Annotated in this window: 55 protein-coding genes (1 of these 55 cut by a window edge); 27 read left to right on the top strand and 28 right to left on the bottom strand. The window is 70.1% G+C overall.

Annotation, left to right across the window (positions count from 1 at the left end; genetic code table 11):
• The 4 genes from AB0B86_RS08380 to AB0B86_RS08365 form a co-directional block, all read left to right on the top strand.
• Window positions 1-214: the 3' end of a SigE family RNA polymerase sigma factor gene (locus tag AB0B86_RS08380; RefSeq protein WP_357416930.1), read on the top strand. The gene continues 287 nt to the left of window position 1, outside the view; only the last 214 of its 501 coding nucleotides appear in the window; its start codon lies beyond the left edge, outside the window; its stop codon occupies window positions 212-214.
• Between the two features lie 55 nt (window positions 215-269).
• The gene (locus tag AB0B86_RS08375; RefSeq protein WP_357416927.1) at window positions 270-953 is read left to right on the top strand and encodes a hypothetical protein; all 684 of its coding nucleotides are present in this window, start codon (window positions 270-272) and stop codon (window positions 951-953) included.
• A 268-nt stretch (window positions 954-1,221) separates the two neighbouring features.
• Window positions 1,222-1,869: a serine hydrolase gene (locus AB0B86_RS08370; protein ID WP_357416924.1), complete on the top strand. Its 648-nt coding sequence runs from the start codon at window positions 1,222-1,224 to the stop codon at window positions 1,867-1,869.
• A gap of 176 nt (window positions 1,870-2,045) precedes the next feature.
• A complete protein-coding gene (locus tag AB0B86_RS08365) occupies window positions 2,046-2,453 on the top strand; it encodes a hypothetical protein (protein ID WP_357416921.1) in 408 nt (135 codons plus the stop codon).
• Between the two features lie 65 nt (window positions 2,454-2,518).
• Here the strand turns inward: AB0B86_RS08365 and AB0B86_RS08360 are convergent, their stop codons facing one another.
• The 5 genes from AB0B86_RS08360 to AB0B86_RS08340 form a co-directional block, all read right to left on the bottom strand.
• On the bottom strand, window positions 2,519-3,076 hold the full coding sequence (locus AB0B86_RS08360) for a hypothetical protein (RefSeq protein ID WP_357416918.1): 558 nt from the start codon (window positions 3,074-3,076) through the stop codon (window positions 2,519-2,521).
• A gap of 147 nt (window positions 3,077-3,223) precedes the next feature.
• Entirely contained in the window at window positions 3,224-4,012 is a 789-nt protein-coding gene (locus AB0B86_RS08355; protein WP_357416916.1) for an aminotransferase class IV, read from the bottom strand.
• A 109-nt stretch (window positions 4,013-4,121) separates the two neighbouring features.
• Complete coding sequence (locus AB0B86_RS08350) at window positions 4,122-4,949, bottom strand: SAM-dependent methyltransferase (protein ID WP_357409356.1); 828 nt, start codon at window positions 4,947-4,949, stop codon at window positions 4,122-4,124.
• A gap of 184 nt (window positions 4,950-5,133) precedes the next feature.
• A complete protein-coding gene (locus AB0B86_RS08345) occupies window positions 5,134-5,574 on the bottom strand; it encodes a hypothetical protein (protein ID WP_357416913.1) in 441 nt (146 codons plus the stop codon).
• Window positions 5,575-5,634: 60 nt separating this feature from the next.
• Window positions 5,635-5,841, bottom strand: coding sequence for a hypothetical protein (locus tag AB0B86_RS08340; RefSeq protein ID WP_357409360.1), 207 nt, complete (start codon window positions 5,839-5,841; stop codon window positions 5,635-5,637).
• A gap of 134 nt (window positions 5,842-5,975) precedes the next feature.
• Here AB0B86_RS08340 and AB0B86_RS08335 point away from each other — a divergent pair, with 134 nt between their 5' ends.
• Window positions 5,976-6,524: a hypothetical protein gene (locus AB0B86_RS08335; RefSeq protein ID WP_357416911.1), complete on the top strand. Its 549-nt coding sequence runs from the start codon at window positions 5,976-5,978 to the stop codon at window positions 6,522-6,524.
• Window positions 6,525-6,644: 120 nt separating this feature from the next.
• Here AB0B86_RS08335 and AB0B86_RS08330 read toward each other — a convergent pair whose 3' ends face one another.
• Window positions 6,645-7,373 carry a hypothetical protein gene (locus AB0B86_RS08330; RefSeq protein WP_357416908.1) on the bottom strand — a complete coding sequence of 243 codons (729 nt, stop codon included), beginning with the start codon at window positions 7,371-7,373 and terminating at the stop codon, window positions 6,645-6,647.
• Between the two features lie 514 nt (window positions 7,374-7,887).
• Here AB0B86_RS08330 and AB0B86_RS08325 point away from each other — a divergent pair.
• On the top strand, window positions 7,888-9,123 hold the full coding sequence (locus AB0B86_RS08325) for an MFS transporter (RefSeq protein WP_357416906.1): 1,236 nt from the start codon (window positions 7,888-7,890) through the stop codon (window positions 9,121-9,123).
• A 165-nt stretch (window positions 9,124-9,288) separates the two neighbouring features.
• Here AB0B86_RS08325 and AB0B86_RS08320 read toward each other — a convergent pair whose 3' ends face one another.
• Window positions 9,289-9,684: a MerR family transcriptional regulator gene (locus tag AB0B86_RS08320; protein WP_357416904.1), complete on the bottom strand. Its 396-nt coding sequence runs from the start codon at window positions 9,682-9,684 to the stop codon at window positions 9,289-9,291.
• Window positions 9,685-9,789: 105 nt separating this feature from the next.
• Between AB0B86_RS08320 and AB0B86_RS08315 the strand changes: the two genes are divergently transcribed.
• From AB0B86_RS08315 to AB0B86_RS08300, 4 genes are all read left to right on the top strand, one after another.
• Window positions 9,790-10,713, top strand: coding sequence for an oxidoreductase (locus tag AB0B86_RS08315; protein ID WP_357416901.1), 924 nt, complete (start codon window positions 9,790-9,792; stop codon window positions 10,711-10,713).
• Between the two features lie 278 nt (window positions 10,714-10,991).
• Complete coding sequence (locus tag AB0B86_RS08310) at window positions 10,992-11,249, top strand: hypothetical protein (protein WP_357409374.1); 258 nt, start codon at window positions 10,992-10,994, stop codon at window positions 11,247-11,249.
• 228 nt (window positions 11,250-11,477) lie between these two features.
• Entirely contained in the window at window positions 11,478-12,098 is a 621-nt protein-coding gene (locus AB0B86_RS08305; protein WP_357416899.1) for a TetR family transcriptional regulator, read from the top strand.
• A 118-nt stretch (window positions 12,099-12,216) separates the two neighbouring features.
• Window positions 12,217-13,716: an FAD-dependent monooxygenase gene (locus tag AB0B86_RS08300; RefSeq protein WP_357416895.1), complete on the top strand. Its 1,500-nt coding sequence runs from the start codon at window positions 12,217-12,219 to the stop codon at window positions 13,714-13,716.
• Here the strand turns inward: AB0B86_RS08300 and AB0B86_RS08295 are convergent.
• Entirely contained in the window at window positions 13,704-14,282 is a 579-nt protein-coding gene (locus tag AB0B86_RS08295; protein WP_357409381.1) for a hypothetical protein, read from the bottom strand. The genes AB0B86_RS08300 and AB0B86_RS08295 overlap by 13 nt on opposite strands.
• A gap of 80 nt (window positions 14,283-14,362) precedes the next feature.
• Here AB0B86_RS08295 and AB0B86_RS08290 point away from each other — a divergent pair, with 80 nt between their 5' ends.
• Window positions 14,363-15,400 (top strand): serine hydrolase, encoded by a 1,038-nt coding sequence (locus AB0B86_RS08290; RefSeq protein WP_357409383.1) that lies wholly within the window; start codon window positions 14,363-14,365, stop codon window positions 15,398-15,400.
• Window positions 15,401-15,472: 72 nt separating this feature from the next.
• Here AB0B86_RS08290 and AB0B86_RS08285 read toward each other — a convergent pair whose 3' ends face one another.
• From AB0B86_RS08285 to AB0B86_RS08255, 7 genes are all read right to left on the bottom strand, one after another.
• Window positions 15,473-16,327 (bottom strand): DUF4253 domain-containing protein, encoded by an 855-nt coding sequence (locus AB0B86_RS08285; protein ID WP_357409385.1) that lies wholly within the window; start codon window positions 16,325-16,327, stop codon window positions 15,473-15,475.
• Window positions 16,328-16,411: 84 nt separating this feature from the next.
• Window positions 16,412-16,663: a transcriptional regulator gene (locus tag AB0B86_RS08280; protein WP_357409387.1), complete on the bottom strand. Its 252-nt coding sequence runs from the start codon at window positions 16,661-16,663 to the stop codon at window positions 16,412-16,414.
• Window positions 16,664-16,786: 123 nt separating this feature from the next.
• Complete coding sequence (locus tag AB0B86_RS08275) at window positions 16,787-18,043, bottom strand: MFS transporter (RefSeq protein ID WP_357416891.1); 1,257 nt, start codon at window positions 18,041-18,043, stop codon at window positions 16,787-16,789.
• Window positions 18,044-18,068: 25 nt separating this feature from the next.
• Entirely contained in the window at window positions 18,069-18,953 is an 885-nt protein-coding gene (locus AB0B86_RS08270) for a fructosamine kinase family protein (protein ID WP_357416888.1), read from the bottom strand.
• Between the two features lie 119 nt (window positions 18,954-19,072).
• Entirely contained in the window at window positions 19,073-20,374 is a 1,302-nt protein-coding gene (locus AB0B86_RS08265; RefSeq protein WP_357416886.1) for a nucleotide disphospho-sugar-binding domain-containing protein, read from the bottom strand.
• A 63-nt stretch (window positions 20,375-20,437) separates the two neighbouring features.
• Window positions 20,438-21,376: an NADP-dependent oxidoreductase gene (locus AB0B86_RS08260; RefSeq protein ID WP_357416883.1), complete on the bottom strand. Its 939-nt coding sequence runs from the start codon at window positions 21,374-21,376 to the stop codon at window positions 20,438-20,440.
• Window positions 21,377-21,423: 47 nt separating this feature from the next.
• Entirely contained in the window at window positions 21,424-22,062 is a 639-nt protein-coding gene (locus tag AB0B86_RS08255) for an HD domain-containing protein (RefSeq protein WP_357409398.1), read from the bottom strand.
• A gap of 241 nt (window positions 22,063-22,303) precedes the next feature.
• On the opposite strand from AB0B86_RS08255, the gene AB0B86_RS08250 reads away from it, so the two are divergent.
• Window positions 22,304-23,332, top strand: a complete 1,029-nt coding sequence (locus AB0B86_RS08250) for a DJ-1/PfpI family protein (protein WP_357416880.1) — start codon at window positions 22,304-22,306, stop codon at window positions 23,330-23,332.
• 9 nt (window positions 23,333-23,341) lie between these two features.
• On the opposite strand, the gene AB0B86_RS08245 is transcribed toward AB0B86_RS08250, so the two are convergent.
• Entirely contained in the window at window positions 23,342-25,312 is a 1,971-nt protein-coding gene (locus tag AB0B86_RS08245) for a translation factor GTPase family protein (protein ID WP_357416878.1), read from the bottom strand.
• 455 nt (window positions 25,313-25,767) lie between these two features.
• Here AB0B86_RS08245 and AB0B86_RS08240 point away from each other — a divergent pair, with 455 nt between their 5' ends.
• Window positions 25,768-27,021, top strand: coding sequence for a cellulose-binding domain-containing protein (locus tag AB0B86_RS08240; protein WP_357416876.1), 1,254 nt, complete (start codon window positions 25,768-25,770; stop codon window positions 27,019-27,021).
• Window positions 27,022-27,113: 92 nt separating this feature from the next.
• Here the strand turns inward: AB0B86_RS08240 and AB0B86_RS08235 are convergent, their stop codons facing one another.
• The gene (locus AB0B86_RS08235) at window positions 27,114-28,355 is read right to left on the bottom strand and encodes a cellulose binding domain-containing protein (protein WP_357416874.1); all 1,242 of its coding nucleotides are present in this window, start codon (window positions 28,353-28,355) and stop codon (window positions 27,114-27,116) included.
• Between the two features lie 359 nt (window positions 28,356-28,714).
• On the opposite strand from AB0B86_RS08235, the gene AB0B86_RS08230 reads away from it, so the two are divergent.
• The 3 genes from AB0B86_RS08230 (at window position 28,715) to AB0B86_RS08220 (ending at window position 30,881) form a co-directional block, all read left to right on the top strand.
• A complete protein-coding gene (locus AB0B86_RS08230) occupies window positions 28,715-29,158 on the top strand; it encodes a hypothetical protein (RefSeq protein ID WP_357409408.1) in 444 nt (147 codons plus the stop codon).
• Between the two features lie 148 nt (window positions 29,159-29,306).
• The gene (locus tag AB0B86_RS08225; protein ID WP_357409409.1) at window positions 29,307-29,822 is read left to right on the top strand and encodes a hypothetical protein; all 516 of its coding nucleotides are present in this window, start codon (window positions 29,307-29,309) and stop codon (window positions 29,820-29,822) included.
• Window positions 29,823-29,873: 51 nt separating this feature from the next.
• Window positions 29,874-30,881 carry a hypothetical protein gene (locus AB0B86_RS08220; RefSeq protein ID WP_357416871.1) on the top strand — a complete coding sequence of 336 codons (1,008 nt, stop codon included), beginning with the start codon at window positions 29,874-29,876 and terminating at the stop codon, window positions 30,879-30,881.
• A gap of 134 nt (window positions 30,882-31,015) precedes the next feature.
• On the opposite strand, the gene AB0B86_RS08215 is transcribed toward AB0B86_RS08220, so the two are convergent.
• Together AB0B86_RS08215 and AB0B86_RS08210 are read right to left on the bottom strand one after the other, a co-directional pair.
• Window positions 31,016-32,074, bottom strand: coding sequence for a hypothetical protein (locus AB0B86_RS08215; protein ID WP_357416869.1), 1,059 nt, complete (start codon window positions 32,072-32,074; stop codon window positions 31,016-31,018).
• Between the two features lie 187 nt (window positions 32,075-32,261).
• Window positions 32,262-32,492: a hypothetical protein gene (locus AB0B86_RS08210; RefSeq protein ID WP_357416867.1), complete on the bottom strand. Its 231-nt coding sequence runs from the start codon at window positions 32,490-32,492 to the stop codon at window positions 32,262-32,264.
• Between the two features lie 96 nt (window positions 32,493-32,588).
• Here AB0B86_RS08210 and AB0B86_RS08205 point away from each other — a divergent pair, with 96 nt between their 5' ends.
• The gene (locus AB0B86_RS08205; RefSeq protein WP_357416865.1) at window positions 32,589-33,326 is read left to right on the top strand and encodes a TetR/AcrR family transcriptional regulator C-terminal domain-containing protein; all 738 of its coding nucleotides are present in this window, start codon (window positions 32,589-32,591) and stop codon (window positions 33,324-33,326) included.
• A gap of 106 nt (window positions 33,327-33,432) precedes the next feature.
• Here AB0B86_RS08205 and AB0B86_RS08200 read toward each other — a convergent pair whose 3' ends face one another.
• Window positions 33,433-34,767, bottom strand: coding sequence for a cellulose binding domain-containing protein (locus tag AB0B86_RS08200; protein ID WP_357416863.1), 1,335 nt, complete (start codon window positions 34,765-34,767; stop codon window positions 33,433-33,435).
• Window positions 34,768-35,625: 858 nt separating this feature from the next.
• Here AB0B86_RS08200 and AB0B86_RS08195 point away from each other — a divergent pair.
• From AB0B86_RS08195 to AB0B86_RS08185, 3 genes are all read left to right on the top strand, one after another.
• A complete protein-coding gene (locus tag AB0B86_RS08195; protein WP_357416860.1) occupies window positions 35,626-36,561 on the top strand; it encodes a hypothetical protein in 936 nt (311 codons plus the stop codon).
• Between the two features lie 97 nt (window positions 36,562-36,658).
• Window positions 36,659-37,444, top strand: coding sequence for a peptidyl-prolyl cis-trans isomerase (locus AB0B86_RS08190; protein WP_357416858.1), 786 nt, complete (start codon window positions 36,659-36,661; stop codon window positions 37,442-37,444).
• Window positions 37,441-37,869: a hypothetical protein gene (locus AB0B86_RS08185; protein ID WP_357409423.1), complete on the top strand. Its 429-nt coding sequence runs from the start codon at window positions 37,441-37,443 to the stop codon at window positions 37,867-37,869. The genes AB0B86_RS08190 and AB0B86_RS08185 overlap by 4 nt, the downstream gene beginning before the upstream one ends.
• A 30-nt stretch (window positions 37,870-37,899) precedes the next feature.
• On the opposite strand, the gene AB0B86_RS08180 is transcribed toward AB0B86_RS08185, so the two are convergent.
• Window positions 37,900-39,132, bottom strand: a complete 1,233-nt coding sequence (locus AB0B86_RS08180) for a sigma-70 family RNA polymerase sigma factor (RefSeq protein WP_357416856.1) — start codon at window positions 39,130-39,132, stop codon at window positions 37,900-37,902.
• On the bottom strand, window positions 39,132-39,485 hold the full coding sequence (locus AB0B86_RS08175) for a YciI family protein (RefSeq protein WP_357413676.1): 354 nt from the start codon (window positions 39,483-39,485) through the stop codon (window positions 39,132-39,134). Before AB0B86_RS08175 ends, AB0B86_RS08180 begins: the two co-directional genes overlap by 1 nt.
• Before the next feature lie 193 nt (window positions 39,486-39,678).
• Between AB0B86_RS08175 and AB0B86_RS08170 the strand changes: the two genes are divergently transcribed.
• On the top strand, window positions 39,679-40,254 hold the full coding sequence (locus AB0B86_RS08170) for an alpha/beta fold hydrolase (RefSeq protein ID WP_357413673.1): 576 nt from the start codon (window positions 39,679-39,681) through the stop codon (window positions 40,252-40,254).
• Entirely contained in the window at window positions 40,251-40,610 is a 360-nt protein-coding gene (locus AB0B86_RS08165; protein WP_357413671.1) for a hypothetical protein, read from the top strand. The genes AB0B86_RS08170 and AB0B86_RS08165 overlap by 4 nt, the downstream gene beginning before the upstream one ends.
• Window positions 40,611-40,704: 94 nt before the next feature.
• On the opposite strand, the gene AB0B86_RS08160 is transcribed toward AB0B86_RS08165, so the two are convergent.
• Window positions 40,705-42,183: an arabinofuranosidase catalytic domain-containing protein gene (locus AB0B86_RS08160; RefSeq protein ID WP_357413669.1), complete on the bottom strand. Its 1,479-nt coding sequence runs from the start codon at window positions 42,181-42,183 to the stop codon at window positions 40,705-40,707.
• A gap of 402 nt (window positions 42,184-42,585) precedes the next feature.
• On the opposite strand from AB0B86_RS08160, the gene AB0B86_RS08155 reads away from it, so the two are divergent.
• The gene (locus tag AB0B86_RS08155) at window positions 42,586-43,623 is read left to right on the top strand and encodes a LacI family DNA-binding transcriptional regulator (RefSeq protein WP_357413667.1); all 1,038 of its coding nucleotides are present in this window, start codon (window positions 42,586-42,588) and stop codon (window positions 43,621-43,623) included.
• Here AB0B86_RS08155 and AB0B86_RS08150 read toward each other — a convergent pair.
• From AB0B86_RS08150 to AB0B86_RS08135, 4 genes are read right to left on the bottom strand one after another with little or no spacing between them, the layout of a single operon-like run.
• The gene (locus AB0B86_RS08150) at window positions 43,610-45,322 is read right to left on the bottom strand and encodes a trehalase family glycosidase (protein ID WP_357416853.1); all 1,713 of its coding nucleotides are present in this window, start codon (window positions 45,320-45,322) and stop codon (window positions 43,610-43,612) included. The two genes, AB0B86_RS08155 and AB0B86_RS08150, sit on opposite strands and share 14 nt — an antisense overlap.
• Before the next feature lie 33 nt (window positions 45,323-45,355).
• The gene (locus AB0B86_RS08145; RefSeq protein WP_357413663.1) at window positions 45,356-46,180 is read right to left on the bottom strand and encodes a carbohydrate ABC transporter permease; all 825 of its coding nucleotides are present in this window, start codon (window positions 46,178-46,180) and stop codon (window positions 45,356-45,358) included.
• Complete coding sequence (locus tag AB0B86_RS08140; protein WP_357416850.1) at window positions 46,177-47,148, bottom strand: sugar ABC transporter permease; 972 nt, start codon at window positions 47,146-47,148, stop codon at window positions 46,177-46,179. Before AB0B86_RS08140 ends, AB0B86_RS08145 begins: the two co-directional genes overlap by 4 nt.
• Window positions 47,149-47,166: 18 nt before the next feature.
• Window positions 47,167-48,405 (bottom strand): extracellular solute-binding protein, encoded by a 1,239-nt coding sequence (locus AB0B86_RS08135; RefSeq protein ID WP_357416847.1) that lies wholly within the window; start codon window positions 48,403-48,405, stop codon window positions 47,167-47,169.
• A 299-nt stretch (window positions 48,406-48,704) separates the two neighbouring features.
• Here AB0B86_RS08135 and AB0B86_RS08130 point away from each other — a divergent pair, with 299 nt between their 5' ends.
• The gene (locus AB0B86_RS08130; protein WP_357413658.1) at window positions 48,705-50,540 is read left to right on the top strand and encodes an RICIN domain-containing protein; all 1,836 of its coding nucleotides are present in this window, start codon (window positions 48,705-48,707) and stop codon (window positions 50,538-50,540) included.
• A 179-nt stretch (window positions 50,541-50,719) separates the two neighbouring features.
• Window positions 50,720-52,309 (top strand): arabinofuranosidase catalytic domain-containing protein, encoded by a 1,590-nt coding sequence (locus AB0B86_RS08125; protein ID WP_357413655.1) that lies wholly within the window; start codon window positions 50,720-50,722, stop codon window positions 52,307-52,309.
• A gap of 155 nt (window positions 52,310-52,464) precedes the next feature.
• Here the strand turns inward: AB0B86_RS08125 and AB0B86_RS08120 are convergent, their stop codons facing one another.
• Entirely contained in the window at window positions 52,465-53,844 is a 1,380-nt protein-coding gene (locus tag AB0B86_RS08120) for a PHB depolymerase family esterase (protein ID WP_357413653.1), read from the bottom strand.
• A gap of 266 nt (window positions 53,845-54,110) precedes the next feature.
• On the opposite strand from AB0B86_RS08120, the gene AB0B86_RS08115 reads away from it, so the two are divergent.
• The gene (locus tag AB0B86_RS08115; protein WP_357413651.1) at window positions 54,111-55,097 is read left to right on the top strand and encodes a PaaX family transcriptional regulator C-terminal domain-containing protein; all 987 of its coding nucleotides are present in this window, start codon (window positions 54,111-54,113) and stop codon (window positions 55,095-55,097) included.
• Window positions 55,098-55,679: 582 nt separating this feature from the next.
• A partial coding sequence (locus AB0B86_RS08110) for an endo-1,4-beta-xylanase (RefSeq protein ID WP_357416842.1) occupies window positions 55,680-56,209 on the top strand: 530 nt, incomplete at its 3' end.

Here is a 56,209-nt window from a genome sequence, read left to right as displayed (position 1 = left end):
CATGACGCTGCTCGACGCGGTCGCCACTCTGCCGTTACGGGATCGGGCGATCATCGTCCTGCGCTACTGGGACGACCTGAGTGTGGAAAAGACCGCCGAGGTGGTGGGCGTCTCCATCGCCGTCGTCAAAAGCCAGAGCATGCGCTCCCTCAACCGGCTCCGCGACTTGCTCGACGAGACGCGCGCCGAACTGTTCGCCGAGGAGCGCCACTGACGGGTCCGGTTGCGGCGCGACCTGCGGTGGCACATTTCTGGGTTGGGGAGGTTCCGTGTCGGTATCGAGCAGCAGGACACGCCAACGTCCGCTTCGCGGCGGCGGACGACGCCCGGTCGCCTGGGTGGTGCTGGGGGTCCTGTCGGTGTTTGTGGTGCTGGCCGCCGGCTGCCATCGGCGGGAGGCCGACGTCGAACCCGACGAGCGACACAGCGCAGACGCGGAGCGGGGCGGGGCGGACATGCTGCTGACGGCGGACGATCTGGGCGCGGACTGGCGGGAGGACACTCGCACCGGTCCACCGCCGTGGCCGTGGGAGCAGGACAGCTGCCCCGACTACCGGAGCAGCGACTATCCGGCGAAGGCGCATCGGCGTACTGCGGTGGAGCGCTACTACCGGCCGGCTGGCGGCTCACCACCGGTACACCACGTCGTGGAGACGTACGAGCCTGGCTGGGCGCAGCGGAGTGTCGACGACGTCCGCCAGGTCCTACTGCGGTGCGCGAGCTACCTGGTCCATGGATCGCAGGTCTCCTTCCACATAGTCGATTCGCACTACCTGGGGGGCCTCGGCATGCTCATTCGGGGCCGCATCGAGCGTGCCGACATCTCGAGTGCCGTCACGTACTTCGTCATGCTGAGACGGGGCGAGACGGTCTCGACGGTCAGCCTGCCCGACTCGGGCAGCCAGGCCGCCGTCGACTCCGTCGCGGCGAAGGCGGTGGCCCGTCTTGGGTGAGCGGAAGGGTCGGCAGCTGCCACGCCGTTGGGTCGTCTCGGCGGTCACCATGTCGCTCGCTGGCGTCGCGACGGCCGCCTTCGGCGCCACGCGCGGGCACAGCGGCGACGGAGCCGGCCCATCGCCCGCGACATCCCCTGCCAGCCCGATTCCCACGACGCCAGCCGTCGACCGGATCGACCAGGCGAGCACCCGCATCAGGGCCTACCTGCGGCGGTACGACGGCCGGGTGGCGGTCGCCGCACTGGATCGACAGGGTGCGGCTGAGGTGACCGTCGGTACCAGACGGTTCGAGACGGCCAGCATCGTCAAGGTCAACATCCTCGCGGCCCTGCTGCTGCGCCAGAGGCCGCCGGGCAGGGCTCTGGCAGCGGACACCAGGCGGTTGGCCGAAGCCATGATCGTGTCCAGTGACAACGCCGCGGCGGAGGCCCTGTGGGACAGGATCGACGGCGCAGGTGGCCTCATCGCCGCGAACCGCACGCTCGGTCTGCGGGAGACCAAGCCCAGCCCGCACTGGGGACGCACCACTACCACCGCCGCTGACCAGCTCCGTCTGCTGACCGCGCTGACGTCGCCGACAGGGCCGCTGACCCCAACGGACCGTACCTTCGTCATGGGTCTCATGAAGAAGGTGATTCCCGAGCAACGCTGGGGAATCACCGCCGCGCGAGGGTCGGGGAATCCCTCCGCCTATGTCAAGAACGGCTGGGACACCGCCGATGCCGACGGCGGTCGCTGGCTCGTCAACAGCATCGGGCGGATCGTCGAGCCCCGGCAAGACTGGCTGGTCGCCGTGCTCTCCGATCACCACGTGAGCCAGCAGGAGGGCGTCCGCGTCGTCGAGAAGGTCGCCACGTACGTGCTCAAGGAGTTGCGCGCCGCCACTGCGGGTGACGGTCCTGCCGCGGGGTAGGTCGTCACCTTCGGGACCAGCACCCGGTTTCTCTGCGGGCGCGGGCCGGTGGCTTTCGACGGGGAGAGCGCACCGCTGCGTGCAGTGCCCAGCTGGCAGCGGCAGGCAACGCTCATTGCGTTTGCAAGATCACTCTGTGTGGCCCATTATCGAATCGCGACGTCGAGGGGGCCACCATGCAGCCGGGGCAGTGGGATCCGCAGCAGCCGCAAATCCTCGATCCGGCGATTCCTGTCAATGAACGACCGCTTCACCTGCGGCACCCACCCGGATACGACCCGGCCACCGGCGCCCCGATCGCCTGGATTTACGAGCAACAGGCTCAGCAGCAGCCGGTGCGGCCGCAGCAGCCCCAACGCGGCGCGGTCTACCGGGCGGATTACGTAGCGCCCAAACAACCCGCGCCAGCCGCTTCCCCACCAGAGCGGGCCGACACCCCGCCGCCACGATCCGCCTACCAGCCGACGTGGCGGGATCACCGGGCGCTGCACTGGCGCAGGTGGTCCGGCGTCTACATCTGGCTCGGCAGCCTGGTGATATTCGGTTTGGTCTTTCTGTTCATGTACCTGGAGAGCACCGATTAACAACCGCTGACGAACCTGCCGGGCGGCGCTCGCGAGGCGAGCGACGTTGCGACCCGCAGCATCACTCATGTCGCCGATCCGTCGGCCGCACGGCGCAAGCGGTTTCCTCGGCGCGCGACGCCGCCATAGAGATGGACGCGATTGTCGACAACGTGCTCCGGCTCGCCGCCCGGAAACCGGTCGGCTGCGGCACTGCCGTTACTGACATGAACCAACCAGTCCTCGTAGTACCAGCTCGGGTCGCATGCGCAGTCGGTGAACCGGAACCGGAAATTGGCCCGGTACCTGCCGACCTGCCCGTGCGCGAGAGTGAACAGACGGGTCGACACCCTCGACCGGGGAAACGCGGCCCTGCCCGGCAGGCGCGCGACGGTGACCGCCGAGCCCTCGAAGGTGAGCCGAAGAGTCAGGTCGAGGGCGATGCTCACGCCACCGGTCAGTATTTCGCTGCGACGCGAGTAGCTGGCCGCCTCGTCGGCCAGCACGTCATGGACCACGACATCGCCGGTTGGCAGCGGCGCGGGAAGCATCACCGGGCGGTCGAACCCCCGACGGGCGTTGGCCTCCGGAGCGCCGCGTGAAGTCGCGCTCCATCGCACCCGCACCCGCTGGATGACAATCACGCCCCAGGCCATGGCTCACGGCGACAGGTTTCGCCAGCCGATATCCGCTCAGGCCGCGTCGAGCGTGCCGCCGGAGTTCTCCCACCACTGCCACCCGTCGCGGAGCCGAGGGCCGGGCCCGCAGCCGCGCGACGTGGATGACTCCTCCTACCGAGTTGGCCGGACCGGCTCCCACTCCACTTCCTGCCAGGCGCGTCGCAGCAGCCTGGTGAACTCCTGGTCTCCGGGGAAGGTTGTCGCGTCCACCGCGGCGATCGGCTGGGCCGCGCAGTGCGAATTGGTGGCGACGGCCGCGGTCATCTCGCTGAGAGATTCGCGTGTCGTCTTCCGGGTTACCTCTGGGACGCCGAGCCGCCGCAGGCCGAGTCGAAGCAACTGCATGGTGATGCCCGCCAGGCGCGGACCCTCGGTCCAGACGACCTGCGTACCGTCCCAGCAGGCGATGTTCCATACCGAGCCCTCGAGGAGGTCGCCGTCCCGACCGACGAACAAGACATCGTCGAATCCCGCCTGGCGGGCTTGGCGACGATGGAAGGTCAGGCCCAGCGTGGCCCGGTGTTTGAGCTGCGCAAGCTCTCGCTCGTACTGAACAGTTCGGACTCGCAGCGGTGGACCTGCAGCACCGTCGACCGGTTCGTCGACGGACACCATGATGTCGGTGTGCGGCCATCGGGTGGGGTTCGGAAGGACGGTGACCTGGACGGACGCGTCGTCCCGGTCGCGCAGCGCGCGGTCGACGAACGTTCTGATCTGGTCGTCGGACGCTGGAACGGCCTCGGGAAACAGCACGGCCGAGGCCTCGCGCAGCCGGCGGAGATGGAGGGAGAGCCCCGGCGCGGCCGCACCGCGTACCTGCATGGAGGTGAAGTGGCCGTAGTTCCACACGGCTGCCCGATGCACGTCCTCGACTGTCGCCGGCTCGCCGTTGATCTCCACGTGTGTCACCGCGTCATGGTGTCACCCGGCGCGGAGCCCGACGCGGATGCGGTGCGCGCGGCAGGTCCGCCGGCGGGGCGTGCTCTCGCCGACGGACCTCACCGTGGGCCTACGGTTTGCGGGCGAGGAGCCCGACGAAGGTGTGATACGTGTCGGTCTGCTTCGGGGCGGGCGTACCCGGCTCTGGGCGCCACTCGGCGAGTGGCACCAGCCCCGGTTCCAGCACCGTCAGCCCATCGGCGAACGACAGAATCTCCTCGTCGGTGCGCCAACGGCCGGTGCCCAGCGACTCGTTGAAGATCCGCTCGACCTCGCGGGCCTTGCGGGAGCCCTCCGGGTCCCGCTCGGCCGGGTCACGGAAGTGCGAGATTGCCACGTAGCTGCCGGACGGCAGCGCGTCGATCAACGCCGCCGCCACCGCTCGCGGATCCTCGTCGTCACCGAGGTGGTGCAGGATCGCGAAGAGCAGCAGCCCGATCGGTCGATCGAAGTCGAGGAACCGACGTACGTCCGGATGGTCGAGGATCTCCTGCGGTGCCCGGATATCCGCCTGGATCACCGTCGCGGTGCCCTCCGCGGCGAGCAGGGCACGCCCGTGGGTCAGCACGATCGGATCATTGTCCACGTAGACCACCTGGGCCTTGGGATTGTGCTCGGTGGCGACCTCGTGCACGTTGCCCTGGGTGGGCAGCCCCGATCCGATGTCGAGAAACTGGTCGATGCCCGCCTCGGCGACCAGGAAGCGAATCACCCGGCGCAGGAAGGCCCGGTTCGCCTGGCCGGCCGCCGGCCCGTCCGGGGTGATTCGCAGGGCGTGCTCGGCGACCTGCCGGTCGGCCTCGAAGTTGTCCTTGCCGCCCAGGAAGAAGTCATAGACCCGGGCCACGCTGGGAATGCTCGGGTCGATGCCGGGGGGTGCCGCCTTGTCGGGGGTCACAGGCGTCTCCATTCGAAGGGGATGGGCGCAGGCCGGGGTGTGCGGGCGGTGCCGGGTAGCGGCGAGTGTAGCGATCGGGAGAGGTGAATTCCGCCCCGGCTGGTATCGCTCCCAGTGAACCGTCTTTCACCCGCGTGAGCCAGAGTCACCTGTCTGGTGACCGTCCCGGCGGCGACGGCGCGGTTCACGACAGCCCGTCCCTGACGATGCCAGTGACGACGAGGAGGACAGCGGCGGCGAGCAGTGCGAGACCCATGATCCGGCCGAGCCGCTTCGATTCGGCGTTGTTGGCCGCCCGATAGACGCGCACGCCACTCACCGCCGCCACGCCGAGGGGTGCCCCGACGAGGAGGAAACCGAGGAAAGACAACGGGTCGAAGATCCCGTGTTCGTCACCGACGATGGCCAGTTGGTAGCCGACGTTGCCCAGGGCGAGAAGGCAGAAGAGGAACAGCACCACCGACACGAGCCCCACGCTCTTGCGAAAGTCATGCCACTGATCGAGCTTCTCCGGAATCGACGTCACCCGGTTCGTCTGCGCACCGTCGCCCACGCCTGCACGATGCCACAGGCGGCCCACCGACTGGGCCACCCGGACCTCGGCCACGACCGCGAGGTCCGGCACTCCGCGCCTGGCGTGGTGCCGGCGGCGTTGCCAGCCCCACGACCAGATGATGCTGCGGGGTCAACAGGTGCGCGGCTGCCAGGTCACCTTCGTCACGTACATGGGCACATACAGGTCCCCTCCGCCGGGGCGGGCGCACAGCGCACCGGTCAGCTTCTGCCCGAGGTACGTGTAGGACCAGGTGATCTCGGCGTTCGGTGTCGCCTCCGATGGCCGCCATGTCCGACGAGGCCACATCCGCCGTCGGCGTCGAAGGATCCCGGTCATTCCCGGACCTCGTGGCGCCCACGCCTGTAATCGGAGAGCTCCGGCGGGACAACTCAAACCGGGGTGTCGGCGGGCGCCTCTAGGATGACGGCGAATCTGCCCGATGGAATGCCGCTTCGAATAGAGGTAGTGGAGTGAATCCCGATTTGCGGGAGCTCATCACCGAGCTACGTACCGATCTGGAGGCCGACCAGCCCGCGACGTTGTACTGGGCGCAGATCCACGAGGGTGCTCCGGCCGAGAAGATTCCGGCCGAGTTGCCCCAGTCGGTCCGGGAGTTGCTGGAAACCGCCGACGGCATCCATGCCGGCTCGTTCGACCTTTTCGATGCCAAGGAAATCAACAATCACCAATACTGTCTCGACCACATGCCCGAGTTCACCGGCGTCGCTGACGAACCCCACAAGTGGCTGGTCTTCGGCCAGCTGTCCGACGAGCCGCTGCTGATCCGACGCGACACCGGGTCGGTGTGGTACTTCCCCGCGGAGACCACCGACGAGTGGTTCGCCCGCGAGTTCTTCCTTGAGGTCACCCTGGACCTCGACTCGTTCCTCGCCTACTACGTCTTCGGTGCCGGTTATGGCGAGATCGGCTCCGACAAGGACGGATGGTGGAACTTCCTCGTCGAGCAGGGTCTGACCGTGCCCGGCGACGAAGAGGCGGAGGAGGAGGCCGACGGCTGACCGGTAGACCGCCGCGATGGTCCCCACGTTCTTGACCTCCACCCAGCATTGGCGGTGGCTGAGCCGCGCGCCCCTCAGCCACCGCCTGCAACGAATGCACCACGGCAGCCCCCGCTCAGGTCAACCATCGACAAGCGCGGAGAACTGTTCGCCGCGGTTGAGTCGGTCGACGAGGTCGAGCACGGCCTGGTGCCCGCCGCGTGCGTCGACCCACCGGTACACCCGGCAGGCGGCTCTGGCGTACACCTGCTCATCCGAACCGGCAGCGCGTAGCCATTCGGGCAGTGTCCGTGGCAGCGCCTCCAATGAGGCGATGCGGCAGCGGTCCGGAGCGTCGGCAGGCAGCAGGTACCGCCCGTCGTCGGAGACCAGCACGGCAAGCCCCTCGTCGAACCACTGGGGAATCTGGTCACGTCGGGAACCGAGGCGCACATGAAGCTCCACATGCGAGAGCTCGTGTGCGGTGATCACCGGGTCGATGCCCCGGGGTGACAGCATCACCGCCCGGTTGAGCACGGCCACTCCCCGTTCGCCACCACCGCCGATCCGCTCGTAGCAGCTGGGCGTGAAGCACGCGAGCACTGTCGGCGCACTCTTGCGGCCCGGGTAGAAGGCGTCGACCCGCTGATTGGCATCGCCGTACGCCGCGATGAGCCGCTGCTGGTCAGCGTCCGACGACCCGCGCTCGGCATAGAGCCCGTCGCGCACCGGCACCAGGCCGTAGCAACGGGGGCAGGTGGTCGCGGCAACCGACGGGTACGCCGCACCCACCGTCGCACCCACCGCCAGCAACAGGGCGGCCAGCCCTGCCGCCGCCCACCGCCAGCGTCGTCGTCCACGAATACGCACGTCCCACTGTGGCGTCGTTGTGGCAGATCATCTCGTTCCGGTCGGGCGGGATGACCTGGTTCCAGGTGGCGCCGGCCGGCGGTACGAAGCTGGCCAGCGCCGCATGCAGCCGCGCCAGCATCTGGCCAATCGAGCGCAGTTCCACTATGGAGTACGTGCCGGACTCCGCACCCATCTCGCCGGGCACGTATTCGAGCACCTGCCTGCCCCGCTCGTCCCGGCCCAGCGGACGAGGGCACGAAGTGAATCCCACTGCATGCAGATGCCCGAGCAGCAGATCGACTGTCTCCGTCCAGGGTCCGACCGGCCGACGAACAGTGTCGCCGACCCGTACGACCCCGGTGGTGACGTTGCCTTTCAACACTTCTTCGCGGTTGCTCACCCCGAGATCTTGCCCCGAGACGTTCGGCGGGGCTGTTCGCAGGGCCGCGCTGGTAATCTGCGCGTGGAATCGGGATGTGCACGCGTCCGGTGGCTGGGTAGGCGCGTCTCTTCGTCATGCGAGGAGAACGCCGTGTCGTACCGAGATCTTGCCCGCGCTACCCGCTTCGCCGTCTTTCCCATCGGGTTCGTCGCGCGGCTGCCGTACGCGATGACACCCCTGGCCACGCTGCTGCTGTTGCAGCAGAGCACGGGCAGCTACGCCTTCGCCGGGGCGGCCGCCGCGGCGCAGAGCCTCGCCATCGGCGCGGGTGGCATCGTCGTCGGACGGCTCGCGGATCGCACCAGCATCCGTCGGCTTGGCCTGTTCATGGCCATCGCGAACGCCATCGCCCTGACCGGTCTCCTGGCCGCCACCCTCGCTGACCGTCACGTGCTCTTCGCTGCGGCTGTCCTCGTCGGCGCGACCCAACCGCAGGTAGGTCCCCTGATCCGCGTTCACTGGTCCTATCTGGCGAGGTCGCGGCCTGCGCGGCCAGGTCTGGTCACCACCGCGCTGGCGTACGAGGCCGCTGCGGACGAAGCGAGTTTCATCGCCGGGCCCGCCGTCGTCGGGACTGTTGCTGCGGCCTCGGCGCCGGTCCCGGCCGGTGCGCCACTGACTGCCTGCATCGTGCTCCTCCTCGCCGCTGCGGTGCCCCTGGCGATGCTGTACGAAACCGCGCCCGAACCGACGCCGGCGCGGACGTCGACAGCGCCACTGCCCAGAGCCGGGGTGGCCGCGTTGTGTGCCGCCATGGCGATCATGGGCGCCGTCTTCGGCAGCGTTCAGGTAGGTGTGACGGCGTACGCCACCGCAGCGGACAACCCCGCCGCCGGCGGGATGCTGTACGCCGCACTCGGCGTCGGTAGCGCCGTGGCCGGCATCGGCTACGCCTGGCTCCCACCGCGGGTGCCCTTGCGGACCCGCTATCGGCTCTCCGCTCTCGGGCTGCTCATCGCCATGATCCTGCTGCCCGCCGGGGGCGGGCCGCTGCCACTCGTGGTGGTCGTCCTGGTGGCGGGGTTCGCTGTCGCGCCACACCTGATCAGCATCTACGCCCTCACCGAGCGACTGGCGCCCACCCGAATCGCGACAGCGATGACCATCGTCTGCGCCGCCGGGCCCATCGGCACGGCCGTTGGTCAGTCACTCGCCGGCATGCTCGTGGAGCAGTTCGGACACCGCGCCCCGTTCCTGCTGCCACCCGTACTCGCGGTGGCTGCCCTCGGCCTGACGCGAACGAAGTGGATCATCTCGACAGAGCGGAACTCGGCCCCCGTCGCCGACGTCGAGCTAATTACCGAACAGGCCGCGAGCAGAGGGTGAGACGCAGGTGACCTGGCCGCGGCGCGCTGGCCTGGGACATGCTGAGCTTGACCGGGCTCGGTCTGTTGTTCGGGCTCGTGGGGAGCGGCGAGGGGACGGCCGGTGCCGTGCTGGGCCTCGGCGCTGGGTTCCTCACAGTTCCGTAGGCGCCCCGGGCCGGGTCTGCTACCAGGGATCGCCGGTCGCGCCGGCGGCGAGGTGTTCTTCGTAGCTTGCCACCTTGTCGTTGACGAGGTCGAGGCAGTCGCTCAGCTGCGCGAGCTGCGCGGTGATGCGGCGCTGGTGTTCGCGGAGCAGCTGAAGCCGTTCGGCCTCGTTGCCGCTGCCCTCGCGGACGAGTCGGGCCAGCTGGCTGATCGTGGTGAGGGGCATCCCGGAGGCCCGGAACTTCACGCAGTTCGTCAACCATTCGACGTCCCAGGCGCTGTAGACCCGCCGGCCCGATCCGTCGCGCCGCACCTCGCTGGCCAACAGGCCCCTACGCTCGTAGAGCCGCAGGGCGTGCACGCTCAGCCCGGTGCGCTGCGCCACCTGCCCGATGCTCAGGTCTCCGTCCGACACAGTGCCGACCGTAGCCCGTGGCCCGTAGCCCGTAGCCCGTGGCCCGTGGCCCGTAGCCCGTGGCCGTTGACCTAGACCGCGGTCCAGCACCTAGCGTCGGGCGACATGACCAGCGACCCGACCCGCGCCGTGTTCGGCGCCCACAGCACCACCGGCGACGTCCTCGCCGGAGTCGACCTCACCGGCAGGACCGCAGTCGTCACGGGCGGCTACTCCGGCCTCGGCCTTGCCACCACCCGGGCGCTCGCCCGGGCCGGGGCTCGGGTCGTCGTCCCCGCTCGGCGGCCGGACACGGCTCAGCGGGCGCTCGCCGACGTGGCCGGGGTCGAGGTCGACCAGGTCGACCTCGCCGACCTCGCCTCCGTCCAGGCGTTCGCCGAACGGTTCCTCCGCTGTCATTCCGTCCTCGACATCCTGGTCGCCGGCGCCGGGGTGATGGCCTGCCCGGAGACCCGGGTAGGCCCCGGCTGGGAGGCGCAGTTCGCGATCAACCACCTTGGCCACCACGCGCTGACGAACCTGCTGTGGCCGGCGCTCACCGCCGCCGGAAATGCTCGGGTCGTCTCGGTCGCCTCCGGGCGCGACCCCTCGTGGCGGATCCGCTGGGACGACGTGCACTTCGAGCGCGGCTACGACAAATGGGCGGCCTACGCCCAGTCCAAGCTCGCGAACATCCTGTTCGCCCGCCACCTCGACCTGCTCGGCAGGTCGCACCGGGTGCGCGCCTTCTCCGTCAATCCGGGCTACATCCAAACCCCGTTGCAACGACACCTCGCGGTCGAGGAGATGGTCGCCGCCGGCTGGATCGACGCCGACGGAACTCCGGCGCCGGGCCTGTTCAAGACCGTCGAGCAGGGCGCGGCGACCCAGGTCTGGGCCGCCACCTCGCGTGACCTCGACGGGTACGGCGGCGACTACTGCGCGGACTGCCAGGTCACCGACGGCAGCCCGGGGGACAGCGGTGCGGCGGCCCGGCTCTGGGCACTCTCGGCCGACCTGACCGGCCTCGACCTCATCGACCGGACCTGACCGGCAGCGCGGCCTCCGGGCAACGCCAGCTTCGCGTGTGCGTGGTCGGATCACCGCCGCCGCACCCGCGGTGGCCCGTCCCGAGCTGACTCCGCGTGGTCACTGTGGATGCCCGTTCGACGGAGACCACGCTGGCGGATCATCGCGGTAGCGCCGGCCGTTGACGGGAATCTATCCACGCATGTCCATGCCAGCCTTACTTTCACGAACGTCGATGTCCCGGCCCTGGCTCGATGGGGAGCGTCGGTGCGCCGCGGACTGTTGTGGGAGGAGACTTCATGCGCGGACGCAGATGGGCGACAGTGGTGGCGGCGGTGGCACTCGCACTGGGTGGGCTGGTCGGGATCGGCGCCACGCCGGCTGCGGCGGACCCGCAGGGCGGCACGTTGCGCGGGGTCTACTACGACGGCCAGTTCTGCAACAGCTACGGCAGTGAGGGCGCCCGGACCGGGCAGTGGAGCTGGTACTACTGCGAGTACCGCCAGTACGGCCCCAGCGCCCCCGGCTTCTACTTCCTCTGGACCTTCACCTACTAGCGCCTGACCGGGCCGCGAGCGCCCGGTTCGCGTACACGTGCTGCCTGAGCGCGGACCTGGTCGTGGTTGGCCGGGTCCGCGACGTGCGTCCGCACTGTCCACGCCGCCCCGCCGAGCGGCACCAGATGCGCGACACCGCTCGGTCGGACCCGGACCGCTGAGCCGGCAGGGATATTTTTGCGGGGCGCGCATATTTGCGCCGGACGCAAGTAGTGCTAGCGTGGTGGCATGACAGGGCTGCGGGAGCGCAAGAAGGCCGAGACGCGGGCGGCGCTCGGCTGGGCCGCGATCCACCTCACCGCGGAGCACGGCTACGACAACGTCCGCGTGGAGGACATCGCCGCGGCGGCCGGGGTGTCCCCGCGCACCTTCAACAACTACTTCTCCAGCAAGGCCGAGGCGATCGCCTCCCGCCATCTCGACCGCAGTCTGCGCACCGCCGCCGCGCTGCGCGAACGTCCCGTCGGCGAGCCGCTCTGGGCCGCGCTCACCCAGGCCGCGCTCGATCAGTTCACCCGGGGCCCCGAGGTCGAGGCGATGCCATCGCCCGCGCACGCCCAGTGGGTGGCCGGCGTCCGCACCATGCTCGCTGAGCCCGCACTGCAGGGCGAGCGACTGCGCGCCGTCGCGATCGCCGAGGCCGAGTTGGCCGCGGCGGTCGCCGAGCGCACCGGCACCGACCTCGCCACCGACATGTACCCGAGGCTCGTCGCGGCCGCCGCCAGCGCCGCAGTCGCCGTCGCCATGCAGCACTACCTCGACAGCCCCGACCCGCCCACCCCGATCGAGCACCTCATCACCGACGCCTTCACCCAGCTCGCCGCCGGCCTTCCGGCACCGCCTCGCTGACGCTCCGCCTCAGCTCCCGCACCGCCTGATCCACTTCCTCAGCCGCGTACCCCGCGGCGGGCCGGCCGTGTGCCGCGCCTGCCGTGGCGATGACGCACGCCCCGAAAGGATCACGATCGTGATCGATGTCATCATCGTCGGAGCCGGTCCCAACGGCCTCATGCTCGCCTGCGAACTCGCCCTCGCCGGCGTCCGCCCCGTCGTCCTCGAACGTCACGTCACGCCCACCGGCGAGCCCCGCGCCAACGGCCTCGTCGGCCAGGTCGTCCGCCTCCTCGACCGGCGCGGCCTCTACGAGCGGCTCAGCGGCGAGAGCACCCCGCCGACCCCTCAACCAGCATTCACCTTCGGCGCGTTCCCGCTTGACCTCACGATGCTCGCGGAGAACCCGCACTACGTGCTCGGCGTGCCCCAAGCCCAGCTCGAAGCCGCCCTCGCCGACCGGGCCGTCGAACTCGGCGTCGACCTGCGCCGCGGCCACGAGGTCGTCGACCTGCGCCAACGCCCCGACGCGATCGAGGTCGGCCTTGCCGACGGTACGCGGCTCAGCTGTCGCTTCCTCGTCGGCGCCGACGGCGGACGCAGCGTGGTGCGCCGCCTCGCCGGTATCGACTTCCCCGGCGTCACGAACGACCGGTCGGTGTCCCGCACCGCCACCGTGACCGTCCCCGCGTCATTCCTCGATCCCGAGACCGGCGGTCTGCGCGTCCCCGGCTACGGCGTCGTCCCGCCGTTCCAGCACACCCGCACCGAGCGTGGCCTGATCGCCTGGGCCCCGTTCCCCGGCCGGCCGGCGATCCTGAGCGCGACGGAGTGGCCCGACGTGCCGACGAGCGACGAGACCCCGATGAGCCTCGCGGAACTGCGCGCCAGCGTCGCCCGGGTGCTCGGCGCCGACGTTCCGCTCGACGCGCCGGACGGCCCCGGCCTGCTGCGGCGGCTGACCGGAGGCAACACCCGCATCGCCACCCGCTACCGTGCCGACCGTGTGTTGCTGGTCGGCGACGCCGCGCACGTGCACCCCGCGATCGGCGGCCCCGGCCTCAACCTGGGTCTACAGGACGCCGCCAACCTGGGATGGAAACTCGCCGCCACGGTGCGTGGCTGGGCACCGCAGGGCCTGCTCGACACGTACGAGAGTGAGCGTCGCCCCGTGGCGGAACGGGTCGTCATGTCCACCCAGGCGCAGTCGGCGCTGATCAGCCCCGGCGCGGAGATCACCGGCCTGCGGCAGCTCTTCGCCGAACTGCTGGCCAAGCCGGAGGTGACCGGGCACATCGCGGCGCTGATGTCCGGCGCGGACGTCCGCTACCCGGCCGACCCCGCTGACCCGTTGGCCGGCCGCTGCGCCCCCGACGTGGTTGTGCACGGTGACCACGGTCCGGTGCGTCTGGCCGAACTGACCCGCGCCGCCCGGCCGCTGCTGCTGGACTCCACTGGCACCTACGCCGAGGTCGCCGCGCCGTGGTGCGACCGGGTCGAGGTGGTCACCGGCCCGCTGGAGGGCACCACCGCCACCGCGTTGCTCGTACGCCCCGACTGCTTCGTCGCCTGGTCCGCCGGGGACGCCGACACGTTGCGCGTCTCGCTCACCCACCACTTCGGTCAGCCGAGATGAGCGGCCGGCGGCCCGTCGCCAGCGGCGTGGACAGCCGCGGATCCGGATCCGCGACGTAGTTCGCGCCACACCCCGTGCCGGCGCACGGCCCACCCGAGCCGCCGCACGCTCGGATGCCGCACAAACAGCACCGCCACCTGGCGGATCAGGCCGATCCGGTTGTCGCTCACCTGGTTGTCGATCGCCTGCCAGATCAGCTCGCGCACCCTGGTGTTGTTCAGTACGGCTCGCACCTCACGCCGTACCGCGGGATCCTCGGCCGCCGCGGCGATGGCGGCAGCCTGACCCGGCCGGTCCGCAAGCGGCTCCACCGCCGCCGCGACGACCGGCCGGCGTACCTCGTCCTGCTCAAGCAGCAGCAGCACGGCCTCCCGAATCTCGGTCGTGTCCAGGGCGGACCGCAGCAGGCTCACCAGGCTGCGCTCGACCTCGCGGTCATGATCCGCGACGGACAGCGTGGCCAGCAGCACCGCCACCTCGTCGAGATCGATCAGGTGGCGCAATCCGCTGTGGAACTCCGGCAGCTCCCAGGCAACCTGGAGCGCCTTGACGAGATTGCGGTTCATGAACCATCCGCTACCCGGAAGCGGCAGTCGGCGAAACCCGGGGCTGCTCCGGTGACAGCGTGTGGTGGACACTTCCTGGCATGAGTGGTTTGTCAGTGGACCAGCAGCGTCTGCAGCGGATCGTCCGGGAGTTCGGCGCCCACTGGACCAGTGCTGCCGCCGACATCGAGACCTACCTGGCGGCCCAGGTCTCCGACACAAGTCACCGAGAGGTGGTCGGACCACTGCTCGCCGCCAGCGCCGCCAGCGGTGTGGTACGGGTCGGGGATCGGGAGGTCGCGGCCTGGGGTGACCCGGACGTCCCGGAGATGGCATTCAGCGTCACCAAGTCGGTCGTGTCGGTCGTGGCTGGTCTGGCCTTCGACGACGGACTGTTGGTGCCAGACCAACCGGTGCACCAGGTCGTCGACATCCCCGAGTTCCACGGGCCGCACAACGAGCGGATCACCTGGCGTCATCTGCTGCAGCAGTCGAGCCAGTGGGAGGGTGAGTTGTGGGGCAAGCCGACGAGCGTCGACGCGCAGAGTTTCCGCGAGGGGACCGAGTCGCACGGCACGCCGCCGGGGGAGGGGTGGGCATACAACGACGTGCGGATGAACCTGCTCGCGTACGCACTGACGCTGCTGTTGCGCAGACCGCTGCCGGACGTGCTGCGCGAGCGGGTGATGGACCCGATGGGCGCCTCTGACCAGTGGTCGTGGCACGGGTACCGAACGAGCAAAGCCGACGTCGACGGCCACTCGGTCGAGGTGGTCTCCGGCGGCGCGCACTGGGGTGGGGGTCTGTTCGTCCCGGCCCGCGACCTGGCCCTGATCGGGCAACTCTTCCTCAACCAGGGGACCTGTGCGGGAACCCGACTGCTGAGCGCCGAATGGGTCACCCAGTCGTGGACCCCGTGTCCGGTCAAACCGGAATACGGCTACCTGTGGTGGCTCAACGATGAGCAGGTGCCGTGGCCCGGTGCGCCGACGACCGGCCGTAGCGCGCGCGGCAACGGCGGACGGCACCTGCTGTGGGTCGATCCGGCCCGTGAACTCGTCCTCGCCTCCCACTGGACCGAAGAACCGCTCGATCTGATCCGCGCCATTTCTCGTACCGTCACGAACCCCACCGGCTGAGTGCCGGGGTCCGGGGCCGCGACCGGATCGGTGGCTGTGGGCGAGGAAATGGATGCGCCGCGCACCACCTGGTCAGGGGCGGTTGTGGACGAACCAGGCGTCTCCGGCGGGCAGGGCGACGGCGACCTCCCACCGGCTGAGCTCAAGGTTCGGGGCGAGCGCCTTGAGTTGGCCGGCCGCGGCCCACGCCTCGTCACCCGGCGTCGGGCGACGACCCACCTGGAACTGGAGCATGGTGCCCCACGACGCGACCAGACGGGCATCCCACCGCTGCCGCCACTGCGCCAGCACCTCGGCGAGCCGCTCCTGGTCATCCGGGACGAGCGCACCGTTGAAGTCCACCCAGTACGCCGAAGCGCGGACATCCTCGGTGGGCAGCAACATGAGCAGCGTGCTGTCCGGGGTGTACCAGTAGTCGAACTGGGTCACCAACCGCACGCTGTCCAGGACCCGGGCGTGCAGGTCGGTGTCGGCGAGCAGCCGCTCGTACAGGGTCCGCCCCAGCGTGGGGACCGGGGTCGGCAGTGCCACCTCCGACACCAGCGCCGACAGGTCGACGCCGGCCGCGCCCCGGGCGTGGTAGTCGAGCTGGCCCTCGTCGACCACCTGGTCCTCGCTGTAGTGGCGGAAGCCCAGCCAGGGTTCGGAAGACCGCGCCGCCTCGACGAATGCGCGTAACTCCGCCGTCGACGGGCCCGGCTCGGGCTCGGACCGAATGCCCATCGACTCGTCGAAGTCGTCGCTTACCAACACGGGCAGGCGGCCGGTGACCGGCGCCAGCCTGTCGGCGGCCTGCCAGGCCTCCCGCAGGTGCCCGGGGTCGAGGTCGGCGACGAGGACGGTGCCGGACGGGCCGTGCCCGATCGGCAGACCGGCAAGTGGGGTATCGGCGAATGCCGCGGCGATCTGGTCGAGGTCGTTGCGCACGCCGGAAGTATCCCGGGTTGCTGGCGTCAGGGGGTGCCCCCTGGCGTCCCGCTCGGCGACCGCGAGCCAGGGGGCCTGCTCACCTCACCTGCGGCGCAGGAACACGTGCAACGCGTTGCTGCTCCCCACCGGCGTTACGTTGATCAGCTCCCACCCCTGGTGACTGAGCAGGTCGGCGGCGGCGAGCGCCTGAGCCATGGTGTCCCTGCCGACGGCGTAGACGACCACGGCAAGGTGCCGGTGCGGGTAGGCGCGTAGATCGACCTGTTGCTGGAGGACCGCCGCCGCGGTGATCACACGGTAGCGACTGACGGTTTCGAGGGTCTCCTGAGGCATGTCCCGACGATAGGGGCAACCGGCATGGTCGTCGCCCGGCCGGGACGGTGCGGGGATTGGGCCAGGCCGGAGCTCGCGGAGCGACCGACCAGGCAGGGCAGGCGTCGCGACGAGGTGACGGACCTACCGCGACACGGCGTTTCCGTCCCGGTCGGGGGTGCCCGGCCGCGAGGCCGCGGAGGAACGGTCGTCGCTTCGCACCGGCCGGGTGGGGCCCCGCCACGCGTCCAGGGCGAGAAGCGTGAGCGCGAGAAGCGTCAGCAGCCCGCCGACGAGGGCCAACGGGCGTGCCCCCGAGCTGGCCAGGAGGACACCGCCGAGCAGTGAACCGCCGGCGATGCCGGCGTTGAAGGCGGTGCTGACCCCGGCTGACGCGATGTCGGTGCTGCCCGGGGCCAGTTGCAGCATCCGGCTCTGAACGGCGGAGCCGAACGTCGCGTATGCCAGGCCGATCCCGGCGACGAACGCGACAGTACCGGGCTGGAGCGCGCCGAGCGCGTACAGGCCGAACAGCGAGGCCGTGCCGATGCTCAACGGCGTCAGCAGCGAGGCGGTCGGCCGGGTGTCGAGCGTCCGGGCCACGGCCAGCGTGCCGACGACACCGGCTGCACCGGCGGCGAACAGCAGCGGCGCCAACACCGCGTCGGCGAAGCCGCTGACGTCGAGCAGGAACGGTGTGAGGTAGGTCTGCAGGGTCATGAAGCCGCCGATGCCGAGGGCGGTCGCGACCAGCAGCAGGGTGAAGCGCCGTCCGTCCGGTGCGGTCCCCCGGGCGGCGCCGCCAGCGGCCGGGGGATAGCCGGGCAGGAAGACGAGCACCGCGGCGGCGATGACCACACCGACCCCGGCCAGCACCGCGAACGCCGCCCGCCAACCGGCCTGCTGCCCAAGCCAGGTGCCCAGGGGTACGCCGAGCACCGGGGCGAGCGCCGCCCCGGTCGCGAACAGCGCCACCACCCGGCCACGGACCGCGACCGGGAAGGGCCCGGTCACGGTCGCCGTGGCGACGGACCAGAACAGGGCCTGGGCGAGGGCGGTGGCGAGTCGGGAGCCGGCCAGCACGGTGTACGTGGACGCCAGCGCGGCGGTGGCGTTCGCGGCGGCGAACAGGAGCATCGTGCCGCCGAGCAGGTGCCGTCGGGGGATCCGCTGGGTCAGCCGGGTCAACGGCACGGACGCCAGGACGACCACCACGGCGTACCCGCTGACCAGCAGGCCCACCTCGGAGCGGGACCGGTCGAGATCGAGTGCCATGTGGGTCAGCAGGCCGACGGGCAGCAACTCGGTGGTGATGAACGCGAACGCGGCGAGGGACAGGGCGACGAGCACTGCTTTGGCCCGTCGCGGCGACACCTCCGGCGTCATGGCCCCCCCAATCATGGTCACCGTAGTCGAGGGGCGGGGGTCAGGATCGCGGCCGGAACGGGGCGAGCACGGCCCGGATCTGGTCGGCCGCACCCCAGTCGTCGTCGAACTGCGCCAGCACGGCGAGGTGCTGGCGCAGCTGGACGATCGGGAGCCGGGCCGGCCAGTCGTCGTCGAGCGAGGTCAGGTCCGCGTAGACGTCGAAGAACCGTCGCGCCTCGGGCGGGGGCGAGGTGGACCACACGTGGGCGAGGTCGACCTCGGCCCACATGTAGGACACCGCCGGGTCGATGAGCGCCGGCTGGCCGTCCGCGGTGGCCAGGATGTTCTCGGTCCACAGGTCGCCGTGCGTCAGGCACGCCGGCCGGTCCGGCAGCAGGTCGGGCAGCCGGTCACAGAGTCGCTCCACCGCCGCCCGGTCCTCGGCGTCGAGTGCCGCCTCCACCCGGGGCTCTCCGAGCCACCGGAGCAGTCGGTGCTCCGCGAAGAATGCGTGGCCGTTGTCATGCCACGTGTTGACCTGGCGGCGGCGGCCCAGCCAGTTGTCGTGGTGCCAACCGAAACGAGGATGGGTCGTGTTCAGGTGCATGGCGGCGAGCAGGTGCGCGAGCCGTTCCCAGAAGATCTCGCTGGGCGGCCTCGGGTGCAGCACCGACAGCACGAGCAGTCCACGGTCCGCCCGGAGCACCTCGGGCGTCGGGACGCCGCCGAGTTCACGCAGTGCGGTCAACCCCTCGGCTTCGGCCACGAAGACCCCGTCGTCGGCCGGCCCGTCGGCGAAAGCCTTGACGAACACCGGCGGCCCATCCCGGCGGGTGGCGATGCCCGCTACCGCGGCAGCACCGCCGGCCACCGGTGCCACCCCGTCGACCTCGCCCATCCCGGCCGCGAGGAGGCGCTCCAGCAGGATCGTCGTCGCGCGCATCGGGCCGCACTCCTCATGGTCGGCGTGCTTGATCAACCGAGTCTAGGGGGCGGCGAACCACCGCCGGTGCGGTGGTGGCGTCCGCCGCACCCCGAGCGGTCCCGCACCCCGGCCGGTCCTCAGCGGATTGTCGACGCGTCGATGATCTCGGCGATCGTGTCGAACGGTTGGTGCTGACCGATCTCCTTGGCCATGATGCCGGCCTGAGCGCGGTAGCCGGGGTCGCTCAGCACCGTCCGCACCGCGGCGCGCACCTCGGTGGGGCTGGGCCGGCCGGTATGCAGGTTGACACCGGTGCCGCTCCACTCGACGCGGGCCGCCACCTCCGGCTTGTCCTCGCTGGCACCGGCGACCACAAGCGGCACCCCGTGGTACAGGGCGGTCTGCACCCCGCCGTATCCACCGTTTGTGACAAGCGCGTCGGCGTGCGGGAGAAGCCTGTCGAACGGCACGTACCCGGCCAGCCGCACGTTGTCCGGCACGTCGATCAGGGCCCGGCGGACCAGCTCGGGCCCGTCCGGGCGTGCGGTGGCGGCCACCACGAGGACGTCGAGGTCGGCGAGGGCACGCACCGTGGGGACGACCAGCTCGGTCAGATCGGTGTTGGCGACCGTCCCCTGCGTGACGACCACCACCGGCTGGTCGGCCGACAGCTCGGGCCACCACGCCGGCTCCGCGTAGGTGCGGCTGGCCGGAGGTGGAAGCGTCCCGACGAAGCGCAGGTGCTCCGGGAGGTCGGCGCGGGGGTACTCGAAGCTGGGCACTGTCAGTTGCAGGTAGTGGTCCGTGTGCCGGAACGGCACGTCGAAGAGGTAGTCGGGTATCGGCACACCCAACGAGGCGAGCGTCGCCGCACCGAAGCTCTGTAGCTCGGCGAAGAGCTGGCGCACCTCGGCGTTCATCGCTCGGTTGCGGGCGCGCGCCTCCTCGCCCGGGGTCGGCGGTAACCCGGCGCCGAACGGGGGTGTGTCCGCGCTCTGGATCAGCAGGGGCACGGAGCCCAGCGTCACGAGCGTCGGGCGCTCCCGCGGCGGCGCGGCGAGGCTGAGTACCGGTATCGACCAGAATCCGAGCTCACCCACCACCACGTCTGCGGGGAACCTCGCCAGGAGCGCCCGCAGACCCCGCACCTGCGCGGGTAGCTGGCCCAGGAAGAACGTCTCGAAGTCGAACGACAACTGGGCCGGCCCTGGTGGCAGGGTGGCCCGCAGCGGGAAGAGCGAATCCAGCCTCCGGTCGTCGAGGTCGGCTTCCGGCGGCAACGGCTGGAATCGCGCCCCGGTCCCCAGCGCGCGTGCCTCGAACCGCGACCCGGTGTAGACGACCACGTCGTGGCCCCGCCGTACCAGGTCCGCCGCTACCGTGAGGACCGGGCCGACGTGCCCCTCGAAGGGGGTCGCACCGACGATCACCTTGGCCATCTGCGTCTCCTGATCTGTGCGGCCGGGCCGGCGATCAGCACGCCGGCACCAGTCGGGTACGGGTCACGACTGCCGCGTCTCTTGGTCGTCCACGAGCTGGATGATCGTCTTGCCGGGTGTGCGGCGGTCGGGGGCGAACGCGGCGGCCGTTTCGGAGAGCGGCCGTACCGCGCCGACGATGGGCTTGAGGTGCCCGTTGCGGAGGCGCTGGGCGAGATCGGTCAGCCGCGCGCGATCGGGCTCGACGACGAAGAAGATCGCTCGTCCGTTCGTCGGCTGGATGGTGGGCGGCGCGGCGATGGTGACGAGGGTGCCGCCCGGACGCACCAGTTCGGTAGAGCGATCGAGGACGTCGCCGCCGATGACATCCAGCACCACGTCCACCTCGCCGACCTGCCGCAGGTCGTCGGCGTTCAGGTCGACGAAGGTCTGCGCGCCGAGGGCGAGCACGACGGCGCGGTCGTCGGCCCGGCCGGTCCCGATCACGTGGGCGCCCACCTCGCTGGCGAGTTGGACGGCGATCGAGCCGACGCCACCGGCCGCGCCGTGGATGAGGACGCGCTGGCCAGTCGTGAGATGGGCGTGATCGAAGAGCCCTTGCCACGCGGTCAGTCCGGAGATGGGCAGCGCCGCGGCCACGGTGTGGTCGATGCCGGCCGGGAGCGGGGCGAGGTTGCGAGCCTCCACAGCGGTGTACTCGGCCAGCGAGCCGTTACGGGCCCAGTCGGTAAGCCCGAACACCCGCTGGCCCACGGTGAGCCCGGTGGTGCCGTAGCCGAGTTCGGCCACGACACCGGACAGTTCGTGCCCGGGGATGGTGGGGGTCCGGTCCCGGCCGGCGCGATCGGACCACGTCGCCGGCCAGTCGAGTTCTCCGGGGGTGAAGCCGGCCGCGTGTACGCGCACGATGACGTCGTTCTCCGCGGCGTGCGGGTACGGCATGTCGGTAAGGGTGAGCCCGCTGACACCCACTGTTCGGTCGCTTATGGTGATCGCTCGCATGCTCGATGCCTTCCTTCCAGGAATGTTCGTCGTGTCGGCTCGACAGCTCAGCTCGGCCAAGGGGATCCGACGATGCGCTCGACAGTTGTCACCCGCTGGAAGCCGGGGATGAAGTGTTCGAGGATGTCGGAGTTCACAGTGCCGTTCGTGGTGTCGGGGCGGTTCTTCAGCCCGTCGAGGTGGGCTCGTAGGAACCCGTCCTTGAAGTCACCCCGTGGGTGCACGGCGAGGATCTCGTTCAGCTGATCGTGCTGGATTCCGCTCAGGCCGAGGCCGAGCACGTCGGTCAGGACGCCGAGGTAGGTGGTCGCGATCTCCGGACCCATCCGGTCGGGGACGCCCGGCGTGGTGTGCAGCGCGATCGCCGTCCAGACGGTCTCGGTGGCGCTCGTCGAGAAACCCCGGTCCCGGAGGAACTTACGGGCGTGGTCGGCGCCATCGATCTCGAAGCGCTGCTCGACGTCGGAAAAGGGGGTCAGCAGGCCGGAATCGTGGAAGATCGCCGCCAGATAGAGCAACTCCGGGTCCGGCGTCACGCCAAGCCGCTGCGCGTGCAGCAGGCCGAAGAGATAGACGCGGCGGGAGTGGTGGTAAATGAGCGGCCTGGTCGTCTCCTGGATGTGCCTGGTCGCTTCGGCGACCGCTGCGGTCTCAGGAATCTCCAGCCCCGCGATGACCTCTGGCATGGTCGCTTGCCTTTCCGGACGGTGTCGGTAGCGGTTGACGATCGCCATGCTGCCTTCCGATCGTCGTACGCTGCCGCCTTCCGCCGGCCAGGAACCACTCATATCCGGACGGTCAGGGATCGCGGATATGCGCTCCATCACACACCATCTCGCCCGCCATTCGCCGACGATCGCGGAAGTTCGTCACCCGGCAGTCGGCACGTGAGCGGGAGCACAGGTAATGGGGTGATACCAATAAGCGGTGTCCATTCCTGCGGTCCGCCGGCCCGATGGCGGTCGCGACCGTCGGGGCTCCCATCGCGTCGCGATCCTCGTCTACGACGGGGTGACGTTGCTTGACGTCGCCGGCCCGGCGGAGGTGTTCAAGGAGGCGAACCGGTTCGGGGCGGACTACCGGATCGTGCTGCTGTCGCCGACCGGTGCGGACGTCACGTCGAGTCTCGGGATCCGGATGGCGGTCGACGGTGCCGTCTCCCCGGGGCATGCCATCGACACGCTGCTGGTGGCCGGGTCCGATAATTATCCGCGCGCGCACGTCCCCGCCGACCTGGCCGACGCCGCCCGGATACCGGCGGCTGCGGCCGGCCGGGTCGCGTCGATCTGCACCGGGGCGTTCGTCCTCGCCGCCGCCGGCATTCTCGACGGCAAGCGGGCGACCACACACTGGCGGGTCGCGCACGAGCTCGCCGTCAGGTGTCCGACCTGCCGGGTCGAGCCCGACGCGATCTACGTTCGTGACGGCACCACGTACACCTCGGCCGGCGTGACGGCCGGCATCGACCTGGCGCTCGCGCTCGTCGAAGAGGACCACGGACCCGACCTGACGCGGGACGTCGCCCGCGCCCTTGTGGTGTACATGCAGCGGGCGGGCGGCCAGTCCCAGTTCTCGGCGCCGTTGCAGGGGCCGCCGCCCCGGTCGCCGGCGCTGCGCCGCATCACCGACCTGGTGACGGCGGACCCCCGTGGCGACCATTCGCTCGCCGAACTCGCGAAACACCTGAACGTGAGCACCCGGCACCTCACCCGGCTCTTCCACGACGAGCTGTCCACCACACCGGCTCGCTATGTGGAGAAGATCCGATTCGACCTTGCTCGGGCGCTGCTCGACCAGGGTCACACCGCGACGCAGGCCGCGACGCTCGCCGGGTTCCCCAGCTACGAGAGCATGCGACGGGTCTTCGCCCACAAGCTGTCGATCACGCCCGCCGCCTACCAGCGGCGGTTCAGTACGGCTCGCCGCGCCCACGAGCCGGGCGGACCGCACCGGTAGAGCCGGACCTCAGCACCGGTTGCGGGGTTGGGCGAGGAAGCGCAGATACTCCACCCGGTCGAACGGGTTGCCGTCGGTGCGGGGCCGGCACGGGGGGTCGCCGGCCACCAGGCGGTCGCCGCCGGGCGCGGACGACCACAGCCCCTCCCCGCTGGACAGGTCCGGCAGCCGCCGCTGCGCCTGCGGTTCGAGCCGTGCCGGCAGCAGCCCGCCGATCCGCCAGCCGGCGGTGCTCTCGTCGGTGCCGTCGATGCGGGCGCCGAGCTGCCCCAGGTACGACGTGACAGCGCCGAGCCGGTCGGCGGGTACCTCCGCCTCGAACCGTCGGCACGGCTCGAAGACCCGGGTGCCGGCCTCGGCGAGCGCCCGCATGAGGACGTACGGCGTCAGGTCCCGGAAGTGCCCGGCAGTGGTGATCGGCGACCAGTAGCCGCTGTGGGTGAGGGTGACCCGGATGTCGGTGACCGGCCAGCCGTGGCGACCCTGGTCGAGAGCGGCGCGGGCGGCCTCCTCGATGGCCCTGTGGAACGACAACGGCAGCGAGCCGAGTTCGACCCCCAGCCGGTAGTCCACCCCGAGGCCGGGCTCGACCCGGAACCCGACAGTGCCGAAGAAGCCGTGCCCGATGATCTCCACCGCCGTACCGGTGCCGACGGGCCGCTCGACGTGCATGAGTCGGCCCGACCCGAACTCGGCCTCGATCCCGTACGCCTCGGCCAGCGTGGCGGCCAGCACCTCGCGCTGCACCTCGCCGTAGAGCAGCACGCTCGTGCCGCCGTCCGGGGCCACCCGGGTCCGGATGAACGGATCGGTGTCCGCGATGTCCAGCAGCGCGGCGTGCAGCGCCAGCGTCCGGGCCGGATCGCGGGGGCGCACCACCGCCTCCAGGGTCGGCGCCGGGAAGTACGACCGCCCGTCCAGGCCGGCCGGGCTGCCGAGCTGGTCGCCGAGGCGTACCCCGGTCAGGCCGGCGACCCGGGCGATGTGCCCGGCGGTCAGCGCGGCCGGCGGATGGTCCCGCCCGGCCGGCGCGGCGTGGTCGGCGGCGACGCCGATCACGTCGAGTCGGGTGATCCGGGCGCGGGTCGCGGTGACCCTGCCGTCCGGCCCCCGACGGTACGCGACGACCCGCTGGCGCGCCCCGAGCTGCCCACCGTACGACCGCAGGTACGCCACCCGCTCGCCCGCGGGGTCGCGTTCGATGGCGAAGACCCGGGCCCGCGGCTCGGGCTCGGCCGGCGGCGACGCCGGGAGCAGGGCCGCGATGGCGTCGAGCAGCTCCGGTACGCCGGCTCCGGACAGCGCCGAGCCGAACAGCAGCGGGTGGAGCTGCCCGGCCGCCACCTGGACCCGAAGCGCCCTGTCGATCCGATCCGGGTCCGGCGGCAGGTCGTTCACCAGGGCGGCCAGCAGCTCGTCGTCGTGCTCGGCGAGGGCCTCGGCGAGCTGGCCGGTGCCGCTGTGGTCGTAGCGCCGAAAGGTGGCCTCGGGAGTGCCGGGCGCGTGGACAGTGCCCAGCGGGGCGACGGCCGGGGTGAGCAGTCGGCGTACGTCCGCGACCAGCTCGTCGGCGCGGGCGCCGGTCCGGTCGATCTTGTTCACGAAGATCAGCGTGGGTAGCCGGAGCGACAGCAGGATCCGCATGATCCGCCGGCTGTGTGGTTGCACTCCCTCGACGGCCGACAGCACCAGGATCGCCGCGTCGAGCACCCCGAGCGCGCGTTCGACCTCGGCCACGAAGTCGCTGTGCCCGGGGGTGTCGAGCAGGTTGACCTGGCGGCCGGGTAACCCGAACGCGGCCACGGCGCTGCGGATGGTGATGCCCCGACGACGCTCGATGTCGCCGCGGTCGGTCTGGGTGGTGCCCGCGTCGACGCTGCCGAGCCGGTCGATGACGCCGGTGGCGTGCAGCAGCCGTTCGGTCAGGCTGGTCTTACCGGCGTCGACATGGGCGACGATGCCGAGATTGATGGTCTGCATGGGCTGACGGGTCCTCGAAAGCTCGCGTCCGGATGGGCGGGAAGGTTTCGAGGCCTCGCATCGCCGTGCTCCCGTCGGTCGGTAGTGTCCCGTCGTGCCGCCGGACCGACTGTGGCCCGGGTCCCGGTTGGGCCCACGCTGGCACGGCCGAAGCCGGCCGGTCCACCGAATAACGCCCCGGCCGGCCGTCACCTGGTGTGATTCCACCGGCCGGGTGACGCTTGATTACATCGCTTCACGTCAATAGATTGACGGTGGGCGCCGCCGAGGTCCCGGGTGACCGGGCCGTCGGCGACTGACAGGTCCATCCCGAGCCGGGCACCGCGGTCGTACGCACCGACCAGCCGTTTGTGGCGCGTCCGCGCCGCAACCAGGGCGCGTTGGCGCGTTGCGTCCCGCTCCGGACGCGCGTCGCCGCGCCGCCACCCTCCCGCTCGATGGCAGAAGGACCTCTCATGACGATTCTCCGCGCCCGCCCCGGCCCGACCCTGGCGATAGTCGCCGCACTGGCCGCCGTGACCGCTACCGGAACGGCCCTGCTCACCAGCCCCGCCGCGGCCGCCCAGGGCTGCCGGGTCGACTACACGCCCAACCAGTGGCCCGGCGGCTTCACCGCCAGCGTGAAGGTGTCCCCGGGCGACACCGCCGTCTCCAGTTGGACAGTCACCTGGACGTACGGCGGGGACGAACGCATCACGAACGGCTGGAACGCCACCGTCAGCCAATCCGGCACGACGGTGACCGCCCGCAACATGTCGTACAACGGCAGCATCCCGGCCGCCGGGGTCACCGAGTTCGGCGTCCAGGGCACGTACGGCTCCAGCGGCGGCGCGCCGACCGGGTTCAGCCTGAACGGCGTACCGTGCAACGGCACCGGGCCAACCCCGACCGGCGAGCCCACCACGCCGCCACCGACGACGCCGCCGCCGACCACGCCGCCACCGACGACGCCCCCGCCGACCACCCCGCCGCCCACGACGCCTCCCCCGACCACGCCGCCGCCGACGACCCCGCCGCCGACCGGGTGCGCCGGGGCGGTGCTCTGCGACGGCTTCGAGAACCAGAGCGGCTCGACGCCATCCGGCGACTGGACCGTGGTGAACCCGGACTGCTCCGGTGCCGGCACGGCCACCATCGACACGGCCACCACGCACAGCGGCAGCCGGGCGGTCCGGATCAACGGCGCGGCCGGCTACTGCAACCACGTCTTCATCAGGTCCACCAAGAACCTGGGCAGCGTGGGCAGTGTCCGCTACGGCCGGATCTGGGTGCGGCACACCACCGCCCAGCCCACCGAGCACACCACGATGATGGCGATGACCGACGCCGCCGACGGCAACAAGGACCTGCGGATCGGCGGTCAGAACGGCGCCCTGCAGTGGAACCGCGCCTCCGACGACGCGACCCTGCCCGAGCAGAGCCCGGCGGGGGTGGCGCAGAGCGTTCCGCTACCCACCAACCGGTGGGCCTGCCTGGAGTTCATGGTGGACGGCTCGGCCGGTCAGCTCCGTACCTGGCTGGACGGCAACTCCATCTCCGGGCTCACCGCGGACGGCGTACCAACGCACGACATCGACGGCCAGTGGTACAACCGGACCTGGCGGCCCCAGCTCACCGATCTCAAGCTGGGCTGGGAGAGCTACGGCGGCGGGGCCGACACCCTGTGGTACGACGACGTCGCGGTCGGGTCCAGCCGGATCGGCTGCTGAGCCTCCGTCCGGTGCGGGTGTCGAGGGGGTGACCCGGTTGCCGGGTCACCCCCTCGACCCCTCGCGGGGGGTGCTCGCCGGATCGGCGGGCTTCAGGTCGCGCTGCAGCCGGCGGTGGCTCCGCTGCCGCTCCCGGTGCCCTGGAAGCCGAAACTGGTGCTCTGGCCCGCGGCCAGTCGCCCGTTGTAGCTCTGGTTCAGGACGGTGATGGTGCCGCTGGTACCACTGGCAACACCGTTCCACAGCGAGCTGACCGACGTTCCGATCGGCAGGTTGAGGGTGACCCGCCAGCCGGTGAGCGCGTTGGACCCCGCGGTTACCGTGACGTTGGCGACGAATCCGCCGTTCCACTGGTCCTGCACGGAGTAGACAGCGGTGCAGGCGCCCGGCGGTGGCGTGGTCGGGGGAGGCGTCGTGGGCGGTGGCGTGGTGGGCGGTGGCGTGGTCGGGGGAGGCGTCGTGGGCGGTGGCGTCGTGGGCGGCGTGCCGTCGTCAAGCGTCAGGTTCTTCTGCTGGACGGTCCACTGGGTGCGGCACAGACCGCAGTTGGGGCCGACGAAGTTGGCACCCGCGGTGGTGTCGCCCTTCAGCCGCCACTTGAGGTAGAGCACCGCCACCCGGCCGAACTCGCCGCCGTTGGTCTGGTCGTACGTGCCGCCATGCCCGACGTTCAGGTTGCCCATGAAGGCGGGCAGGCTGGCTGGCAGCTTGCCCCAGTCGTCGATGGCGTTCGGGTACGCGATGTCGCTGGGACCGCCGATGAAGTACGCGATCGGCTTGGTAAGTCTCCGGAGTTGGTAGTCGTCGGCATCGTTCAACAGACCGCTGCTGAAGATGCCGGTCGTGGTGACGCGCGGGTCGTTGGAGACGGCGTAGGCCTCCAGACCTCCGCAGGAGAAGCCCGCGACGGCGACCTTTGTCGTGTCGATCTTGTTGTAGTACTTGCTGCCCTGCCGGGAGTTCTCCGCGAAGGCCCAGTCGATGGACTGGGTGAGCATCTGGGAGGTGGTGGAGCCGGATCCGTTCGGCGCTCCGTTGGCGATGGCGAGGAAGCCGTGCGAGGCGATCTCCCGGAGGAAATTGCCCTGGGAGAGACCGTTGGCCGAGCAGCCGCCGTTGCCCCAGACGAGGATCGGAAGGCGCTCGGCTGGGAGGGTCTGCGGCCGGAAGATGGTGTGGTTGGCCAGGCCGGTCGAGGTCTCGTAGTCAGCGGGATAGGGGCCGGAGCCGCCAACCGCGGCATCGGCCGGTGTCGCGCCGAGCGCCATGATCACGGATGCGATCGGGACGACGGCGGCCGTCAGCCCCACGTAGATCTTCGATCTTCTTCTCATGCACTCCTCCAACGGATGCGTTGATCACGCTCCCGGTGGTGGCGGCGGCCCGGTTCTGGTGCCCGCCCACCCGACATTGTGGTCTGTGCTGGCCGCGGGGCAGATCGAGGTGGGCGCGACGGCCACCCGAGCACGGTCCCCGTAGGCGATCCGATGGGAGCGGTATGCAGTTACTATCACCGCCGTAGCGATAAGTGTCAATGTTTGACCGGATGCCCTGCCCGTCGCACCTGCGGCAGCCCCCAGGAGACGGCGCCGTTGCCGACTCCGGCGATGGCGCCACGTGCGATGCCACCCCACCATGCTGTCCGACCCCACGGGTACCGCCACAACACAAGACAGGGGATACAGTCGACGATGTGGCGACGGCCCTTCATCCGGATCCGCGTCCGTCCGCCTCGCGCCTGTCGGCACGACAGTGGTTACTGGTCGCCGTCGCCGGCTTGACCGGTGCCGCACTCGGGGTCCTCGCCTGTTACTCCCTGTTGAACCCCCGCTGGGGGGTGCCGCACGCGGTTACGGGCACCGTCGTAGCGGTCAACGCCGACGCCAGCGCGTTCGTGGTCCGGCCCGATGGGCGGCAACCGTCGGCGAACAAGGCCGACGACGGCGGCCACGGCTATCAACTGGGGCCGGTGGAGTGGGTCGACTACGCCGGTCAGACCCACCACGAAGGCACACCCGTCTGCCTGGCTCCGCTCTCCGAAGGGGCCAAGGTCGAGCTGATGGTGGTGGATGTGCGCGGAGGCACCGGTGGGCCGGAGGCGCTGATCAGCCGGGTCCGGTGCCTGAGCGCCCGGTGATCCACCGACCGCTGACGCCGGGCCCCGGTGCTCGCGGGCTCAACCGTCGTGGTCGATGTCCAGCTTGCCGGTGACCGGGCTCGACCGGCAGTACGACCGGCTCCCGTGGGGACGACCGACGAGGCGGTGGCGGAGCATAATCGCGGCCATGCAGCTTGCCACCGTTCGCGAAGACGTCGCTGTCATCGACGCCCTGCTCGGGGACATCGCCAACCGTCCGGTGGACCTGACAGATCCGGACTGGCAGGCGAAGCTGGCGGCCGGGGTGCCGCCTGTGGAGGAGGCTGGAGTGGCGGCCGAGGCGGAGGCGGCCCTGACCGCACTGCTGGACGCGTACGAATCCGGTGACGAGGCGGTCAGGGACGAGGTCCGGCAGATCTTCCGGGCCCACCAGGCCTTCGGCTGGGGGGTCGGCCTCACGGGTCAGTGGCCATCCGCGGCCGCCGAGTTCCGACGGCGGCTGGTCCACGTCTCGGCTCGGGACCAGTCGGAGGATCCCCGCGACGACCTCGTCCAGATCTGGGAGTTGTGCGCCACGGCGCGCGGACGCGGGGTGGACATCGAGCCCATCGTTCGTGCGGTCGCGGACATCTCGGGTGAGATCGACCATCTCGGCATGGGATCCACCCGCATCCTGATTCTGCGGGGCCTGGAACACCACTGACATCGCCACATCCTCGCCGCGCTGTCGGACCGACTGCCTAGAGTCCGCCGCATGTACTTCGTGTGCCGGTGGCGGGAGGAAACACCGCTGAGCAAGCGGGTGGTCGTCCTACCCGATGCGACAGTGCTCGACTGGTTCCGCCGGGGTTGGGGCTGTCCCGATCCGGAGGAGTGGATCGACAGCGAGCTGGGTGGTGACGTGTACGGGTTGGACTCGATCTTCGAGGAGGCCCGGAAGCGGCGCCTGCCCCCTCCGGAGTCCGTCGACCACCTGCGCGAGCTGCTGCGCGAGCACCTCTGGGTGGAGGGTGACGACGACGCCACCTTCATCCGGCTCGGCAGACACTCCCTGCGGGTGCGTACCGACGACGACGAGGTGGACCTGGCCTACTACTTCGTCGACGACGCTCTGGCCGCCGCCGCGCCCGACCGGCTCGCGTTCGCGCTGCACGACACCTGGCCACTGCCCGCCGGTGCGGCAGCCGCCGATGCGATCTTCGACCACGGCGTGCCGGTCCGTACCCTGGGGATGGCCGCGTCCGGGCCCGATTCGGTCTTCTCGGTGCGGCTGTGCTGGAGCCCGCCGGACACGAGTCGCAACCTGGACCTGGCCGGAGCACTCGTCTTCCCCGGCCACACCCTGCCGGATTTCGCCGCCCACCTGCGCACCGTTGACGCCACCGACATCAGCCGCTGGCCGCACGACGCCCAGTTGTTGTGGGCGATGGTCGCGCCCGACGAGGAGGACGTGGGCGCGGCTCTGGAACGGTACGCACGCCTGCCCGGGTATGACCCGTCACCGGCCAGCCTCGCCACCGTCGGGCACGACGCGAGCCACCGGGAGGTCCTGCGGTTGCTGACCCCGGAGCCCGCCACCGGATCGCTGATCCGACCGGGCCCGCACATCGCGCAGGTCGCCCGGTACATCGACGATTTCTTCGGGTTCGACCAGTGGTTCCTCTTCGACACCCGGTGGGCGGCGGCCCACCCTGACCTGGCCCGTTCACTGCTGCGCTACGCGGCGCACTGGGACCCGTACGACGGCTTCGCGCCGGCCTAGGGAGCGCGGCCAGGGTCGGTGACACCCTCGATCATGGGCGACGAGCGGATCAGGTCCGCCGCACGTCGGCGTGGAGGCCGTAGCGGGCCCGCGAGTCCGCCGCAGGTTCCGGCCGGCGTAGTACCTGTGCGCCGTCATGCTCCGCCGCTCAGGGCTTCCGGTGCGGTGCCAGGGCTTGCCGTCCGCCCCGGACACGACCGGGTGCTGAGGGCGTAGCCGACGGTCGTCACGCCCATCGACACTCCCCAGCCGAGGAACACCAGCAACGTGGCGGTCACCGCCCACCCGTCCCACACGTCCGACCACGACAGCTCACCGGACAGGAGGCGTCCGACGAACATCGCGCTGCTCAGCACGCCGTACACGACAAGCGTGAGCGCCACCGCCCCGGCTGGGACCACCGCCAGCAGCCGGGGGACCGGTCGACCGCCCAGGCCCGGCATCCAGCGCGGAAACTCCTGCCCCCACCGTTGCACCAGCCCGAGCACGAGCAGGCCGGCGAGCGGCGGGACGACAGTGATCGCCACCCCCGTCGGCGTCGACAGGTCGTCGTCGATGTCGTTGAGTGCCTGCTCGGAGATGCCGAACGGAACGCCGAGAACCCAGAGCCCATGTGGCAGGGCCCAGCCGACCACCGGCAGGGTGACCGCCACGTACGCCCAGCGGCGCGTCCAGCGGGGCACCGGTCGGTAGCCGGGCGTCACCGGCCCGGGCCGGGGGCCGGACGCGTTCGCCAGCCCGGCGAACAGGATGCCACCGGCCAGCAGTGCGAGTCGGGCGCCGAGGTCACGCCAGTCCGAGGGGCGTCCGGTCAACGCCGCCGGGATCTCGAAGACCAGGTGCAGCGGGAACGCTGTGGCAAACAGCAGCGCCGCCGCGAGCCAGCTACCCGTGGCCGCGGTACGGCCGGGGGAGTGGACCGCGCCCACGACCACCACCGCGAGGGCGACGCCGACCGCCAGCGCTCCCCAGCCCGCCCAGAAGGGCAGCGTCTCGACGCGGTCGGCACCGCATCCCCCGGCCGGATCGACCAGAGCGGTCCGGTCGCAGGCGGTGTACGCCCATCGGCCACCGGCGATCCAGAACAGGCGCAGGGCCGCCTCGCCGACGAGGAAGAGGGCGGACGCCAGCGCCCACTGTCTTACCCGCTCGGCGGCTGCGGGTCGGTGCGTACGAGTGGTGCTGTCGGACATGTCGCTCCCCTACGGACGGTGCCGGTTCGGCTCACCGGACCGTTGGTCGAGGTGCGGGCCGTCGGCCTCGGAGACCAGCAGCCACCCGCCGGCAATCACGAATTGATGATCTGCGGGGGAGGAGGGCTTCTCCTCCCCGGCGCAGGGGAGTGCGCTCCCTCCGCGGAGGGGACGCCGCGGGCTCCGCTCAGCGGGCCGTGTCGGAGCAGACCTTCACGTCGTAGAGGAGCTGCACGTGGCGGCGGCCGTTGGTGACGCCGACGAAGATCGGGTCACCAGCCGGGGTGCGGCCCTGGCGCCACGCCTCCTCCCGCGCTGCTTCCCGCGACTCGTGGTGGGTCTTGCCGTCCCGGTGCAGCTGAAGAACGCGGCGGGCGGTGATCCGGTCGCTGTCGAGGTGGATTCGCAGCAGAGGCATTCGCCAACATCCTTGCCGAGGTAGCGGCCCGTCCTTGCCCGTGTCCAATTAGCTTACCGACGTTAAGTTTCCTGTCCACTGAACTAGAGTGGCGTCATGACCAGCGCAGAGCCGGGCGGGCCGCCGACCACCTCGGTCGGACGACGAGACAGCCGCACGTCACCGCCGGTATGGCTACGCGCGGAGCCCGCGCGTTCGCGTCGGAGAGCGCCGCTGACCCTCGGGCGCATCGTGGACGCGGCGGTGACGCTGCTTGACGAACGTGGCGTCGAGGGCCTGACCATGCGCCGCCTGGCTCAGCAACTCGACGTGACGGCGACCGCCCTCTATTGGCATGTGACGACGAAGGATGACGTCCTGGACCTGGCCGTTGACCGGATCTTCGGCGACGTGCCAGTCCCGGTCGTGAGCGGCGACTGGCTGGAGGACGCCCGACTCCTCGCCCGAGCGTGGCGCGCCGCCATGCTGCGCCATCCCTGGGCACCGAATCTGGTCGGCCGCCCGATGCTCGGGCCCAACGTCCTCGCCCGGACCGAATTCCTCCAGTCGGCGCTGGTGCGCGGCGGCTGTCGCGGACTTCCGCTCGCGGTCGCCACGCGGATGCTGGCCAACTACGTCATCGGCGCCGCGCTTACCGAAGCCACGTGGCACCGGACCGCAGACCCGCAGGCGCGGGCCGCAGCCCGTGACCACATCGCCGCGAGGGCCGACGAGTACCCGACCCTCGATGCCTCCGGCCACCTCGACGAGACCCGATGGAACGACGACCTGCTGTTCGAGGAGGGCCTCGACGGCATTCTCCGGGCGGCCGCGCGGACCGGGTCGCCGTGCTGACCGGGCGGCCGCGCTGACCGGGCGACCGGGCGACCGCGCTGCCCGGCGCACCGCCGCCGCGGCGGCCCGGAGTCAGTGGCTCCGGGCCGCCGGTGTGGCTCTTCGTTCAGGGGCTGGTGCAGGTGATGGTGCCGGGTGGGGTGGCGCCGTTGCCGGTGGCGGTGAACCCGAAGGTGGTCGACGCGTTCGGCGCCAACGTGCCGTTGTAGGCGGCGTTTCGGACGGTGACGGTGCCGGTGGTGCCGGTGTTGGTGCCGCTCCAGAGGCTGCTGATCGCCTGGCCGGAGGCCAGGGTCAGGCCGACGGTCCAGCCGTTGACGGTGGCGGCGGTGTTGTTGGCGACGGTGACTTCACCCTGGAAGCCGCCAGGCCAGCTGTTGACCAGGCTGTAGGTGGCGGTGCAGCTGCCCGGCTCCCCGGTCGGGGGCGGAGTCGTCGGCGGCGGGGTGGTCGGTGGAGGAGTGGTGGGCGGGGGCGTGGTCGGCGGGGGTGTGGTCGGCGGGGGTGTGGTCGGCGGGGCGGTCGTGGGAGGAGTGGTCGACTCGAACTGACTGAAGAATCTCCAGATCTCTCCCGACGTCCAGGTCCTGCTGTCGTTCGGGCTTGACGATCCGTCGACCGGGCTGGGGGTGTGGTCTCCGTCGAACGCGGCCCACTGCACGGGATAGCCCGCTCGGCAGCCCGTGTACGTGGTGGTGATGTGGGTGAGACTCCCCCGGCTCGGTTCGCGCGGGCTCTGCGCGGTGCAGCCGTTGTTCCTGACGAAGGTGTCGCGCAGCGATCGGCCCTGGGAGATGTTCAGCACGCTGTCGTAGATGCCGTGGATGCCGAAGTAGGGGACGGGTTGGGTGCCGCCGTTGCAACCGCTGAGGTTGGCGCCGGACAGGACGGCGACCGCGCGGATGACTGTGGGTCGGGCGCAGGCCACGGCGTAGCTCATCGCCCCGCCGTAGCTCCAGCCCAGGGCGAAACGTTGGGTCGTGTCGACGCAGAGGTCGTTCTCGACCTGCCGGGAGATGTCGTCGAAGAGGGTCAGGTCGCGACCGTTGGTGTTGGCCCACCCGGCGTCGATGCCCTGCGGCGCGACGAAGATCGTGGTGTTGTTCGACAGCGGCGCGAGCCCGTAGTAACCGGCCGAGGCGACGTTGCTCGCCGAGCCGTTCAGCCAGTGGAAACCGAAGACCAGCCGGTACTGCCTGTTCCGGTCGTAACCGTCCGGGATCCGCAGGATGTAGGTGCGGCTCTGGCCGCTGCTCTGAATGGTGCGTGTTCCGTTGGTGAGCGTCGGGGCCTTACCGCAGCCGGCGGTGGCCGCGAGCGTGCCGTTCGTCGCGGCCACCGCCGCTCCACCCGGGCCGCCGTTCAGTACGCCACCAGCGGCCGCGGCGAGAAGAACCGCCGCGCCCGCGATGGTTGAGAGGAGTTGTCGGTGTTTGCTCACTGCTTGGCTCCTTGCCAGTTGTCGTCAGGTGGTGGTGGTGCTGCGCGGGACGGGCCTCGGCGACCCTCGACCGTGTCCGTTCTGGGCACCGGGGTGTGGATGACGGCTCACGCCCCGCCGTCTGCTCGCCGGCAGTGGGTCGGGTCTGGCCGGTGGCCGCGCCCGTCGAGCACCGCCCGACGGGCGGCCCGTCGGGCGGACGGGGCGGTGAGGTGGTGACGGATGGCGGTGGCACTCCCAGGTGCCGGAATACGGCTCCCCTTCCGTTGCGGGGCGGTGCGGCATGCACGGGTGGCGTGCGGGCGCAACCGCCGCTGTCGGGCTCTCCGCGACGGGCATTGAAAGCTGGGGGCATGCAGCCGGACCGGGATCGTCCGGCAACCGCCTGCGGTGGCCTGGCATCGGCGGAGCGGCCCGGACTGGTCAGCGACTGGCAAGGGCGGCCGGTGGGCGTCGCCCTCGGCGTGCCTTTGTCGATCGACTCAGGTGATTGGGAGTGTGCCCTTCACCCCCGTGCCGAAAGATAGCATGTTATCGATAACATGCTCAACCGTCGGAGTCGCTCTCGGGCACTCTGAGCAGGTGTCGGCCGTCGTCCGGCGTGCTGCTGCGGGTGGCTGCCGGCAGCGCCCTGGCACTTCGGGTCCGCCGCGTCGTCCTGGTCGAGAAGGGCCTCCGCTGCGCTTCCCGCCAAAGATCCTTTACGAATCAGCATTGACGCTCATGCATTCGTCCACGAGGATGGACATCGGTAACATTAGCGGGGGTGTTATCGCGCCTGGCGATCGAGTTATCGCCATTCAAAAGAGCGACCACTTTGCGGCACCCCCAACCGGACCTCACGAGGGGATGGCCTGCATGAAACGTACGCTCGGAGTGCCTCTGCTTCTCGCCAAGATCTTAGCCGTCGGCTTCGCGGTTGCCCTGGCTGCGCCAGGGTCCGCGCCGGCCTCAGCGGCGGCGGTGCTCCAACCTCTGTCCACAAACGACTTCCGGGCCACCGAGTCGTCGCCCGACAGTGACTCCGGCACATTTGCCCGGTCGGCCACGATGATCGAGTTCTCGGCGGTGGCCAAGAGCGCCGTGGCGGCGGAAGTGTCCCTCTCCGTCGCCGGCAAGAAGTTCACCGCCAGCAAGGACATCAGCAAGGGTGTCGCCACCTGGTCTGGCGGCGGGGCTTCGCTTCAGCCGGATGAGCGCACCGCGTTCGGTGCGTTCGCCAAGTCCCTCGAATCGTCCTGGGTCAAGCCGGCCAATGCGGCGAAGACGCCGGTTTCGCTGCACCGGGACCTGACCATCCGCCTGGCCATGCTGGTTGCCGAGGCGCCGGTCGGCACCAAGATCGGCGACCTGGATGTGCCCCGTCCGGTGGAGCGGTACGGCCAGCCGAAGGTTCCGGACATGAAGCTCGCGGTCGAGTCGTGCGTCAAGGAGGGCACCGCGGTCACGGCGCCGAACAGCGAGTCCCGGAGCAAGGTGCTCGCCGCGTGTCAGCAGAGCAACGAGGACGGCATCCTCTACACCGGCTGCAATGAGAACGCGTGGGTGGTCCACGACGCCGACAGTCACTGTTTCCTGGGTGAGAGCATCTATGTCGGACCGGCCTCGTACGACTGCATGGGTAAATGCGGTGGTGGTTGCTTCATAATCACCGGTTACACCTATGACTGTGCCGACCACGACCGCTGCGGTCGGGAGCACGGCGGCTCGACGAATCCATGGGACGCCGAATGCGGTGACGAATATTTCGAAGCCGATGACGACTTCCTGTATTCAAGCAACCAATGCGGTTAGAGCCTGAGGCCCTCCTACGATGAAGCGACTGCTGATGTCCGTGGCGCTCGTCATGCTCGCGGTCTCGGCGTCCGGGTGCGGGTCCACCGAGAAGTCGGTGGACCCGCCACCGAACGCACTGGCCACGGTGGCGGGCGAACCAATCACTGTCGAACGTGTCCAGGCGCTCATGCCTGATGATCCCCTGCCGCCGGTGTTGGTGGTGGGCGGCTACTCCGGACCCTGGGGGGAGGCACTGAACCTGGCGATCCGCGACGAGCTCCTGGTGCGTGAAGCCGCTCGTCGTGGCCTCGACGGGTCGACCAGAGCCGAACAGATCGCCACCCTCATCAAGCAGGAGCAGCGCGACAATCCCGGCTTCGCCATCGAGAACATCGCCGACGACGAGGCCCGCACCTGGTATCAGGAGCACCGCAACCTGTTCGGCGACGTGGCGCAGGCCAAGGTGGCCTGGGCGGAGTTCACGGACGGCGACCAGGCCAAGAAGGCAATGGATCGGGTGGCCGGCGCGGATCAGCCGACGTTCCAGCGACTGCTCCGCGAGGACAAGCCGACGAAAAGCGGCACCGCCACGATCGACGACCAGCACGACGATGTCGATCCAATGATCACCCGAGGGGCCTATGCGATTGCCGCCGCCGGTGGCATCGGGCTGTCCGCCGATCCGAAGAACAGTCGCTGGTGGGTGGTCCGCGTCGAGCGCATCTCCTTCGAGACGGTCACCTGGGACGAAGCGCTTGCCTATCGTGTCAAATCGGCGATGACCGCGTACCGTCAGGACGAACACCTGCGCCAGCTCGCCGACTCGTTGCGGAAGAAGTGGCCGGTCCACGTGTACGAGGCGAGGCTCGCTGACGTCATGAGGACGGAGGAAGCGAAATGAACGTGGCTACCCTGGCTGGTGGCGTTGTCGCGCTGTTCATCGCCGCCGCGGCGTTCGTGAGTCTACGCGGGCGCGGCACGGCATCCGGGTCCGTCGGTCTGCTCCTGAGGATCCTCGCGATCGCCGCCACCGCGTGGATCGTCATCGCGCTATTGCCGTTCACGATCGACGACAGCGGCGCCGCCGCCACCTATCTGCTGGGCGTACCGGTGGTTGCGGCGATCTGTCCCCTGATCGCGGACCTGACCCATCGCGCTGTCGCCACGACCACGACGGTGGCGGCGTTTGTCCTGCTGGTGTGGGCGCTCCTGCTGGGCCTCGGCATCGGTCTCTGGTTCGTCCTCCCGGCCCTGTTGCTGGGGGTGGCGGCGATAGCCACGATGGCCAACCGCGGCGCGACGGTGCCGAGCAACCAGGATGCCTGAGTCCGGCTACGACGCCTGAGGCGCTGGCCCTCACAGCTGCCGACTGACGTCGCTCAACCGTTCGCTGAGGAAGACGCGTTCGACGTCGTTGTCGGTGAGGGTCAGCGCCTCTTCGTAGGCCGTCACTGCCTCGGGCCACCGTCGCAGCTGGCGCAGGAAGTCGGCGCGGGCCGCACTGAGATATCCGTAGGTGGCCAGGGCCGGCTCGTCGAGCATCGGAGCGAGCGCGTCGAGTCCGGCCTCGGGGCCGTCGCGCAGCCCGATCGCCACGGCGCGATTGAGGCCGACGACGGGCGACGGCCACAGCCGGAACAACGCGCCGTAGAGCCCGATGATCTCGTTCCAGTCGGTGTCCTGCCAGGTTGGCGCCTCGGTGTGTACCGCAGCTATCGCGGCCTCCAGGGCGTACCGGGTCGGTGCCCGTCGGCGCAGGGCGTCGGTCAACAACGATCTACCCTCGCCGATGAGCTGCCAGTTCCAGCGGGTGCGGTCCTGGTCGGACAGGAGCACCAACCGCCCCTCGGCGGACAGCCGGGTCTCCTGGCGTGCCGCGGTGAGCAGCAGCAGCGCCAGCAGAGCGCTGATCTCGGCGTCTCTCGGCATGAGCAGGTGCAGCATGCGGGCCAGATCGATCGCACAGTCCACCAGGTCCTGCCGCACCAGGTGCGCACCCACCGGTGCGGTATGACCGGTGGTGAAGATGAGGTGCACGACCTCGAGGACGGCGCTGACCCGCTCGCCGAGTTGATCCGGGCCCGGCACCCGGTACGGAATGCGGGCCGTAGCGATCTTCTTCTTGGCCCGGGTGATCCGCGCGGCCATGGTGCTCGGCGGCACCAGGAACGCGCGGGCCACCTCCGGGGTGGACAGCCCGCACACCAGGCGCAGGGTCAGGGCTACCTGCGCCTGCCTGGACAGTGCGGGGTGGGCACAGGTGAAGATGAGTCGCAGCCGGTCGTCGACCAGACCGTCCTCGGGGCCCGGTGTCGCCTCGTCCGCGACGAGCAGTGGCATCTTGCGACGGAACACCGATTCGCGGCGCAGGACGTCGAGGGCCCGGTTGCGAGCGATGGTGGTGAGCCAGGCGCCCGGCCGATCCGGAACGCCACTCTCGGCCCAGGTCTCCAGGGCCTGCGCGAACGCGTCCTGGGTGCACTCCTCGGCGAGATCGAGGTCCCGGGTCAGCTGGGCGGTGGTGCTGAACACCCGGGCCCAGTCGCGGCGGTGCGCCTGCGCGACCGCCGCGACGACCGTGTCGTTCATCAGTGGTCGACCACCGGACGGATCTCCACACCGCTGTGTGCCGCCTGCACCTCGGGAAGCAGTGCCGCCAGCGCCAGCACCTCGTCCAGGTCGGCGGCCTCCAGCAGGTAGTAGCCGCCGAGCGCCTCCTTGGTCTCCAGGAACGGACCGTCGGTCGTGTCGAGCTGGCCGAGCGCGTCCGAGCGCAGCGAGGTGGCGGTGGGCGCCGATTCCAACTGGTGCCCGCCGATGATCCGTGCGCCGGCTTCGGCAACGAACGCCACGTGCGCGGCGTCGTGCGCCTTCCACTGTTCGTCGGTCATCGCGTCCCACTGCTGTGCGTCGCCGTAGATGAGGATCATGTACTTGGCCATGTCTCGTATCCCATCGTGTACTGGCCCCGTCGGAGGTGGCCCTTACATTGACGACGAGCCAGCAGGGCTCCGGATCGACAGCCGGGACGACTTTCTCGGTCCGACGACCGGGAAATCATCGCAGGCGCCGAGTGTCGGTGACGAGTGCCCCGGCGGCGCGGCCCGCCCGGGCGGGGCAGGGAGGAGGATCGACGTGGCAACTACCCGGCAGGTTCTGTTCATCCAGGGCGGCGGTGCGGGGGCACACGACGAATGGGACGACAAGCTGGTCGACAGTTTGCGACGCGAGCTCGGCGACGGGTACGAGATCCGCTACCCGCGGATGCCTGACGAGGACGACCCGACCTACGACAGGTGGAGCGCGACGGTCTGGCGGCAGCTCGCCGCCCTGGCCGGTGGTGCGGTCGTCGTCGGTCATTCGGTGGGCGCGACCATCCTCGTCAACGCGCTCGCCGAGCGCCCACCGGAGCGAGAGCTCAGCGCGATCGTGCTAATCGCCGCCCCGTTCGTGGGCCCGGGCGGCTGGCCCGCCGACGAGTTCGAGTTGCCGCCCGACCTCGGTGCGCGGCTGCCGCCGGGAGTGCCGGTGCACGTGTTCCACGGGCTGCGGGATGGCACCGCCGCACCATCGCACGCTGACCTGTACGCCGGCGTCATCCCGCACGCGCGGCTGCACCTGCTGCCCGGGCGTGATCACCAACTCGACGACGACCTGAGCGAGGTGGCAAGAGTGATCGAAGATGTTTCGAGGGAGGTGGGCGACGCGTGACACGTGGACGGGTGTTGGTGGTCGGCCTCGATCCGGTCAGGATCCCCGGCTGGGATCCCGCGCCGGTGGTGGCGGCGATAGCACGCGGTCAGGCCCGCTTCGACGATCTCGGCATCGCGGCCGACCTGTGCCTGGTGGCGCCCGACGAGGACGCCGAGACGGCCATCGTCGAGGCGCTGACCCGGACGGACTACGCCTGCGTGGTCGTCGGCGGCGGCATCCGCAAGCACGAGCCACTACTTGTGCTCTTCGAGAAGGTGGTCAACCTCGTCCGACAGCATGCTCCCGGCGCGGCAATCGCCTTCAACAGCAGCCCCGAGGACACTGCCGACGCCGCGCTGCGCTGGGTGCACTAGGCCACTCCGGTCAGGTGCATCCGACGGTCGCCGGCGGTGCCGCCTCCGCTGGTCGCGCGGAGGCGGCACCGTCGCTCGGGTGGTGGCGCGGGGTTCAGCTGCGGGTGGCCCACTGTTGGTTGGTGCCGCCGTTGCAGGCCCAGAGGATGAGTTTGGTGCCGTTGGCGGTGGCGGCGCCGTTGGCGTCGAGGCAGAGCCCGGACTGGACGCCCGTGATCGTGCCGTTGGCGTTGATGTTCCACTGCTGGTTGGTGCCGCCGTGGCAGTCCCAGATGATCGCCTGGGTGCCGTTGGTGGTGCCTTGGCCGTTGGCGTCGAGGCACTTGTTGCCGTACACCTGGAGTTGTTTGCCTGCGGTGTAGGTCCAGCGTTGTGCGGTGCTGTTGCTGATGCAGTCCCAGAGCTGCACCTGGGTGCCGTTGGTGGTGGTGCCGTTCGGCACGTCGACGCAGCGGCCGGACTGGCCGCCGACGACCTGGACGCCCTGTTGCGGGTTACCGCCAGCGGCCGGCGCGTAACCGGCGGCGGCGATGTTCGCCTGTACGGCGTCCTCGGTCGCGGCCGTCGGGTAGCCGGAGGTCAGCACGCCTTCGAAGAAGGTGCCCCGCCCGGTGATGCTGTTGTCGCCGCCGATGCCGAGCAGGATGGCCCCCTCCTTCTTCATGGGGTGGTAGCCGTTGGGGCGTCGTCCGTCGAAGTAGGTGGTCAGGCCGCCCGACTGGGCGCTTCCGCCCCGGATGGCCCAGTGGTTCGGCTCGCCCTTGACCATTGCCGTGACGAACCGGTGGTTGATGGACGCGATGTTGTTGTAACCCGCGTTGACCCCGGAGAACAGCCCCCACTCCAGGTCGGCCATGATCCAGGGCCCGGCGCCGGCGCCGTAGCCCCACTGCTTGTTGGCGCCGAAGTAGACGGTTTCCATGATGGCGCGTTCGTCGGCCTGGACGTTGGTCTGCGCGTTGCCGTAGTCGAAGCAGCACCACTGGTTGTAGTGCGTGCCGTCCACGACGGCGTAGATGCCCTCGGGCTGGTCGCCTGTCGCGACGCCGTTCGTGTTGTTGTTGCGGTAGCCGGTGCCGGGGGCGATGTAGACGCCGTACGCCTTCTGGCCGCCGATGGTGACCGGTGCCGCCTTCGCGTCGGCGAGGTTGTCGTACCCGCCGGGGGCGGGGCCGACGAAACCGCCAGGAGGTGCCTGGGTGAGGCGGTTGTTGCGGCCGGACTGGTCGTAGAGGACGGTGATGACGCAGTTGGTGTTGGCGCAGAACGAGTCCTGCGTGGCGGCGTTGACGAGGCCGCCCTCGCTCAGCACGCCGATGTCGCGGGTGGTGTTGTCCGAGGAGCGCCGGACCTGGTAAAGCGGGCCGTTGTACGCGCCGTACAGCGCGCGGGTGGTGCTGTGGGCGGCCACGCAGGGGGTGCCACCCGAGGCGTAGATGTCGCACGGTCCGGTGCCGGCGGCGTGGGCGACTCCCGGCGCGTCCGAGACCACGTAGATGCTGGCGCCGAAGGCGAGAACCAGCAGGGTTCCCGCAGCGGCCATCAGGCGACGCAGTCGTCTCTTCACATTCATCGGATCCTCTCGCGGTGTGGTGGGGCGTGGCGGTGACGGTGGAGCTGGTGCTGGCGCACTGACCGCCGGGCCGGCGTGGTCAGCGCCGTCGGTGGCGCACGGCGATGCGTGGGGTTCCGCCCGGAATGGATGACCGCGGCGCGGGTTTGGACCGCTATCGGTTCCCGGCTACGTCACACGTCACACGTTTTTACATTAATGGGCGTCCATGTGTTGCGCTAGCTTCCGCGCTCATCGGGATTGGCATCGCCAGCCATCCGTCTCGCGGAGTGCCGGAATCGTCGGTTCTGCCGGTGCTGGCGGCGAACTTCCAGACGTCGGCCCGAGAACCAGGACGGATATGCTCGTCAGCGAAAACAGTGCGTCCCCGTGTCGGGGCAATAATCGATTCGAGGGCGCGGTATGAACATCGGGGAGATCGCCCGCCGGGCGGGAGTGTCCCGCAGCACCGTGTCGTACGTGCTGAGTGGGAAGCGGACCGTGTCGGAGACGACCCGGCAACGGATCCAGGCGGTCATCGACGAGTTGGACTACCGACCGAACGCCAGTGCCCGCGCGCTGAAGGAGGGGCGCACCCGCACCCTCGGCCTGGTCATTCCCCCGGCGAGCCAGCGGTTGACCGACATGCAGTTGGGTTTCGTCGCCAGCGTCGTCGAGGCGGCCGCTCGCCATGACCTCGATGTGCTGCTGTCCCCGTCCGGTGGTGACCATGACCGGTCGTTCGAGCGGATCGTCACCGGGCGTCGGGTGGACGGCGTGGTCCTGATGGAGATCCGCCTGGCCGACGACCGGGTGACCCGCCTGACCAGAGCCGGCCTGCCGTTCGTCACGATCGGGCGGACAGCCGAACCACACGACACGAGCTGGATCGACATCGACTACGCCGGGCTGATCGCCCGTTGCGTGCACCACCTGGCAGATCTGGGGCACCGGCAGGTGGCGCTGGTGAACCGCTCGGCCGAGTTGGTAGCGGCGGGTTACGGCCCCAGTCATCGCGCGCTTGCCGGCTTCCGGGCGGCGGCTGTCGAGCGGGGCCTGATCGGCGCGGAGGTCTGCTGCGGCGACGACACCGCCTCCGGCGAGGCGTGCGTGGAGCAACTGCTGGTGACGCACCCCGACGTCACGGCCATCGCCACCATCAACGAGGCCGCGCTGCCCGGAATGCAGCGTGCGCTGACCGGCGCCGGTCTGTCCGTGCCCCGCGACTTCTCCGTCACCGGTGTCGCCGCCCAACACTGGGCGGAGGACTTCCGCCCGCCGCTCACCGCCGCGGATGTGCCGATGGTCGAGATGGGCGCCGAGGCCGTGTCGCTGCTGCTGGAGAGCATCGCCGCCCCCGACGCCGTGCCACGCCACCGGCTGTACAGCCCGCCCATCTCGTTGCGCGCCAGCACCGGCCCGGTCCCGGCCCGGCGAGTGGACGCCGCTACCCCTTCGTAGCCCGCCGCTCCTCCTGACCGGCGGCCAGGATGAGATAGCTGCTGGCGGTCCAGGTGTACGCGCGGTCCCGGAGCCCGGCCCCGGTCTCGGCGTCGAAGTTCTCCGCGAATCCGGACTTCTCACACAGCGCCAGGAACCGTCGACTGATCTCGTCGGCGATCCTGGTCTGCCCGGCCCGCCGCAGGCCGTCCTCGACCAGAACTGTCGACGGTGCCCAGATCGGGCCACGCCAGTAGCCGTCGGCGAGATAGTGCGCCGAGTCGACCGGCTCGGTGGCCAGCCCGTGGGTGGTCAGGTGGGTTTCGACCCCTCGGGCCAGCGCGGCGGCGACCGGCGCGGGCAGGTCGGCGCCGAGCGCGACGGGCATCAGATCGAGCAGGCTGCGACTTGCCCGCCGCTTGCCGGTGTGCGGGTTGCGGGAGGTGAAGCGGTCACCGTCCCACAGGTCCCGTAGCATGGCGGCATGGATCCGGTCGGCCTCCCGGGACCACTGCTCGGCGGGCTCACCCAGCTCGCTGGCGAGGTCGGCGAGGCAGCGCAGCTGCGACACCAGGAACGCGGCGAGGTCGGCCGTCTGGAGCACCCGGTCGACGTCGAAGGTTGTCGCGTTGTCCCAGCCGCTGTCGTTGCCGTGCTGGTAGTGGGGCAGCTCGTGGCCGGGGGCCCGACGCGCGTCGAGCCAGAACCGGGTCCAGTGGGCCAGCCGGTCGTACGTCTGCGCCAACGCCGCCCGGTCGGGTGGCTGGGGTAGGCGGCGGCGCAGGTGCCGGAGGGCCCAGCCGTGGATGGGTGGCTTGACGTAGTTGTGCAGCACCTCGGAGTGCGTGACCGAGTCGGGTAGGGCACCTGCCTCGTCCTGGTGGTCGAAGGGCAGGTGGAACTGGTGCCAGGCCAGCTCCGGCTCGCCGGCGGCCAGGGCGATCGCGTTGAAGCAGTGGTCCCAGCTCCACACCTTGTCCATCCAGTGCTTGGACATCAGCACCGCGGGCCGGGTGACGAAGCCCGCCGGGGCGACGGTGGCGGACCACAGGACGTACGCGGCGAGTTCGGCGGCCGGGGTCTCCGCGCCGCGCCACGGTGCGACAGCGTCCACGAAGGCGCTGAACTCGGCGGCCCGGTCGCGGCACAGTTGGTCGAAGGCGACCGACCCCACGTACGGGCGGCGGGCGGTGGCGTACTCCTCGATCGCGATCTCCCAGGGTTGGTCACCGGGAAGGTCCACGCACCGGTCCGCGGCGCCGAGCGCCTCGACGCCGGTGGTCCGTTGGAGCGCACCGGAGAGCACCGTGATCCGGTAGCGGCGACCGGTCTCGTACGAGGTGAACACGTGGGAGCCGTCGACCGGGTCGTGGTAGAGGTAGGTGCCGCTGAACGGGGTGAGGGTGCGCGCCGCCGCGGCCACCCGCAGGCCGAGCCGTCGGCCCCGGATCCGCAGGGTGTCCGGGCCGTCGTAGACCGCCTCGATCCGGCCGGTGCCGTTGCGCCAGGTCAGCAGGGCGGGGGTGGCGACGACAGTGGCATCGGCGGCCGTGGGGCAGAACTGTAGTACCGGATGTAGCCCGTTCTGGTGGGAGACCAGGTGCAGATCGTCGGCGTACGTCTTCTCGGCGACCACCGGGGAGATGTTGAACCAGGCTCCTCGGTAGCTGAACGGGATGTCCTGGACGGGGAACTCCGGACCGGACGGGGCGACGGTCATGGGTGGCGGATGCCTTTCTGTGGTGCGGGGTGGTCAGTCCTTGACGGCGCCGGCGGTCACGCCCATCGAGACGTAGCGCTGGGCCAGGATCAGCAGCACCGCGGCGGGGATGGAGGCGACGACAGCGGTGGCCATGATGGCGTTCCACTGCTGGTTGTTGTTGCCGATGTAGTGGTAGATGCCGAGGGTGATCGGCTGCCTGTCGCCGCCACCGGCAAGGGTCGAGGCGAAGATGAAGTCCGACCACGACCACAGGAACGCGAACAGCGACACCGTGACGATCGAGTTGCGGCTGACCGGCAGCACGATCGACCAGAAGGTCCGCAGCCGACCAGCGCCGTCGACCACTGCCGCCTGGAGCAGCTCGTCGGGGATGCCGGACATGAAGGCCGTGAAGATCAGCACAGCGAACGGCACCGCCAGCGTCGAGTCGGCCAGGATCAGGCCGGGCAGTGTGTTCAGGACGCCGAGACTGAGGTAGATGGCGTAGAAGCCCATCGCCATGATGATGCCCGGGATCATCTGCGCGATGAGCAGGACGAAACTCAGTGCGGTGCCGCCGGGTGGCCGCAGTTTCGCGAGCGCGTACCCGGCGGGGGCGGCCAGCGCCACGGTGAGCGCCACCGTACCGAGACCGACCAGGAAGCTGGTGCCGAGGTACGGCAACTGTTGGTCGAGTACGGCCCGATAGCCGTCGAGTGTGCCGTTTGTCGGGAACAGGTGCGGGGGAGTGGCCCGCATGTCCTGGTCCCGGGTGAACGACACGTTGATCATCCAGTAGACGGGGAAGAGCATCAGCCCGGTGAGCACCAGACCGACCGCGGTCTTCCACCAGACCCGGGGGGTGGAGGTGGTCATTGCAGGTTCTGCTTCCGCTGGATCCGGATGTAGAGGAGCCCGGCGATCAGGGCCATCACGATGAGCAGGTTGCCGACGGCCGCACCCGGACCGAACTCGGGCAGCAGGTTGCCGAAGCCGAGTCGGTAGGACCAGGTCGCGAGGGTGGCGGAGGAGTTGGTAGGGCCACCCTTCGTCATGATCCAGATGATGTCGAAGACCTTCAGCGTGTAGATCAGCCCCAGCAGCAGCGTGATCGCGGAGACGGGGCGGAGCAGCGGAAAGGTGATCCCCCGGAACCGTTGCCAGCTCGATGCGCCGTCGAGCGCGGACGCCTCGTACATCTCGACCGGGATCGCCTGTAGCCCGCTGTACAACACCACCAGGTTGAACGGGATGCCGATCCAGATGTTCGCGATGATCACCGAGGTCAGCGACCAGCCCGGCGAGGTGAGCCAGTTGACCTGGTCGATCCCGACGACACCGAGTGCCGCGTTGACCAGCCCGGAATCGCTGTTGAGCAGCCACGACCAGGTCGAGGCCGAGACGATCAGCGGCAGCAGCCACGGTACGAGGATCAACGCCCGCAACGTACGCGACAGTGGGAAGTGCTGGTGGAAGAAGAGCGCCAGGGCCATGCCGATGCTGAACTGGAAGACGAGCGACGCGGCGGTGAAGATCAGGGTGTGCGCCAGTGTGGACCCGAAGGCCGGATCGGTCAGGACGGTCCGGTAGTTGTCGAGCCCGGCGAATGGCGCGCCGCCCTGCACGAACGAGCGGACGGTGTACTCGCGCAGGCTCAACTCGAGATTGCGGTAGAGCGGGTAGGCGTAGAAGGCCAGCAGGTAGAGGGTCACCGGTGCCAGGAAGCCCCAGGCCAGCCAGCGGTCGGGTCGACGGGCGCGGGACGGGGGCGGCCCGGGTGGGGCGAACTTCGCCGCCCCACCCGGATCCGGTACGGCAGTGGTGCTGTCTGTCGTGGGGAGCATGGTGTCGGTTCGGCGCGATTACCTGGTCGCGGCCTGAGCGGCGGTAAGCGCCTCGCGTGGTGACTTCCCACCGCTGAGGGCCGCCTGTACAGCGGTCCACAGGGACTCCGAGATCTTCGGGTACTTCGTGCCGAGGTTGTCACCGGTGCGGCCCTTGGCTGCCCGGACCGCCTCCACCCAGACCTTCAGCTTGGGGTCGGCCGCGGCCTGCCGATCCTGCACGGCGGCGACTGGTGCGACGTAGGAGAGCGTCGTGTCGGTGGTGAGCAGGTTGTCGGCATTGGTGAGGCAGGCGACGATCTTCTGTGACGTCTCGTACCGGCTGGTCTTCTTCTGCACCGGGATGGAGACGAACTCGCCGCCGGTGGGTGCCGGTGCCGGGCCGCCGGCGCTGGCCGGGATCGCGATGGTGCCGTAGGAGAAGCCGAGCTTCTCCGCGTTGGCCAGCTGCCAGGTGCCGTTCTCGGCGAACGCGTAGTCGCCGGTCGCGAACTCCTGCCAGCTCGTGGTCTGGGTGTTGTTGATTACCGAGTTCGGCGCGAGGCCCTGCTTGAGCCAGTCGGTCCAGAGCGTCAACGCGGACACCGCCTGCGCCGAGTCCAGACTGGTCAGTTGGGCGCCCGAGCCCCAGAACCAGGGCAGGAACTGGAAGCTGCCCTCCTCGGTGCCGATCGCGGAGAAGGTGATGCCCTTCTTCCCCTTGGCCTTGATGGTGGTGAGGGCCGCGGTCAGCGACGGCCAGTCCTTGATCGAGGCCGGATCGACACCGGCGGCGGTCAGCAGGTCCTTGTTGTAGTAGAGAGCCAGGGTGTTCGCCCCGATCGGCACCCCGTACGTCTTGCCCGCGCTCTGACCGGCGCCGAGCAGGTTCGGGGCCATCGCCGAGACGTCGAGCTTGTTGTCGTCGGTGGTGGTGAGCGCGCCGGCCTCGGCCAGTGTCGAGATGACCGGGTTGTCGACGATCAGCACGTCCGGTGAGTTGCCCTGCTGCGCGGCGAGCAGTGCCTTGTTCGTCAGGTCGGTGGTGTCGTAGCCGGTCCGCTCGACCGTCGCCCCCGCCGAGGTGCCGCACTTCTTGAGCAGTGCGACCCACTCGGAGTCGGCGGCGAACTGCGGATAGGGGTCCCAGACGAGGTAGGCGCCGCCGCCGTCGCCGGACCCGTCGCCGGAGGACGACGAGCAGGCGCTACCGGTCACTGCGGCGAGTGCTATCACGGCGACGGCGGCCAGGCGCCGTCGACGACTGAGTCCTGTCATGTGGTGCCTCACTTCAGTCGATCGTCAGGTGGGGTGTGCGGGTTGACCGTCGCGGGTCGGACGCCGTCCGACCATGAGGCGAACCGATTCGACAAATCGGTTCGCACGAAGATAGGTCCGTCGCTGCCGGCTGGTCAAGGGATGGCCTGACGTTCTCAAGGTTGCGCTGTGAAACGCCACCTTCACCGCGTCGTCACTTCATTGACATGGTTCAGTCTCTGGTCCTACGATCCGTGCGAATCGATTCGCAAGCGCAGCCCTCCGGAGAGCGTCCCCCGCGCCCCACCAAGGAGCCGCCCGTGAAAACCCCGTCCCCCGGCAGGTCACGACGAGCCCGCGCGCTCGTCGCTCGACTCGTGGTCGGCCTGCTCGCCGCCACCACCGCCGTCAGCGTCGCCGCGTCCCCGGCCCAGGCCGCCGACGAGTCGATAAGCGTCAACTTCGCCACGGACAACGGCACGCCGACCTACCGCGCGTCCGGCTGGATCTACGGCATGACCGAGAACGCCAGCGGTCCGGCCGACCACTTCTACCGCGACGTCAAGTTCCAGTACATGCGCGCCGGTGGCGCGCAGCTCGCGGGCAGTGGCTGGGTCGGCGGCACCTACGACCGCCGGTGGAACTCCACACTCGCCCAGGCGCGTCGGACCACCGCCCTCGGCGGGAAGTTCATCATCCTGCCGCACGACCTGTGGGGTGCCGACGGCGCCGGAATCTCGCGCTTCCCCGGCGACAACGGCAACTGGACCGACTACGACAACTTCCTGACCCGGCTCATCACCGATGTCCGGGCGTCGGGGCTGAACGTGCAGTGGGACATCTGGAACGAACCGAACATCACCATCTTCTGGAACCGCCCGATCTCCCAGTACCTCGAGTTGTGGCGCCGCACCTACCAGCGCCTGCGGGTGGAGTTCCCCAACCAGCTCATCGTCGGTCCCAGCTGTGCCTGTGTCCCGTCGACCAACCACGCCTTCTGGAACCAGTACCTGGACTTCGTCCGCTCGACGAACACGGTGCCGGACATCATCAGCTGGCACTCGCTGCCGGGCGACCCGGTCGCCAACGTCGCCGCCGCGAACGCCACCCTCGACCCCCGTGGCATCGCCCACCCACGGCCCTACCAGATCAACGAGTACGGCGCGCCCGACGAGCAGAACCCGGCCGACGGCGCCTGGTACATCGCGCGGCTGGAACGGGCGCGGGCCGACGGCCTGCGGGCGAACTGGGCCAGCGGGGGCAGCCTGCACAACGACCTCGGCAACCTGTTGATCCGCAACTCGGCCGGCCAGCACCAGCCCAAGGGGGAGTGGTGGAACTACCGCTACTACGCCTCCCAGACCGGGCAGATCGCCGCGGTCACGCCCAGCCAGTCGTACGACGCGTTCGCCACCAAGGCGACCGGCACCGCGAAGGTCCTCATCGGTGGTGGTCGTACCACCGGGAACCTGAGCGTCAACCTGCAACGCCTGGACACCACGAGCGGCATCGTGGAGAACAACCAGGTCCGGGTGCTCACCCAACGCATCCCGCACAACGGCGGTGGTGCCGTGCCGGGGCCGATCACGGTCTCCAACAGCGTGGTCGGCGTGTCAAACACCAACGTGACAGTGAACGTGCCGTTCACCAACCAGACCGACACCTACACCGTCACCCTGCTGCCCCCGTCCGACGGTGGCTTCCAGTCGGTGGCGGTGGCCCAGCACTCCCAGCAGTGCCTCAACAACCCGGGCCAGGGCACCGCTGACGGCAACGTCCAGCAGCAGAACTACTGCGACGGCGGTGACCAGCAGGTCTGGAACTTCCGGCCGGTCGCCGGCGTGGCCAACACGTACACCGTTGTCAACCAGCAGAGCGGCAAGTGCCTCGACGTCAGCGGGGTGTCCACCGCCGACGGCGCCGCGGTGCACCAGTGGACCTGCCTGAACAGCTCCAACCAGCAGTTCACTCTCCGCCGGGTGACCTACTCGGGCAACGACTCGCACGACTACCAACTCGTCGCCCGGCACAGCGGCAAGTGTGTGGACGTCAGTGGTGTCTCCACGGCGGCCGGCGCGCTTGTCCACCAGTGGACCTGCAAGGCGGTCAACCAGGGCAGCACGTTGAACCAGACGTGGCGGATCCTGGGGCGGTAGTCGTCCCGGGGGGTGATGCGCTGGCTGTCCGCCCAGCAGCCAGCGCGTCACCGGACGCCACATTCATTGACATGAATTAAACAAAGGTCATACCATTCGCTGCGATCCGCCATCGCCACCACCCGCCCGTGGCGCGTCGACGATCCCCCCGCGCTTCCACGACTCCGAGGAGCCACCTCGTGCGAACCCCGTCCCGCAGTGGGCCAGGAACAGCCCGCGACCTCATCCCGAGACGCCAACGCGTCCGACGTCTGACCCTCCTGGCTGGCGCCCTGGCCGGGGTGCTCGTCGTCGTCGGCATCGGCGTCGGCACCACCCCCGCCAGTTCGCCGTTCGCCGCCGAGGCCGCCGCGGCGGCGACCATCGAGCCGGGGCAGAGCACCCGGATCGTCGGCGCGCCATCCGGTCGCTGCCTCGAGGTGCCCAACTCCAGCACCACGAACGGCACCCAGACGCAACTCTGGGACTGCAACGGCACCGCCGGCCAGACCTGGACCTGGACGTCGAGCAAGCAACTGCAGGTGTACGGCAACAAGTGCCTGGACGCGTCCGGCCGGGGCACCACCAACGGCACCCAGGCGATCATCTGGGACTGCAACGGCCAGAACAACCAGCAGTGGAACGTCAACAGCAACGGCACCATCACCGGCGTGCAGTCCGGGCTCTGCCTCGACGCCAACGGCGCCGCCACCGCGAACGGCACCAAGATCATCCTCTGGGCCTGCAACGGCGGCGCCAACCAGCAGTGGTCCTCGCCGAACACGCCGCCGACCAGCGCGCCCCCGACCAGCGCACCGCCGAGTGGTGCGCGCCCGTGTGACATCTACGCCTCCGGCGGCACTCCGTGCGTCGCGGCGCACAGCACCACCCGGGCGCTCTACGCGGCGTACACCGGCAACCTCTACCAGGTCCGGCGCTCGTCGGACAACACGACGCGCAACATCGGGCTGTCCGGCGCGGGCGGCACCGCCAACGCCGCGACACAGGACTCCTTCTGCACCGGCACCACCTGCGTGATCACCGTTGTCTTCGACCAGTCCGGGCGTGGGAACGACCTCTGGTACCAGGGGTCGAGCGTGGTTCCGGGCAGCCCGCAGAGCCGGCCGGCGGTCGCGACGACCGAGTCGCTGACCGTGGGCGGCGCCAAGGCGTACTCGCTCTACATCAACCCCGGTAACAGCTACTGGCGCGACGGGCACCTCACCGGCGTGCCGACCGGTGCCGCTCCCGAGGGCATGTACATGGTGACAAGTGGCACCCACGTCAACAGCGGCTGCTGCTTCGACTACGGCAACAGCGAGACGACGCGCAAGGCCGACGCCGCGGGGGCGATGGACGCCATCAACTTCAGCAAGCAGTGCTGGTTCGGCGGCTGCTCGGGCAGCGGGCCGTGGGTGCAGGCGGACCTCGAGTGGGGTCTCTTCCCCGGCGGCAGCCAGAGCTGGAACCCGAACCAGCGCGCCTTCACCAGCAAGTTCGTGACCGCGACCCTCAAGAACAACGGCACCAGCCGCTTCGCCATCAAGGGCAGCGACGCCCAGTCCGGCAGCCTCTACACGCTGTACGACGGCTCGCTCCCGCCCGGATACAGCCCGATGAAGAAGCAGGGCGCGATCATCCTGGGCAGTGGCGGTGACTGCTGCAAGCCCGACGGCGGCGCGAACCTCAGCGCCGGCACGTTCTACGAGGGTGCCATGGTCGCCGGCTACCCGTCCGACGCGACCGAGAGCGCCGTGCAGGCCAGCGTGGTGGCCGCCGGCTACCGCTGACCCCGGCGGCGACGCCAGCACGACGTGCGCCGGTCACCATCGGATGGTGACCGGCGCACGCTCTCGTCGACGCCCGCCGGCTCCGACCGGCGGTCGCGACCGCCGACGCTCCGGGGAGGTACGCGTGGCGTGCGTCCCCGGAGTGCCGCTGCGGGTCAGGCCACCGAGCAGGACGCGCCGTTGAGCGTGAACGAGCTCGGCCTGGCGGTGTTACCGGTGTGGGTGGCCTGGAAGCCCACTGTCACTGAGCCGTTGCTGGGGATGCCGGCGTTGTAGCCGACGTTCCTTGCCGTCACCTGCCCCGAGTTGGGGGAGTAGGAGGCGTTCCAGCCCGAGGTGATGGTCTGGCCGCCGGGCAGGGTGAACACCAGGGACCAGCCGTTGACGGCGCTGGTGCCGGTGTTGGTGACTGTGATGTTCTCGGTCAGCCCGTTGTTCCAGGCGTTGACGGCGACCGTCACCCGGCAGGCACCGGAGTCCGGCGGCGGGGTGGTGGGGTTCGGCGGTGGCGTGGTCGGGTTCGGCGGCGGGGTGGTGGGGTTCGGTGGCGGCGTGGTCGGGTTCGGCGGCGGGGTCGTCGGGTTCGGCGGCGGCGTGCTCGGGTTGGTCAGGCCGAAGAACTGGATGGCGGACGCGGCCATGCCGCTGGCGGGCAGACTGTGCCCGGCACCCTGGATGCTGTACGCCTCGACCTGAACCGTCCCGCTGCTGTCGGCGTACCTGCGCCGGTTCCAGTTCGGCTGCGGGGTGTCGGTGGAGGTGGGCGTCTGGCTCAGCCCGAACACGTTCGTCCACTGCTCGATCGACTCCTGCAACAGCGAGTACGGCACGAGGGTGTCGCTGGTGCCGTGCCACAACTGGATGCGCGGGCGGGGCCCGGTGTAGCCCGGGTACGCCTGGCGGACCGCGTCACCCCACTGCTGGGGCGTGCGGTTCATGTTTCCGCCGGTGCACTGGCTGCTGCCAGGCGGGTAGTCCGCAGCGTTGGCAAAGCAGTTGTACGGCACACCCATGAACGCGGCGCCAGCCTTGAACACGTCGGGATAGAGGGCCAGCATGTGGTTGGTCATCATGCCGCCGGACGAGCTGCCGGTGGCGTAGACCCGGTCCGGGTCGGCCGCGTACTGCTGCTGCACGTGCCGGATCATCGACACGATGGACACCGGGTCACTGCCCCCGCCGCGCCGCTTGGCGGCGTCGGACCAGGTGTCGAAGCAGTTGCCGAAGCCGGCCTGCTGGGTGGCGGACGGGTAGATCACGATAAATCCGTACCGGTCGGCGAGGCTGGCGAACTCGCTGCCGGAGTAGAAGCCGGGGCCGGACCCGCCGCAGCCGTGCATGGCCACGATTGTCGCCGGCCGGGCCGGGCGGTTGTCCGGCACGTAGACGTGCATCCGCATCCGGCCGGGGTTGTCACCGAAGCTCGTCACCTCGGTCAGTGACGCCGCGTACGCGGGTCGGCTCGCGGGGACCGCCAGACCGGCCGCCACCAGCGACACCGCGAGGGTGAGCAGCAGTTTCCTTCTGATTCTCAACGGACGACTCCTTTGCTTGCCTGTGCAGGCTGTGGATGGCGCGCGATCCGCCCGCGGGTATGCCCAAGACCCGCCGTGATCGCACGATGCCCGCTACCGGTGGCTCGCCCTGCCCGGCTCCGGACCACATCGCGTGGCGATCAGTGTTCTCCTCGGACCAACAAGTGTCAATCGATGTACTTCTATCGGGTGTGGGCCCGTCGACGCCGGCTCGACGGCGCGCCGTCTACAGTCGTCACACCGTCCCTGAAAAGCACGGAGCGCCTGTGGCAAACCCGTTCGACATCGACGAGATCTACCCCGACGACGGAGACCAACCGCTCCGCCTGCCCCGGCGGCAGGTCGGCAACTCGCCGCAGGGCGTCACGGTGACCCTGCTTGCGGATTACACACTGCGGACTCGGGCCGCGATCCCGTCCGCCGCCATCGTGGCGCTGCTCGCGGAGAGCGGGGTGACCACGGCCGGCGCGCGCACCGCGATCAGCCGGCTGGCCCGGCGCGGCGTCCTGGAAGGCAGCCGGCTGGGACGGCGTAGTTCCTACCGACTCAGCCGCGCGGCCGCTGCCAACCTCTCCGCCGGCGGCAGGTGGATCCTCGCCTCGACCAGCTCGACAGTGCGGTGGGACGGATGCTGGACGATAGTCGCGTTCTCGCTACCGCAGGACCGGAGTGCCCAACGCCGGGCCCTTCGTGCTCAGCTGCGGTGGCTCGGCTACGCGCCGTTGTACGACGGACTGTGGATCTCGCCGGACGAGTTGACCCCTGTTGCGCGGGCCCAGCTCGACCAGCTCACCCTCGGTGCCGTCACGGTGTTCCGCGGGCGGCAGACCGCGATCGCGTCCGCCATCCACCGCGCCCCGATCGAGGCCTGGGACATCGCGGAGATCGGCCGGAGCTACCAGGCGTTCCTCGCGCACTGGACGGCGGTGTTGCCCCGGGTGGCAGCCGGCGAGATCGACGGAGCGGCCGCGGTGCGGGCCCGGACCGAGGTGATGGACACCTTCCGGCGCTTTCCCGTCCTCGACCCGCGGTTGCCCCTGGAACTCCTGCCGGAGAAGTGGCTCAGGAGGCCGGCCCGGGAGTTGTTCGAGGCCGTCTACGACGGCCTCGGGGCGCCGGCCGAGCGACACGTCCGTGCGATCGTCGCCCGGTTCGCCGATGGCGAGCTGCCCGGCATCGAGGCCCACACCACCGCCGACCTCCTGACTGGAGTACGCCCCCACGTGCGGCCCGCGGAGCCGGCCCACGGCTGAGCCGCTTGTTGATCGCGGCCCGCCGCGCGGTGGCCCGGGTAGCTGGGTGCGTGGTCCGGGCCGGGTCGGCGGCAACCCGTCCGAGAGTGACCCCGCCCGTACACCGGGTGGCTGAGCACCGCCCTGTGAGCGATAACAGTGGCATCGAGATCGGCGCGTGCGCGAGGCGTGTCAGGCGCCGCTGATCCCCAGCAAGGCAGCGCGTCGCCACGACGGTGACGAGGCAGGCTTCGGCGGAACCTGACCTCGACAGCATCGATACAGGCTTATGTTACGCCTTGACGAACGTCATGTTATCGCTCACCCTCGATATCGAGGAAGGCAGCACCTGTGGCTCACCGGGCGAGCCGCCGCCGACCCTCAGGATCACGACGTCCCAGGGCATGCGGACGTCGATCAAGCGTCTTCGGCAGCGGTGTCAGCCTGCCGGACGACGGGTGTCGGTACCCACGGTCGGCACCTACCGCACCGCTGCCAACCAAAGCTGAGCGCGTCGTGATCCACGCCAGCTTCCCGGACCGACGCTGGCGAGAGAGTGGCACGTCACCACCACCGTTGCGACCACCACCGAAAAGGAACGACATGAAACCCAAGAGAACTCTGCTGGCGGCGGCGACCCTCGCCGTCGCCCTCACCGCGGGAATGACGGCGGTGCTCGCCCCCACGGCCAGCGGTGCCGGCACCACCCTGAAGGCGGCGGCGGCCGAGAAGGGCCGCTACTTCGGCGCGGCCGTCGCGGTGAACAAGCTCTCCGACAACGCGTACGTGACGATCCTGAACCGCGAGTTCAACAGCGTCGTACCCGAGAACGAGATGAAGTGGAGCTCGACCGAGCCGCAGCAGAACTCCTTCACCTACTCCGGTGGTGACCGGCTGGTCAGTCACGCGCAGGCCAACGGCATGAGCGTCCGGGGCCACACGCTGTTGTGGCACGCGCAGCAGCCGGGCTGGGCGCAGGGCATGTCGGGCAGCGCGTTGCGCAACGCGGCGATCAACCACGTCACGCAGGTGGCAACGCACTTCCGGGGCAAGATCTACGCGTGGGACGTGGTGAACGAGGCGTTCGCCGACGGTGGCAGCGGTGGGCGGCGTGACTCGAACCTGCAGCGCAC

Origin of the sequence: Micromonospora sp. NPDC049047, from assembly GCF_040649135.1 — a bacterium.
In the GTDB taxonomy this organism is placed as follows: Bacteria; Actinomycetota; Actinomycetes; order Mycobacteriales; family Micromonosporaceae; genus Micromonospora.
Note: the sequence above shows the minus strand (reverse complement) of the source record. Positions and strands in the feature narration are given on the sequence as shown.

Bases quoted from the DNA above. Each gene is read 5' to 3' on its own strand.
- AB0B86_RS08365 (WP_357416921.1), top strand. From the start codon at position 2,046: ATGCAGCCGGGGCAGTGGGATCCGCAGCAGCCGCAAATCCTCGATCCG.
- AB0B86_RS08340 (WP_357409360.1), bottom strand. From the start codon at position 5,841: ATGACCGGGATCCTTCGACGCCGACGGCGGATGTGGCCTCGTCGGACA.
- AB0B86_RS08315 (WP_357416901.1), top strand. From the start codon at position 9,790: ATGACCAGCGACCCGACCCGCGCCGTGTTCGGCGCCCACAGCACCACC.
- AB0B86_RS08310 (WP_357409374.1), top strand. From the start codon at position 10,992: ATGCGCGGACGCAGATGGGCGACAGTGGTGGCGGCGGTGGCACTCGCA.
- AB0B86_RS08305 (WP_357416899.1), top strand. From the start codon at position 11,478: ATGACAGGGCTGCGGGAGCGCAAGAAGGCCGAGACGCGGGCGGCGCTC.
- AB0B86_RS08295 (WP_357409381.1), bottom strand. From the start codon at position 14,282: ATGAACCGCAATCTCGTCAAGGCGCTCCAGGTTGCCTGGGAGCTGCCG.
- AB0B86_RS08290 (WP_357409383.1), top strand. From the start codon at position 14,363: ATGAGTGGTTTGTCAGTGGACCAGCAGCGTCTGCAGCGGATCGTCCGG.
- AB0B86_RS08280 (WP_357409387.1), bottom strand. From the start codon at position 16,663: ATGCCTCAGGAGACCCTCGAAACCGTCAGTCGCTACCGTGTGATCACC.
- AB0B86_RS08275 (WP_357416891.1), bottom strand. From the start codon at position 18,043: ATGATTGGGGGGGCCATGACGCCGGAGGTGTCGCCGCGACGGGCCAAA.
- AB0B86_RS08270 (WP_357416888.1), bottom strand. From the start codon at position 18,953: ATGCGCGCGACGACGATCCTGCTGGAGCGCCTCCTCGCGGCCGGGATG.
- AB0B86_RS08265 (WP_357416886.1), bottom strand. From the start codon at position 20,374: ATGGCCAAGGTGATCGTCGGTGCGACCCCCTTCGAGGGGCACGTCGGC.
- AB0B86_RS08260 (WP_357416883.1), bottom strand. From the start codon at position 21,376: ATGCGAGCGATCACCATAAGCGACCGAACAGTGGGTGTCAGCGGGCTC.
- AB0B86_RS08255 (WP_357409398.1), bottom strand. From the start codon at position 22,062: ATGCCAGAGGTCATCGCGGGGCTGGAGATTCCTGAGACCGCAGCGGTC.
- AB0B86_RS08245 (WP_357416878.1), bottom strand. From the start codon at position 25,312: ATGCAGACCATCAATCTCGGCATCGTCGCCCATGTCGACGCCGGTAAG.
- AB0B86_RS08240 (WP_357416876.1), top strand. From the start codon at position 25,768: ATGACGATTCTCCGCGCCCGCCCCGGCCCGACCCTGGCGATAGTCGCC.
- AB0B86_RS08235 (WP_357416874.1), bottom strand. From the start codon at position 28,355: ATGAGAAGAAGATCGAAGATCTACGTGGGGCTGACGGCCGCCGTCGTC.
- AB0B86_RS08225 (WP_357409409.1), top strand. From the start codon at position 29,307: ATGCAGCTTGCCACCGTTCGCGAAGACGTCGCTGTCATCGACGCCCTG.
- AB0B86_RS08220 (WP_357416871.1), top strand. From the start codon at position 29,874: ATGTACTTCGTGTGCCGGTGGCGGGAGGAAACACCGCTGAGCAAGCGG.
- AB0B86_RS08215 (WP_357416869.1), bottom strand. From the start codon at position 32,074: ATGTCCGACAGCACCACTCGTACGCACCGACCCGCAGCCGCCGAGCGG.
- AB0B86_RS08210 (WP_357416867.1), bottom strand. From the start codon at position 32,492: ATGCCTCTGCTGCGAATCCACCTCGACAGCGACCGGATCACCGCCCGC.
- AB0B86_RS08205 (WP_357416865.1), top strand. From the start codon at position 32,589: ATGACCAGCGCAGAGCCGGGCGGGCCGCCGACCACCTCGGTCGGACGA.
- AB0B86_RS08195 (WP_357416860.1), top strand. From the start codon at position 35,626: ATGAAACGTACGCTCGGAGTGCCTCTGCTTCTCGCCAAGATCTTAGCC.
- AB0B86_RS08185 (WP_357409423.1), top strand. From the start codon at position 37,441: ATGAACGTGGCTACCCTGGCTGGTGGCGTTGTCGCGCTGTTCATCGCC.
- AB0B86_RS08180 (WP_357416856.1), bottom strand. From the start codon at position 39,132: ATGAACGACACGGTCGTCGCGGCGGTCGCGCAGGCGCACCGCCGCGAC.
- AB0B86_RS08175 (WP_357413676.1), bottom strand. From the start codon at position 39,485: ATGGCCAAGTACATGATCCTCATCTACGGCGACGCACAGCAGTGGGAC.
- AB0B86_RS08160 (WP_357413669.1), bottom strand. From the start codon at position 42,183: ATGAATGTGAAGAGACGACTGCGTCGCCTGATGGCCGCTGCGGGAACC.
- AB0B86_RS08155 (WP_357413667.1), top strand. From the start codon at position 42,586: ATGAACATCGGGGAGATCGCCCGCCGGGCGGGAGTGTCCCGCAGCACC.
- AB0B86_RS08150 (WP_357416853.1), bottom strand. From the start codon at position 45,322: ATGACCGTCGCCCCGTCCGGTCCGGAGTTCCCCGTCCAGGACATCCCG.
- AB0B86_RS08145 (WP_357413663.1), bottom strand. From the start codon at position 46,180: ATGACCACCTCCACCCCCCGGGTCTGGTGGAAGACCGCGGTCGGTCTG.
- AB0B86_RS08140 (WP_357416850.1), bottom strand. From the start codon at position 47,148: ATGCTCCCCACGACAGACAGCACCACTGCCGTACCGGATCCGGGTGGG.
- AB0B86_RS08135 (WP_357416847.1), bottom strand. From the start codon at position 48,405: ATGACAGGACTCAGTCGTCGACGGCGCCTGGCCGCCGTCGCCGTGATA.